The organism is Castellaniella hirudinis (genome assembly GCF_042651965.1).
In the GTDB taxonomy this organism is placed as follows: Bacteria; Pseudomonadota; Gammaproteobacteria; order Burkholderiales; family Burkholderiaceae_B; genus Castellaniella; species Castellaniella hirudinis.
On the sequence record NZ_JBHSDY010000002.1, the window covers coordinates 1 to 55,967 of the forward strand.

53 protein-coding genes and 1 tRNA gene (1 of these 54 running past the window's edge) are annotated in these 55,967 nt (G+C 63.3%); 32 read left to right on the forward strand and 22 right to left on the reverse strand.

The annotated features are described in order from the left end of the window. Window positions 1-86: 86 nt before the first annotated feature. Window positions 87-362: a hypothetical protein gene (locus tag ACFO0J_RS02235; RefSeq protein WP_376811430.1), complete on the forward strand. Its 276-nt coding sequence runs from the start codon at window positions 87-89 to the stop codon at window positions 360-362. A 1-nt stretch (window position 363) separates the two neighbouring features. On the opposite strand, the gene ACFO0J_RS02240 is transcribed toward ACFO0J_RS02235, so the two are convergent. Continuing rightward, a complete protein-coding gene (locus ACFO0J_RS02240) occupies window positions 364-2,493 on the reverse strand; it encodes a type IV secretory system conjugative DNA transfer family protein (RefSeq protein ID WP_376811431.1) in 2,130 nt (709 codons plus the stop codon). Between the two features lie 511 nt (window positions 2,494-3,004). Here ACFO0J_RS02240 and ACFO0J_RS02245 point away from each other — a divergent pair. The 7 genes from ACFO0J_RS02245 (at window position 3,005) to ACFO0J_RS02275 (ending at window position 10,108) form a co-directional block, all read left to right on the forward strand. After that, a complete protein-coding gene (locus ACFO0J_RS02245) occupies window positions 3,005-3,268 on the forward strand; it encodes a hypothetical protein (RefSeq protein WP_376811432.1) in 264 nt (87 codons plus the stop codon). A 22-nt stretch (window positions 3,269-3,290) separates the two neighbouring features. Further along, window positions 3,291-3,773 (forward strand): hypothetical protein, encoded by a 483-nt coding sequence (locus tag ACFO0J_RS02250; protein ID WP_376811433.1) that lies wholly within the window; start codon window positions 3,291-3,293, stop codon window positions 3,771-3,773. A 61-nt stretch (window positions 3,774-3,834) separates the two neighbouring features. Continuing rightward, entirely contained in the window at window positions 3,835-4,362 is a 528-nt protein-coding gene (locus ACFO0J_RS02255; protein ID WP_376811434.1) for a hypothetical protein, read from the forward strand. 18 nt (window positions 4,363-4,380) lie between these two features. Beyond that, window positions 4,381-7,398 (forward strand): conjugal transfer protein TraG N-terminal domain-containing protein, encoded by a 3,018-nt coding sequence (locus ACFO0J_RS02260; RefSeq protein ID WP_376811435.1) that lies wholly within the window; start codon window positions 4,381-4,383, stop codon window positions 7,396-7,398. After that, window positions 7,395-8,930, forward strand: coding sequence for a conjugal transfer protein TraN (locus ACFO0J_RS02265; protein WP_376811436.1), 1,536 nt, complete (start codon window positions 7,395-7,397; stop codon window positions 8,928-8,930). Before ACFO0J_RS02260 ends, ACFO0J_RS02265 begins: the two co-directional genes overlap by 4 nt. Before the next feature lie 18 nt (window positions 8,931-8,948). Continuing rightward, a complete protein-coding gene (locus ACFO0J_RS02270; protein WP_376811437.1) occupies window positions 8,949-9,200 on the forward strand; it encodes a hypothetical protein in 252 nt (83 codons plus the stop codon). Next, on the forward strand, window positions 9,197-10,108 hold the full coding sequence (locus ACFO0J_RS02275) for a hypothetical protein (RefSeq protein WP_376811438.1): 912 nt from the start codon (window positions 9,197-9,199) through the stop codon (window positions 10,106-10,108). Before ACFO0J_RS02270 ends, ACFO0J_RS02275 begins: the two co-directional genes overlap by 4 nt. A gap of 86 nt (window positions 10,109-10,194) precedes the next feature. Here the strand turns inward: ACFO0J_RS02275 and ACFO0J_RS02280 are convergent, their stop codons facing one another. Both ACFO0J_RS02280 and ACFO0J_RS02285 read right to left on the reverse strand, forming a co-directional pair. Beyond that, window positions 10,195-11,580 (reverse strand): tyrosine-type recombinase/integrase, encoded by a 1,386-nt coding sequence (locus ACFO0J_RS02280; RefSeq protein ID WP_376811439.1) that lies wholly within the window; start codon window positions 11,578-11,580, stop codon window positions 10,195-10,197. A 314-nt stretch (window positions 11,581-11,894) separates the two neighbouring features. Further along, entirely contained in the window at window positions 11,895-12,809 is a 915-nt protein-coding gene (locus ACFO0J_RS02285; protein ID WP_376811440.1) for a LysR family transcriptional regulator, read from the reverse strand. Window positions 12,810-12,923: 114 nt separating this feature from the next. On the opposite strand from ACFO0J_RS02285, the gene ACFO0J_RS02290 reads away from it, so the two are divergent. The 4 genes from ACFO0J_RS02290 to ACFO0J_RS02305 all read left to right on the forward strand — a co-directional run bounded on the left by ACFO0J_RS02290 (window position 12,924) and on the right by ACFO0J_RS02305 (window position 17,696). Further along, window positions 12,924-13,697, forward strand: coding sequence for an SDR family oxidoreductase (locus ACFO0J_RS02290; RefSeq protein WP_376811441.1), 774 nt, complete (start codon window positions 12,924-12,926; stop codon window positions 13,695-13,697). Between the two features lie 167 nt (window positions 13,698-13,864). Then, on the forward strand, window positions 13,865-15,283 hold the full coding sequence (locus ACFO0J_RS02295; RefSeq protein WP_376811442.1) for an amidohydrolase family protein: 1,419 nt from the start codon (window positions 13,865-13,867) through the stop codon (window positions 15,281-15,283). Then, window positions 15,280-16,668, forward strand: coding sequence for a cytosine deaminase (locus ACFO0J_RS02300; protein ID WP_376811443.1), 1,389 nt, complete (start codon window positions 15,280-15,282; stop codon window positions 16,666-16,668). Before ACFO0J_RS02295 ends, ACFO0J_RS02300 begins: the two co-directional genes overlap by 4 nt. After that, a complete protein-coding gene (locus tag ACFO0J_RS02305; protein WP_376811444.1) occupies window positions 16,665-17,696 on the forward strand; it encodes an NAD(P)-dependent oxidoreductase in 1,032 nt (343 codons plus the stop codon). Before ACFO0J_RS02300 ends, ACFO0J_RS02305 begins: the two co-directional genes overlap by 4 nt. Window positions 17,697-17,746: 50 nt before the next feature. Here the strand turns inward: ACFO0J_RS02305 and ACFO0J_RS02310 are convergent, their stop codons facing one another. From ACFO0J_RS02310 to ACFO0J_RS02320, 3 genes are read right to left on the reverse strand one after another with little or no spacing between them, the layout of a single operon-like run. Then, on the reverse strand, window positions 17,747-18,535 hold the full coding sequence (locus tag ACFO0J_RS02310) for an ABC transporter permease (protein ID WP_376811445.1): 789 nt from the start codon (window positions 18,533-18,535) through the stop codon (window positions 17,747-17,749). A 42-nt stretch (window positions 18,536-18,577) separates the two neighbouring features. After that, window positions 18,578-19,357, reverse strand: a complete 780-nt coding sequence (locus ACFO0J_RS02315; protein WP_376811446.1) for an ABC transporter ATP-binding protein — start codon at window positions 19,355-19,357, stop codon at window positions 18,578-18,580. Beyond that, window positions 19,357-20,451: a substrate-binding domain-containing protein gene (locus tag ACFO0J_RS02320; RefSeq protein ID WP_376811447.1), complete on the reverse strand. Its 1,095-nt coding sequence runs from the start codon at window positions 20,449-20,451 to the stop codon at window positions 19,357-19,359. The genes ACFO0J_RS02315 and ACFO0J_RS02320 overlap by 1 nt, the downstream gene beginning before the upstream one ends. 286 nt (window positions 20,452-20,737) lie before the next feature. On the opposite strand from ACFO0J_RS02320, the gene ACFO0J_RS02325 reads away from it, so the two are divergent. After that, the gene (locus ACFO0J_RS02325) at window positions 20,738-21,679 is read left to right on the forward strand and encodes a DMT family transporter (RefSeq protein ID WP_376811448.1); all 942 of its coding nucleotides are present in this window, start codon (window positions 20,738-20,740) and stop codon (window positions 21,677-21,679) included. Between the two features lie 11 nt (window positions 21,680-21,690). Here the strand turns inward: ACFO0J_RS02325 and ACFO0J_RS02330 are convergent, their stop codons facing one another. The 5 genes from ACFO0J_RS02330 to ACFO0J_RS02350 all read right to left on the reverse strand — a co-directional run bounded on the left by ACFO0J_RS02330 (window position 21,691) and on the right by ACFO0J_RS02350 (window position 26,242). Next, window positions 21,691-22,167, reverse strand: coding sequence for a hypothetical protein (locus tag ACFO0J_RS02330; RefSeq protein WP_376811449.1), 477 nt, complete (start codon window positions 22,165-22,167; stop codon window positions 21,691-21,693). An 85-nt stretch (window positions 22,168-22,252) separates the two neighbouring features. After that, on the reverse strand, window positions 22,253-23,083 hold the full coding sequence (napH, locus tag ACFO0J_RS02335; protein ID WP_376811450.1) for a quinol dehydrogenase ferredoxin subunit NapH: 831 nt from the start codon (window positions 23,081-23,083) through the stop codon (window positions 22,253-22,255). Next, window positions 23,076-23,690: a MauM/NapG family ferredoxin-type protein gene (locus ACFO0J_RS02340; protein WP_376811451.1), complete on the reverse strand. Its 615-nt coding sequence runs from the start codon at window positions 23,688-23,690 to the stop codon at window positions 23,076-23,078. The genes napH and ACFO0J_RS02340 overlap by 8 nt, the downstream gene beginning before the upstream one ends. A gap of 82 nt (window positions 23,691-23,772) precedes the next feature. Further along, a complete protein-coding gene (locus ACFO0J_RS02345; protein WP_376811452.1) occupies window positions 23,773-25,410 on the reverse strand; it encodes a 5-oxoprolinase subunit B/C family protein in 1,638 nt (545 codons plus the stop codon). A gap of 67 nt (window positions 25,411-25,477) precedes the next feature. Then, window positions 25,478-26,242: a LamB/YcsF family protein gene (locus ACFO0J_RS02350; protein WP_376811453.1), complete on the reverse strand. Its 765-nt coding sequence runs from the start codon at window positions 26,240-26,242 to the stop codon at window positions 25,478-25,480. 57 nt (window positions 26,243-26,299) lie between these two features. On the opposite strand from ACFO0J_RS02350, the gene ACFO0J_RS02355 reads away from it, so the two are divergent. The 6 genes from ACFO0J_RS02355 (at window position 26,300) to ACFO0J_RS02380 (ending at window position 31,687) form a co-directional block, all read left to right on the forward strand. After that, window positions 26,300-26,971, forward strand: coding sequence for a GntR family transcriptional regulator (locus ACFO0J_RS02355; protein WP_376811454.1), 672 nt, complete (start codon window positions 26,300-26,302; stop codon window positions 26,969-26,971). Between the two features lie 218 nt (window positions 26,972-27,189). Then, window positions 27,190-28,170: a TRAP transporter substrate-binding protein gene (locus tag ACFO0J_RS02360; protein ID WP_376811455.1), complete on the forward strand. Its 981-nt coding sequence runs from the start codon at window positions 27,190-27,192 to the stop codon at window positions 28,168-28,170. An 83-nt stretch (window positions 28,171-28,253) separates the two neighbouring features. Then, on the forward strand, window positions 28,254-28,757 hold the full coding sequence (locus ACFO0J_RS02365) for a TRAP transporter small permease (RefSeq protein ID WP_376811456.1): 504 nt from the start codon (window positions 28,254-28,256) through the stop codon (window positions 28,755-28,757). After that, window positions 28,750-30,045 (forward strand): TRAP transporter large permease, encoded by a 1,296-nt coding sequence (locus ACFO0J_RS02370; protein ID WP_376811457.1) that lies wholly within the window; start codon window positions 28,750-28,752, stop codon window positions 30,043-30,045. The genes ACFO0J_RS02365 and ACFO0J_RS02370 overlap by 8 nt, the downstream gene beginning before the upstream one ends. 122 nt (window positions 30,046-30,167) lie before the next feature. Further along, entirely contained in the window at window positions 30,168-31,049 is an 882-nt protein-coding gene (locus ACFO0J_RS02375) for a pirin family protein (protein WP_376811458.1), read from the forward strand. Window positions 31,050-31,120: 71 nt separating this feature from the next. Next, entirely contained in the window at window positions 31,121-31,687 is a 567-nt protein-coding gene (locus ACFO0J_RS02380; RefSeq protein ID WP_376811459.1) for an NADPH-dependent FMN reductase, read from the forward strand. Between the two features lie 15 nt (window positions 31,688-31,702). On the opposite strand, the gene ACFO0J_RS02385 is transcribed toward ACFO0J_RS02380, so the two are convergent. Together ACFO0J_RS02385 and ACFO0J_RS02390 are read right to left on the reverse strand one after the other, a co-directional pair. Beyond that, window positions 31,703-34,363 carry an EAL domain-containing protein gene (locus tag ACFO0J_RS02385; protein ID WP_376811460.1) on the reverse strand — a complete coding sequence of 887 codons (2,661 nt, stop codon included), beginning with the start codon at window positions 34,361-34,363 and terminating at the stop codon, window positions 31,703-31,705. Window positions 34,364-34,521: 158 nt separating this feature from the next. After that, the gene (locus tag ACFO0J_RS02390; protein WP_376811461.1) at window positions 34,522-35,310 is read right to left on the reverse strand and encodes a siderophore-interacting protein; all 789 of its coding nucleotides are present in this window, start codon (window positions 35,308-35,310) and stop codon (window positions 34,522-34,524) included. A 73-nt stretch (window positions 35,311-35,383) separates the two neighbouring features. Between ACFO0J_RS02390 and ACFO0J_RS02395 the strand changes: the two genes are divergently transcribed. The 6 genes from ACFO0J_RS02395 to ACFO0J_RS02420 all read left to right on the forward strand — a co-directional run bounded on the left by ACFO0J_RS02395 (window position 35,384) and on the right by ACFO0J_RS02420 (window position 41,078). Beyond that, window positions 35,384-35,836 (forward strand): MarR family winged helix-turn-helix transcriptional regulator, encoded by a 453-nt coding sequence (locus ACFO0J_RS02395; RefSeq protein WP_376811462.1) that lies wholly within the window; start codon window positions 35,384-35,386, stop codon window positions 35,834-35,836. Between the two features lie 168 nt (window positions 35,837-36,004). Further along, window positions 36,005-37,015, forward strand: a complete 1,011-nt coding sequence (locus ACFO0J_RS02400) for an SAM-dependent methyltransferase (RefSeq protein ID WP_376811463.1) — start codon at window positions 36,005-36,007, stop codon at window positions 37,013-37,015. 18 nt (window positions 37,016-37,033) lie between these two features. Beyond that, a complete protein-coding gene (locus ACFO0J_RS02405) occupies window positions 37,034-37,651 on the forward strand; it encodes a TetR/AcrR family transcriptional regulator (RefSeq protein ID WP_376811464.1) in 618 nt (205 codons plus the stop codon). A gap of 201 nt (window positions 37,652-37,852) precedes the next feature. After that, window positions 37,853-39,478, forward strand: coding sequence for a class I adenylate-forming enzyme family protein (locus tag ACFO0J_RS02410; protein ID WP_376811465.1), 1,626 nt, complete (start codon window positions 37,853-37,855; stop codon window positions 39,476-39,478). A gap of 12 nt (window positions 39,479-39,490) precedes the next feature. Next, a complete protein-coding gene (locus tag ACFO0J_RS02415) occupies window positions 39,491-40,282 on the forward strand; it encodes an enoyl-CoA hydratase/isomerase family protein (RefSeq protein WP_376811466.1) in 792 nt (263 codons plus the stop codon). Beyond that, complete coding sequence (locus tag ACFO0J_RS02420) at window positions 40,257-41,078, forward strand: enoyl-CoA hydratase/isomerase family protein (protein WP_376811467.1); 822 nt, start codon at window positions 40,257-40,259, stop codon at window positions 41,076-41,078. The genes ACFO0J_RS02415 and ACFO0J_RS02420 overlap by 26 nt, the downstream gene beginning before the upstream one ends. Window position 41,079: 1 nt before the next feature. Here ACFO0J_RS02420 and ACFO0J_RS02425 read toward each other — a convergent pair whose 3' ends face one another. From ACFO0J_RS02425 to ACFO0J_RS02435, 3 genes are read right to left on the reverse strand one after another with little or no spacing between them, the layout of a single operon-like run. Then, window positions 41,080-42,660, reverse strand: a complete 1,581-nt coding sequence (locus ACFO0J_RS02425; RefSeq protein WP_376811468.1) for a class I adenylate-forming enzyme family protein — start codon at window positions 42,658-42,660, stop codon at window positions 41,080-41,082. A 1-nt stretch (window position 42,661) separates the two neighbouring features. Further along, window positions 42,662-43,876: an ABC transporter substrate-binding protein gene (locus tag ACFO0J_RS02430; RefSeq protein ID WP_376811469.1), complete on the reverse strand. Its 1,215-nt coding sequence runs from the start codon at window positions 43,874-43,876 to the stop codon at window positions 42,662-42,664. Window positions 43,877-43,920: 44 nt separating this feature from the next. Beyond that, on the reverse strand, window positions 43,921-44,421 hold the full coding sequence (locus ACFO0J_RS02435; protein WP_376811470.1) for a nuclear transport factor 2 family protein: 501 nt from the start codon (window positions 44,419-44,421) through the stop codon (window positions 43,921-43,923). 206 nt (window positions 44,422-44,627) lie between these two features. On the opposite strand from ACFO0J_RS02435, the gene ACFO0J_RS02440 reads away from it, so the two are divergent. Both ACFO0J_RS02440 and ACFO0J_RS02445 read left to right on the forward strand, forming a co-directional pair. After that, entirely contained in the window at window positions 44,628-45,800 is a 1,173-nt protein-coding gene (locus tag ACFO0J_RS02440; RefSeq protein ID WP_376811471.1) for an isovaleryl-CoA dehydrogenase, read from the forward strand. 104 nt (window positions 45,801-45,904) lie between these two features. Continuing rightward, on the forward strand, window positions 45,905-46,513 hold the full coding sequence (locus ACFO0J_RS02445; RefSeq protein ID WP_376811472.1) for a TetR/AcrR family transcriptional regulator: 609 nt from the start codon (window positions 45,905-45,907) through the stop codon (window positions 46,511-46,513). Window positions 46,514-46,516: 3 nt separating this feature from the next. Here the strand turns inward: ACFO0J_RS02445 and ACFO0J_RS02450 are convergent, their stop codons facing one another. Then, complete coding sequence (locus ACFO0J_RS02450; RefSeq protein WP_376811473.1) at window positions 46,517-47,317, reverse strand: DUF169 domain-containing protein; 801 nt, start codon at window positions 47,315-47,317, stop codon at window positions 46,517-46,519. A 178-nt stretch (window positions 47,318-47,495) separates the two neighbouring features. Here ACFO0J_RS02450 and ACFO0J_RS02455 point away from each other — a divergent pair, with 178 nt between their 5' ends. Continuing rightward, window positions 47,496-47,954 (forward strand): hypothetical protein, encoded by a 459-nt coding sequence (locus ACFO0J_RS02455; RefSeq protein WP_376811474.1) that lies wholly within the window; start codon window positions 47,496-47,498, stop codon window positions 47,952-47,954. A gap of 153 nt (window positions 47,955-48,107) precedes the next feature. On the opposite strand, the gene ACFO0J_RS02460 is transcribed toward ACFO0J_RS02455, so the two are convergent. From ACFO0J_RS02460 to tpiA, 3 genes are all read right to left on the reverse strand, one after another. Further along, window positions 48,108-48,192, reverse strand: a tRNA-Leu gene (locus tag ACFO0J_RS02460). 92 nt (window positions 48,193-48,284) lie between these two features. Next, a complete protein-coding gene (gene secG, locus ACFO0J_RS02465) occupies window positions 48,285-48,737 on the reverse strand; it encodes a preprotein translocase subunit SecG (protein ID WP_376811475.1) in 453 nt (150 codons plus the stop codon). A gap of 35 nt (window positions 48,738-48,772) precedes the next feature. Next, on the reverse strand, window positions 48,773-49,525 hold the full coding sequence (gene tpiA, locus ACFO0J_RS02470; RefSeq protein WP_376811476.1) for a triose-phosphate isomerase: 753 nt from the start codon (window positions 49,523-49,525) through the stop codon (window positions 48,773-48,775). Between the two features lie 161 nt (window positions 49,526-49,686). Here tpiA and ACFO0J_RS02475 point away from each other — a divergent pair, with 161 nt between their 5' ends. Further along, window positions 49,687-50,232 carry a cytochrome b gene (locus ACFO0J_RS02475; protein WP_376811477.1) on the forward strand — a complete coding sequence of 182 codons (546 nt, stop codon included), beginning with the start codon at window positions 49,687-49,689 and terminating at the stop codon, window positions 50,230-50,232. On the opposite strand, the gene ACFO0J_RS02480 is transcribed toward ACFO0J_RS02475, so the two are convergent. Together ACFO0J_RS02480 and ACFO0J_RS02485 are read right to left on the reverse strand one after the other, a co-directional pair. After that, the gene (locus ACFO0J_RS02480; protein ID WP_376811478.1) at window positions 50,200-51,852 is read right to left on the reverse strand and encodes a methyl-accepting chemotaxis protein; all 1,653 of its coding nucleotides are present in this window, start codon (window positions 51,850-51,852) and stop codon (window positions 50,200-50,202) included. The genes ACFO0J_RS02475 and ACFO0J_RS02480 overlap by 33 nt on opposite strands. Window positions 51,853-52,016: 164 nt before the next feature. Continuing rightward, a complete protein-coding gene (locus ACFO0J_RS02485) occupies window positions 52,017-53,432 on the reverse strand; it encodes an aminotransferase-like domain-containing protein (RefSeq protein WP_376811479.1) in 1,416 nt (471 codons plus the stop codon). A 180-nt stretch (window positions 53,433-53,612) separates the two neighbouring features. Here ACFO0J_RS02485 and ACFO0J_RS02490 point away from each other — a divergent pair, with 180 nt between their 5' ends. The 3 genes in view from ACFO0J_RS02490 to ACFO0J_RS02500 are tightly spaced (at most 9 nt apart) and all read left to right on the forward strand, a layout consistent with a single transcriptional unit that may run on beyond the window. After that, window positions 53,613-55,268, forward strand: coding sequence for a cbb3-type cytochrome c oxidase subunit I (locus tag ACFO0J_RS02490; protein WP_376811480.1), 1,656 nt, complete (start codon window positions 53,613-53,615; stop codon window positions 55,266-55,268). Window positions 55,269-55,277: 9 nt separating this feature from the next. After that, the gene (locus tag ACFO0J_RS02495; protein ID WP_376811481.1) at window positions 55,278-55,922 is read left to right on the forward strand and encodes a cbb3-type cytochrome c oxidase subunit II; all 645 of its coding nucleotides are present in this window, start codon (window positions 55,278-55,280) and stop codon (window positions 55,920-55,922) included. Beyond that, window positions 55,919-55,967, forward strand: the start of a protein-coding gene (locus ACFO0J_RS02500; protein WP_376811482.1) for a c-type cytochrome. The gene runs 542 nt beyond the window's last position; the window shows 49 of its 591 coding nt (coding positions 1-49); its start codon is at window positions 55,919-55,921; its stop codon lies beyond the right edge, outside the window. The genes ACFO0J_RS02495 and ACFO0J_RS02500 overlap by 4 nt, the downstream gene beginning before the upstream one ends.

The following is a 55,967-nucleotide window of genomic DNA, read 5'->3' on the forward strand; positions in this document are numbered from 1 at the left end:
TGCTCATGACAACTCCTCATCGCCTCATTATGAGGCACGTGGGTGTCTAGAGGTTCCGGGGCGATTCAGTCTATCGCTATTATGTGATGCTTGAGCCTGACGACATCACTCATCAAAGAGCAAAAAATCAGCTTGCTCGAGAGCTTAATGATGCGGTTGAACAAGGACTGCAAATCAACGGAATCCGTGAGCCTATCTACGACCTCAATGAGGCAGGAGAGCGTGTGGTTGTCGGTTACGAATCCCTCGCTTGGATGCCTGTCAGCCAGATCGAACCTCGGACGGCACGAGCTCAACGCCTCAAGAATCTTGACGACGATGATTTTGTGCTAACCGAAAATGGCCTGGAATTTCGTCTCTGACTCACTCACGATAAAGATCCAGCGAGGTGCCACCACCCGGCGGTTTTCTCGGCGTAGACACGGGGGCCGACGCAGCGTCTTGAGCTTCCAATGCCTTGGCGACAATCGCTGCCAAGCTGAACCGCTTCAGCACAAATCGCTCGTAAAACTCTACTCCCTCGACCGCAGGCAATTCGGGATGCTGCACTTCGATTTGCAGGTCTCCAGGAGTCTCTGGAGGCCGATCAGCCTGGATATGCACGAGTTCATGCCCATCAGACCACAGGATCAGTTCGCCCTTATCCAGTGCTGCGAAATTCTCTGGCGGCACACGCCAGCCGCGCTCCTCCCGCTCTGTGACTGTCGTTGATGATCCTCCTGCGTCAGAGCCATCAGGTGAGGCGGATGACTTGCTGGTGTTCGCTCCCCGGCTATTCACCATCCCAAGTGACTTGGCTGATTGAGAGCTCTCGCCAATGATCTTGGCGGCATGTTCGCAGGCCTCCGCGTCGGCCAGTTGGAAGAACAACTTCGTCTTGCAGCCGGTCTCGATAGTGCTTGTGAAGTTTTCCGATACCGCCTCACTCAGTTGTGCGGGTGTCTGCGTCAGCGGAATCAGCGCGATCCGGGATGATCGGTTTTGCGAAAAAATGGTGTTCATCGCTGGCATTGCATACGTCGCCATTTCGTCCATGAATGCCAGGAAAAGTGCACGCTCGTCGGGCGGCTCTGCTTGCACCCGAGCAATTGCTGTTCGGAGATCTGCGACAAAGATTTTTGCGAAGCTCGTAGACGCTTCTGCCTTGGCCATGCTGGGCAAACTGACGTAGATGATTTTTTGGGCGCGAATCGCCTCATAAAGCCTGACCTCGGGGTTGTACGCCGAGGTGACGGCGCCAAACGCCCCTGTGCCGAACGTCCCCAGGCGTCCTGCGATGCCACCGTATGTCTCCTGAAGAAGCTTGATGTTGTACCCGCGATTTCCTGGCAGCCGATACTGGTCCAGGAGAAAAAGAAAATCCGCCGTCGCGGGGGCGGTAGGTGCGCGTTCCCGAAGGATTTCACAAAACGCCTCCATCGCCTCGCCCGAGCCCAGGATGGTGGACAGATCACGGAATGAATAAGCGAGGCCGGAGACTCTGAGAGCCGCGACAGTGGTCTTGATCGCTCGGCGGGCTGCTTCCCTGTAGTGATCTTCGCCTGCTCTTTCGGCGGCGGGGATCAGCGCGAGGCAACGGTCGGCAATTTCATCCTCATCGCCGTCCAGGATCGGGTTGTATGTATTTGATTCATCAGGGTTTCCTGGGTTGATGAAGAGCACATCATGCTCTCGACCGGCAGACCGGGCAAAGGAGAAAACTTGCTTCACATCGGCAGCGTCGAGCTTGGCATCGATGAAGATCAGCCCGCCACCCCGTTCAATTTGCTGTTCCATAAGCAACTTGGCGATTGATGTTTTTCCGCTTCCTGGAGACCCGTAGCCAAGGGTGTTGTAGGGCAAAAGCGCGGCAGGCAGGTAGACCGGGGCACCGGTGTCGATACGTCGCCCGATGCGAAAAGCTTCTTTGCTGTTCAGGCCGTCGCTGGACCGAATAAGCAGGCGGGTAGGCAGCGCGGGATGCAGCGGTCGGTTTAGCCACACTCGAAGACCCAGCCACACGATTCCCCAGGCGATCAGCACCGATTCCCCAATGTTCAGCAGCGTGAGGGCCGTGTCGCTGCTGAGCCAAGCAGCCGGATAAACCACGCGCCAGGCCGGTGTGAAGCGCAGGAAAGCGGCCACAACAGCACCGCTGAGGGACCATGTGTCTGCAGCGCCGCCGAGTCGCAGTGGTCGCCAGCCGGGCCGTACTGCGCCAGGCTCATTGGGGTTGCCGATTTCTGGGCACACAATGCTGCGCGGCAGAACGAGGTTTTTTCCTACTCGCCACGCGGCCAGGAGCGAAATTCGGCCTGCCCAAAACGCCCACCGAGCCACGAATTTCGCCGGTTCCGACACCAGGGCCCTGAGCAAAAAGTGGATTGGCACTCGGAGGGTGGGCGACCACCAGTACGCCCAGCTCAGTGCGATCAGCAGCAGAATCACGCCGGGGTACGGGTTGATGATGTATTCGACCAGCCAGTCTCGCAGCACGCGCAGTATCTCAATCATCTTTTTTTCTCTCCTCGCTACCCAAGTCACTTTTTTTGAGCACGGACTCCAGCCACGTCTCGGGTACACGTGCGTCCCAAATAACCCTGCGCGTTGTTGGCCGTGCCGGTTCTGGGAAGAGACCACGAGCGACAAGCGACTTTAATCCGCTGGTTGAATAGCCGACTTTGGCTGCCATGTTGGCCCACCCACGGATGAAAAGTTTGTTTTTTTCTGAATGCATAAATCCCTCTCGCATTAATTTTCAGCCAATAAAACAAATTTTTTAAGAAAAATCGAATGGATTTCCTAGTGAAGCCTATTTTCAAGGGCGCGCCTATACCTTCTGTTGAGCGCGCCCAAAGAGCCTTCTTGGCGCGCTATGACATTTAGTGCTTGAGTTAAAATAACTCATATTTATCAATGACTTAAATTTGATTGTTCGGTCGGTTTTGAGTATAATTGATTTTGTTGAGTTGGTTTTTACTTCATTCCTTTGATTATAAATTTTGATTTTTGTTAGGAGATTCAGATGAGGATTTTTTTGCTAAGAATTTTCCAGGACAGGCGATTTCTTCTCGCCCCAGGAGCTTGGCTGGTGGTATCAGTGGCGGCGACTTTGCTGATTTGGATCGCAGGCTCTTTGTTCCAGTCCAAGCCTCTGTCGCTGCCCTGGGCTCTCAATCTTTTATGGGCGCTGGAGGGGCCCGTGCTGGTGCTTTGGACGGGTGTTTACGTCCTGGTTACCGGGCTAATTTTTATCGACACGATTTCGCCAATCTGGCGGAAAAACTGATTTTTCTCTAACGGAGATTGATATGACCACCGCAAACACGAAATTTTCTATTGACGATCTGATCGAAGCCTCGCGCGGCGCCTGGAGCGATGCCACTCGACACGGGCGGCTGTCTATCCAAGACCGGGAGGCTGTGACACGCGAACTTCTGCAGGAGTGCCAGGAGGCCGGACTTGACCTCGACGGCCCGGAGGGCCAGGCCGCGATCTCGCTGGGCTATCTGATTTTTGAGGACACGAGGGTCCAAGAAGCGCAGCGCCGGGAAGCGGCTGGCAGATTTCTCGGCGACGCGCTGAACGACGAAGGCGTCATGCAAGCGCTGAGAGGGGCAAATGACGCGGCGCTTCAGCAAGAAATTGTCGAACTCATGGTAGAGGAGGCCGAACTCACCAGCGTCGGCCCTTTGACCCGCCTGGACGACGAAAATTTCGCGCTCCGCGTGTGGACGGCGACCGATATGGCTGCGGCCGTCCGCAATGCGCATGAAAGCTTTACCGAAGACTGACCTCGACCTGCGCCGCCAACCCTCGGCGGCGCAGATTTGACGCACTCCAGCGGGAAAAATCATGATCAAAAAATTCGAGCTGCTAACAAACGACTTTGTAGAGCCGCTGGACTGCTACAGCGGAAACATGCACCGAATCCGTGCGCTGGTGGACATCCCCGCACACGGAGTCCGCGCCGGAGATCTTGGCGGCTTCCTCTGGGACGAGGGAAATCTCAGCCACGAGGGCCAGGCGTGGGTGGGCGGGAATGCGCGTGTCGCGGGCAATGTGTCTGGCGATGCACTGGTCAGTGGGCAAGCGTGGGTAGGGCCGTGGGTGCTGGTCCTGGAGCGTGCACAGATCCGAGACTGGGCGATCCTCGAAGCCATCGGGTGGGTTGGAGGTGACGCCCGAGTAGGCGACCACGCAATCCTGACCGACGTGATCGTAGTCCGTGACAGAGCACATGTCGGTGGTCGGGTCCGCCTGTCGGGCGGCGACGCTGGACGCGCAACCGTGGTGGGCGGGGAGGCACACCTGACGGGTGATTTGCACCTAAACGGCAGCCTGCAGCTGATCGGCACAGGCACCGCCCTGGCGGCTGCCTGAGTCGGGAAAGGGACGGTCATGCCGAATCTCACCGTCTACGTCACTGGCGGCGTCGATTATTTTTACTCGGTCCTGAACGGCGTCGCGATGGTCTTCGGGAGTGGAACGCTCATCTGGTCCGCTGCCCTGATGGGCGCGATGTTCGCGATCATGACCGGCGCCTGGCACTACATTCAAAAAAACATCGGTTCAGGGATGATCAAGACCCACACCTGGACTGAACACGCCCTGATGATGTCCATCGCGGTGGCGCTGGGCTTTGCGCCGACAAGGGTGACCCTCCAGAGCGTGTACGGCGATCAGTCCGTCGCCGTGGTCGATAACGTGCCGCTGGTCCTGGCAGCGCCTGCCGCAATTTTTAGTGGCGTGAGCTACGAAATTTTCAAGGTTTTGGACACTGCCCTCGCGTCAACATCCGGCAGCTACATGTCGGTGAGCGACAAGGGCTTCGCCACACCGCTGAACCTGTTGTTTGCGATGCGTGGTGGTCTGGAAAGAACATCAGGCGACTTCGCAAAATCATTCCAAAACTATCTTTTGGACTGCACGAAAAATACAGCAATTAACGCGCAAGCCCTGGCCACCAACCCTGATCTGTTCCAGTACCTGATTGACAACGGCAGGAACACGGGCCTTGTCGAGACGTACATCGGTGCGGGCGCAGGCAACACAACCACCTCTCTTCCGACAGCGGCAGTGGTCTCCTGCAGCCAGGCGAAAGACCTTCTCGCACGAAGGTTTGACATCTTTGAAACAGGAAACGGGTCGAACCAATCTGACGTGAATCGTCTGATCAACAACAACGTGAAGGACGCTCAAAGGGGTGCGGCTGGTGGTGTTGACCATTGGACCTATGCCGACTACCAAGACTCGTTCAACCATCTTCTCGGATTCACAGGTCAGTCTGCGCAGCAGTTCATGCGAACCGCCTTAGTGCGTAATCTGGTGAACGATACGTATCGATGCGCCAACTCAGCGTATGCAAATTCCGCCTTCGTAAACTGCACCCAGCTGCAGCATGACTCGATGGAGGCTTACAAGATCGACTCTGCGGCATCGGCCAGCTTGTTCACCAAGACGATGTTCCCAGCAATGGTCTTGCTCCAAATGCTGTTTTTCGCATTTGGTGTTGTTATTTTCCTGTACGGCCTTCTGAAAGGCGCTGGAATCGTCGGCTATCTCGCCAAGTATTTCGTCTTTGGTCTGTGGGTTTTTTCGTGGCTGCCATTCGTCGCCGTCATCAACGCCTTCATCCAGTGGCAGGTCGAAGAAAAAATCCGACAACTTCCCGCAGCAGGCCTCACATCGGAGAACTACGCCACCTACATGTACGACGTGCTCTCCACAAATCTGGCCATGGCCAGTGATATGCTCGCAGCCACGCCGCTGTTGACGCTGGGCCTTCTGACCGGCTCGGCATATGCGATGGCTGGGTGGGCCAATCGTCTTTCGGCCAGGGATTACGTGGACGAGTCGCAGGCCGCACCCAGAACAGGCGCCGTGCAGCCGTTGGTACAGACAACTGCCGTACAAACCAGCAACCAATTGACCGGCTCGCAAAGCGCCGACTACGAAGCGCCAAAATTCTCGGTTTCTGACTCTCTGCGGCACGTCGAGGAGTCCGCACATGCACAATCTCTCAACTCTCAAGTCGCCCAAATGCGTGCGGCAGAGCGGTATGTCGGCAGCGCCGTACAGGAACTGGGTGGCGGATCGTGGACCAGTTCCGACGGTCGAGCACACAGCCTGCAACGAATGGACACCCTGCACGAGTCCGAGGGTGTCGCTCTCCAAATCGCCCAGGATCGTGGCTATGGCGCGGATGTGCGTGCAGAAATCTCTGCCGGATTCAAGGCGCTGGGATCAGGGACAAGCGCTGCTGAGGTTTATCGGAGCACGGAAAGCGCCGAGGCTCGCGAAGCACTGAGCAAGGGCATCCACGCCGGCACTCAATACGCCGATCAATACGTCACTCAGGCCCAAGATCAGTACGCCGCTCGTGGGGGCATCCTATCCGACGATACAAGCCGCGCATCCGACTCCTACCAGGATCAGAAGCAGCGGGCTACCCAGGACCGCGAAGAATGGAAAGCCGTTTCGTCCAGGACACGGGACGCCTCCTGGAAGCGTGAACTGAGTGCTCCGTCATTTGGTCGAGCCGTGGAAGAGGACTCCGCGATGGGCACCAGCGGTCACAACTGGGCGCGTCGGATTAACGAGCGATACCGGGAACTGGCCGCAGAAAACAGCAGCGAAGCTGCTGGCGCGGTCTACTCCGCGCAACTGGCCTACCTGACCCGCAATGGAAAGTCCCAACTGCCCGGGCAAGACGAAGTGGCGCAATGGCTCACGGTGCAGCGCTATGACCAAGGCTTCGCCAGCCAGATCCTAGGCGAAGTGGCTGCTGTACCTGCCGTGGCTGCAGATCATGGGCGTAATGCAGGGATAGGTGACGATGTGCGTGGTCTGGCTGTGTCGGCAGCAGGCCTTGGGACAAGTGTACCCAGCGCCGTCGCCCAAACCGGCGCAGTGCATGGCCTCCGGTCAGCAGCCGATCTACAAGAGGGCGTTGTCGTGACCGACGACACTGACGGCGGAGGTGCCGGAGTGCGCCGAGGGATGGACGGCCTTCGTAACCAGCACCAGGAGGGCGTCGCACAAGCTGGCGGTCGCGAGGGCCTGAAGTCGCTTGATGACGCCCAGCAGCAGGCAGAGCATGCCTGGCTGACAACGCAGCAGAGCCCCAGAGTCGAGGCCCGAGGCAGAGCTCTGGCCGATCACGATGGTCGTGAATCCGGTGCCTCAACTGCCGCAGCTGCGCACGGGGCTGCGCAGGACACAGCGCAGACGCTGGTGACCAGCAGGCAGGCGGTGGGCCAAGCTCAGTCCGCTGCAGCCAAGAAGGTTTTTGGTGCCGATATTTCACAAGGCCGTCCGCCTGAAATCTACATCCCACGTGCAGAGCGTGGCGAAGACGGCGAGGTGAAGTACTGGCAAAGACTGCCTCACGACCAAGAGCCGGACAAGAAGAAATGAGCGCCTGGAAAATTCTCGCGACCGTCACTCTGATTCTGACTGCCACGCTGGCCCAGGCCCAGATGCCTGTGGGCGGTCATTTTCCGCCATGCAAGGCTACAGAGGCCGTGGACACCCTTTGCACGGAATACCTGACTGATCCGGCATCGGGCGATCAGGTGTGCGCTCCAGGAAAAATAAAGGATATCTGCGTTCCTGTGACAACGCCGGGCGATGTTGACGACAAAACCAATGTACAGCGGTGTATGAAGACAGCCAGGGTGTGTGTTGATGAAACCCCGGTCAAAAAAATCAACGGGTACGACGTGACCTTGGAAGAAGTCGGAGGCTGCTGGCAATACCGCAGGGAATATACCTGCTCAACCAACGATACCGTCAATACCTGTGAGCCCCTTGAGGCTGACGAAAAATGCAGCACCTATGGCAGAAGGTGCTTGAATCAGGACGGTTATTTTGGCTGCAACGAGTGGGAAATCGAGTATCGCTGCATCACAAAACCAGCCGAAACGCATCAAATTGAATTCTGTGGCGACCGGAACATCTGCATCGGCGGAGTTTGTTGGGATACCAGCTATCCGCCTGACCTGGATTTCGCTCAAGTCATCACCGGCATGGAGACTGGGCGCCAGATCGGAGTGTACGCAACAGACGGGCTGGACATCTTCCACGGGGAGGCGGGGATCTGCCGGTCGAAGCGGGCCGCAGGACTGAAGAACTGCTGCAGCACCGACACATCCGCGAGAAGCAACAATGCCGTCATGGGAGAGTTCATCTCAGGTGCCACTGGCTTTGCTGCTCGTGCAGGTTCAAAGTTTGTTTTTGACACCCTCTATGGTGATACCGCTAACTGGCTTGCCAGTGGTTGGTCTGCCGCTATCGGTGGAAATCTCCCTGGCGGACAATCCTTTCTCGACAGTTTTGCAAACCCCGGTTTTGGGATGTACGGCTTCTCTATCGGAGGCACCGGATCATTCCTGGGAACCAGCGGCATGGTGCTCGGGGAAGCTGGCGGATTCAATATCTACTTCAATCCTTACGCATTTGCGTTTGCCGTTGGCATGCACGTGGTGATGCAGGCGATGACATGCAACGAAGAAGAAGCCAAGCTGGCTATGAAACGTGGGGCAGGCCTTTGCTCAGACCAGATTGGCGATTGGTGCTCGAAAGAAATCCTGGGCGTGTGCATCACCAGAAAACGAAGCTACTGCTGCTACAACAGCAAGATAGCCAAGATCATCAACGTTCAGGGACGTGCGCAACTCGGTATGGGGTGGGGGGATGAGGAAAGCCCGTCTTGCGACGGCTTCACCGTTGCCCAACTGAAGTCAATCGACTTTTCGCAGATCGATTTTTCTGAGTTCATTGGGGACGTTATGTCTGCCGTCGATGTTAATCACATCAAGGAAGACCTCCTCAAGTCACAAGCGGGGAGCTTCCATGAAAGTTCATTGACTGCCGCATGCCGAAAGACGTACGAGGCTCTGGGCGGTGACATGAGTAAGCTGCCTAACGAATGCGCAGGATTGATCTGACAAGGGGGGGGGGAGAACATGCCTCAAATTTGGAAACTCTGGCTCAGCTTTATTGGTGTCATGGCGGTCATCATGAGCGTCATGGCTCTCATGCCGATGCTGATCATTGTCGTGGCCCCAGCTCTGTTGACGATGACTAAATGGTCTATGATCGCTAGGGTGGCTGATAGTGTGCTTCACGAATCTCAGGAGCAGCACTATGACTATAAGAGCAAAGGTCCTCTCCCTAAGGGAGAGGTTGGCTCCGTAAAAACGAAACAGGAACCATGAATACTATTCTCGATGATAGTTTAAGCCCTGATACGCCAATCTATAGGTATGTCACTTGGCGCTGGGCCGAAAGCCTACTTGTTAAGGGAAATCTTGTTTTAGTACGTCCCGAAATGTGGGAGGATCCTTATGAACTAGCCAATCGCCCCGTACAAATTATATTTTCATCGAATGATTCAGCTTATGATCAAAAAATAATAGACGGAAGTGGCTTTAATATATTTTCTCAATCATGGACAACAAAAAAAATAAACGACACAATGTTGAGAGCATATTCTAGCATATGCCTTACACAAGAACACCCCCAGGAAAAATCACATAACTTTCCAAGACCCAAAGATCAAAATGAGGCCATTCTAATATCCACCACGGTAGGAAAACTCATGGACGCCCTCTCTAACGGGCTAAGGGACATTAATGGAAAAAATTTCTCTTTTATCAAAAAGATAAAATACCTTCCAGAAACAAAAATCAATAGCCATGTTTATGATTTACTGTATCGCCATCTCCCAATCCCAGGAAGTGCCCCACGTATAGCAGCGACTCTCCTTTCCTTTAAGAGAGATGCCTTTGCTGCTGAGCATGAAGTTCGCCCTATTGTTTTACAGGAGAACACAAGGGAAACCGCCAACTTACTTAATATTAAAATTGAACCACATAAATTTATTGACTCAATAATTATAGATCCTAGGGTTGAGCATTTTAAAATACAAGGATCATCTCTTCAGGCATATAATGAAAGACATGAACTACTATCTTCCTGGGGTTTTGAAGAAAAAATAAGACAATCCGGGCTTTACTGCTGGCCTCCTGTTTTTAGCATACATATTGACACTGAAGACAAAAACAACGGTTTGTCAAGAAATCAAAGAATCGCGTGGAATACCTTTCTTTCCAAGAAGCCCTAAATAAAAGAAAGGAACAATAGGAACGGCTTCCCCTTTAAACCTCCTTGATTTCGGTCGAAATGGGGTTTATCGGGTGTTAATGTGCCTTACACTAAGATCGTGTCCAAGTGCTCCCCCAGCCGTCGCCAGGCTTCCTTTTTTTCTGCCTCATAGTCATGCCGCAGGTAGACACGGCGAACCTTACCGGGCAAAAGATGGTTCTGGCAGCGATCAATGACATCCAGCGATATACCGAGACTCTGCATCATCGTGGCGCCTGTGCGGCGTAGATCGTGGGGAGTCCATTCATTGTTGACGCCATCGGCCAGCACCAGGGAATTATCAAAGGCGCGACTCTTCAATGGTTTGCTACGGTTCTTAAAGCGGATTTGCCGATCTCCAACCTGCTTGGAGACTGATTTCAGGCAGACATGCGTATCCTCATCACGCCGGTTCCGTGATGGGAAGCACCAGGGACTTGTCCCTGTCAGATCATGCAGTGCCTGAAACTGCCGCTTAGAGAAGTCCGACAGAAACACATACTGCTCCTGCTTCTTGCCGCGTTTCCCCTTGACGTTTTCTCGCGGAATGAACCAGATACCTGTCTCCAGGTCTACATGCTCCCAGCGGGCCATCAGCAGCTCACCAATGCGACAAATCGTGCCCAGGCATATCCACAGAGCCAACCGCGTTTTCACGTCCATTGGGCGGCTGGTAGCACGTCTGTTCGGCGCGGCGGCATAGGCTTCATCCATCTGCCTAAAAATTTGACCCAACTCCCTGAGCTCTGCAGGCGATAGTGTCCGGTCGCGCTCCTCCTCGTAGTCGTCTGGCAGCAGCGTATTGATGTCAATGAGGGCGGCAGGATTGCCATTCGCCAGCAATCGGCGCCAAGGCTGACGCTTTTCCCCCCAGGCCAGCATCTGACTGAAGTCTTTGAATGTGGTGACGCACAGACGGATCACCCCCCGCGCCATCTGCCTACGCAGCATCACCAAGATGTCTTTATCCGCCAGGTGACGCAACTCCTTTTCGCCGACAATGGGCAGAACGTCCTTCTCAAAGGAACGACGAATTTCTGCATTGCCGTCCTTCCTGGCCACGCCATCCGCGACCCATGCGTCAAAGAGATCATGGACTTTGAGCTTGTACAGGCGCTCCTGCTCGGCCTGTTGTATGGAAGCCTCCATAGCTTTTTGGTGCTCGATGCGCGCAGCCTGTTTTGCAGCAACGGGGTCAATTCCCTGCCTGACAAGTTGGTGTATTCGGTCCCTCTCTACTCGGATGTCAGCAAGAGACTTTTTTGGCCATGCACCGAGGAAAAAGTCACGGCGCTTGCCCAGGAACGATCCGATAAAACGGAATTGCACGGTAAGCCCCCGAGCACCGGCTCTCACACGGCCTTCGATCCCTCCCGGCTCTCTAAGAACTCTTCCTCCATCCTCAGCCGTTAGGGCCTTCAACTCGATGATCGTGAGCTTGGATGAAGCCATAATTTTCTTTTAACCCCATTTTTAACCCCATAAATCCACTAGCTGCAGATTGATCAGAGTGGATAGCCATAGACGAAATTATAGCCCGTAACCCGCATACACACTGGATATTCAATGTCCACACACGTCCACCAGCATACATGCAAAAGTAATAATTTATTGCCTACGAACCAAGGGGTAGTGGGTTCGAATCCTGCCAGCCGCGCCAGAATTACCCTGTTCTCGAAACAGGCTTGAAAACCGCCTAGGGGCCAACAACCTAGGCGGTTTTTCTTTGTCCGGGCGGCCAGGACGATCACCGCCCGTCCCCGGCTTCACGCCTCTTTCGTCGCCCCCAGGCACGGGGCCAGGATCTCCGCCAGCCAATCGCCAAAGACCCGCACCCGGTGGGACAGATAGCGCTGATGCGGGTAGACGAGCTGCACCGGCATCGGCGCGGCCAGCCAGTCCGGCAGCACCTCGACCAATTCGCCCGACTCCAGATGCTCGCGCACGTCGAAGGCCGGAATCTGGATCAGGCCCAGGCCGGCCAGGCAACAGGCGATGTAGGTCTCGACATTATTGACCGACACCCGGGTCGGCATCACCAGGGACCGATCCTGGCCGTCTTCCTGCCATTCCCAGCGCGCCGCCCGCGCGCCCGGCTGCGAGGCATAGCACACGGCCTGGTGCTGCAGCAGATCGCCGGGCTGCTGCGGCACGCCATGGCGTGCCAGATAGGCAGGGCTGGCGCAGTTGATGAGCCTGAATACGCCCAGCGGACGGGCCACCAGGCTGCTGGCCTGCAGTTCACCGACACGCAGCGCGCAGTCGATGCCCTCGTGCAGCAGGTCGACTGCGCGGTCGCTGGACCCCAGATCCACGTCGATGCCGGGGTGCAGCGCCAGGAATGCCGGCAGCGCGGGCGCCACCTGCCGCCGCGCCAGCCGGCTGGGCAGGTCCACGCGCAGGCTGCCCGTCAAGGCCCGGCCCCGCGGCCTGAATAATTGTTCCAGTTCTTCGCTGTCGGCCACCAGCGCGGCGGCACGCTCCAGCAAGGCGTCGCCGTCCCGGGTCAGGCTGACCCGGCGCGTCGTCCGATCGAACAGCCGCACCCCCAGCGAAGCTTCCAGCCGCTGGATGGCCAGAGAGACGGTCGGCCTGGGCACGCCGAGCTGTCCCGCAGCGTTGGTGAACCCGCCGCTATGCGCGACCCGGATGAAGATGCGAAGTTGATCGATGCGATCCATGGGACTCATTGGTCATGATTTCTGGATAGTCTATCAATAGAAAAACGATTTATCTGTATTTCATTTACGAATACAGTCAAAACCGTTCTCCCCTCGCCCTCAAGGAAACCCTTCATGTCCAAGCACAGCATTCAAGGCAAGACCGTCCTCATCGCCGGCGGCGCCAAAAACCTGGGCGGCCTGATCGCCCGCGACCTGGCCGCCCAGGGCGCCAAGGCGATCGCCATCCATTACAACAGCGCGTCCTCCCGCGCCGACGCCGACGCCACCGTGGCGGCGCTGCAGGCGGCCGGCGCCCGGGCCGTGGCGATCCAGGCGGATCTGAGCACCGCCGCAGCCGTCGAAAAACTGTTTGCCGACGCCGTCGCCGCCGTCGGCCGCCCCGACATCGCCATCAATACCGTCGGCAAGGTGCTCAAGAAGCCGATCCTGGAGATCAGCGAAGCCGAATACGACGAGATGAGCGCCGTCAACGCCAAGAGCGCGTTCTTTTTCCTCAAGGAAGCAGGCCGCCACGTCAATGACAACGGCAAGATCTGCACCCTGGTGACCTCGCTGCTGGGCGCCTTCACGCCCTTTTACGCCTCGTATGCGGGCACCAAGGCGCCGGTGGAACACTTCACCCGCGCCGCAGCCAAGGAATTCGGTGCGCGCGGCATCTCGGTGACGGCCGTCGGCCCCGGCCCGATGGATACGCCCTTTTTCTATCCGGCCGAAGGCGAAGACGCGGTGGCCTATCACAAGACCGCCGCGGCGCTGTCGCCCTTCAGCCGGACGGGGCTGACCGACATCGAGGACGTGGTGCCTTTCATCCGCCATCTGGTCAGCGACGGCTGGTGGATCACCGGCCAGACCATCCTGATCAACGGCGGCTATACGACCAAGTAACCGAGGGCATGGCGGCCTTCGGGCCGGACCCGGGGCTTACTCCAATCGGACGTCCTGGCGCTGGATTTCGGGTCACGACAGTGATACTGTATGCAAAATTCATAATTCTCTCTTAGAAAACAGCCGCCTGCCGGGCGGTGTTCTGCTCGAGACACGAGGAGATTGATTTGACCAGCAGCCCCGGCTTCATTTTCGCCCACGCCACTGTGATCACCATGGACCGCGACAGGCGAGTCATCGCGGACGGGGCGGTTGCCGTCATCGGCGACACGATCGTCGGGGTGGGAAAGACGGCTGAAATCCAGGCCCGCTTCCCCGATCTTCCCATACAGGACTTCAGCCGCCACATCATCGCGCCCGGGCTGATCGACACGCACGTCCACCTGAGCCAGGCGCTTTTCCGGGCGGCGGGGGAACGCAACGCCCGCTCGGACAATTTCCACGATTGGCTCTACCGCCTGATCCTCCCGATGGAAGGGACGATGACCCCGGAAGACGGCGCGGCGTCCGCCTCCCTGTGCATCCTCGAAATGCTCAAATCGGGGACGACGAGTTTCCTGGAGTCGATGACCTCCGCCAACCACGGTTTCGACGGCATCGCCCAGGTCTGCGTCGACTCCGGCATCCGCGCGGCGCTCGGGAAGGTCGTGATGGACGTCTCGCCGGCCTATCGCGACCGCGTCGGCTGGCCCCTCTCGGCCTGGTTCGAACCGGACCAGGGGATCGCCGAAACCCTGGCCGCGCACAAGCAATGGCACGGGGCCGCGAACGGGCGCATCCAGGTCTGGTTCGGATGCCGCACCGCCGACGAATCCGCCAACCCGGATCTCTACCGGCGCGTGGCCGCTGTCGCAAAAGAACACGGCATGCGCCTCACCATCCATCATTCGGAACTGGAAAGCGACAACGAATACGCGCGCAGTCTGGGCTACCGCAGCCATATGGACTACGGCTACCAACTGGGCATCCTGGGGCCGAACGCGGTCTTGACGCACTGCACCGCGGCCGACAGCGAGGACATCGCGCTACTGGCGCAAACCGGCACATCCGTGGCGAACTGCCCCGCCAACAACGCGACGTCCGCCTGGGGCCCCACGCGCGTCGTCGAAATGCTCGAGGCGGGCGTCAACGTGGCGCTCGGCTGCGACGGCACCGTCAGCGACGCCAATATGGATCTTCTGCGCGACCTGCGCGTGGTCTGCCAGATCGCCAGGTCACATGGCAAGAGCCGCAACAGCCTGCGCGCCGAGACCGCGCTTGAAATGGCCACCCTCCACGGCGCGCGCGCGCTGGGGATCGACGATCAGGTCGGCTCGCTCGAAGCCGGCAAGAAAGCCGATCTGATCACCATCGACACCGATGCGCCCCACCTTTCCCCCATCTGGAATCCGGTTGCGACGCTGGTCTTCGCCGCGCAAGGTTCGGACGTCCATACCGTGGTGATCGACGGCAAGGTCATCGTCAGCGGCGGCGAGATCCTGACCATGGACGAACGCGCCATCGTCGCCGAGGCGCGGCGGCGCCTGCCCGATCTCAAAAAACGGGCGAACGTACCCGCGGACAATCCTCGCTGGCCTCTGTCGTGAGGTATCCGGACATTCCGACTGCGCCCAGGATCGCCCTGAGGCGCGCACGAGTGCCGCTGTGCCTGATCGAATCCGTGCCTTCGACGGCGACCTGGGAGCAGGACGCCGAGGGCGCCGCCCTGGTGGACATCCTGATAGACCAGGGCCGGCTCGCGGCGCTCTCGCCCTCCGGGCAGCCCGGCGACCCGGCGCGCGACGGCGGGTTCGTCGACGTCGATCTGGCGGGGCGCCAGGTCTGGCCGATGTTCCTCGACTGCCACGCCCACCTGGACAAGACGCAAATCCTTCCCCGGGCGAGCAACCCGGACGGGAGCTTCTCGGGAGCGCGCGAAGGGTCGATGGCGGACCGCCTGCGCCATTGGTCCAGGGCGGACATCGAGAAGCGGATGGATTTTGCCTTGCGCTGCGCGGCGCATCACGGGGTTGCCGCGATCAGAACCCATCTCGACTCGCACGCGGAACAGGCCGAGACCACGTGGGAGGTGTTCCAGGACCTGCGCGAGAAATGGCGCGGCCGGATCACGCTGCAGGCCGTGGCCCTGGCCGGCGCGGACATCTATGCCACGCCCTTCGGGGAGCGGCTGCTCGACCTCGTCGGCGAGGCGGGCGGCATCGTCGGCGCCTTCCTGCGCCTGCCGGACGGCGAGACCCGCATGCCCGACGACATCGACGAGAGCCTCGACCAATTGTTCGAGCGCGCCGCCCGGCGCGGCCTGGACGTGGATCTTCACGTGGACGAGACGGGCAATGCCGCCTCGCGCATGCTCGAGCGGATCGCGCGCTCCGCGCTTCGCACCGGATTCCCGGGGCGGATCGTCTGCGGACACTGCTGCAGCCTCGCCCTGCAGGACGCGCGCCAGGTCCAGGAGACGCTCGAACTGTGCGCCGCCGCGCATGTGGGCATCATCACCCTGCCGACGGCCAACCTCTATCTGCAGGACCGCCGAACCGGCGCCACGCCGAGATGGCGGGGCGTGACGCTGGTGCGCGAAATGCTGGCGGCCGGGCTGACGGTCGCGGTGGGCGGCGACAACGTGCGGGATCCCTTTTTCCCGTACGGCGATCACGACATGCTGGACACGCTGCGCCAGGCCGTGCGCATTCTGCACCTCGATCACCCCATCGCCGACGCGCCGCGCCTCAGCGGGCCGAACGCCGCGCGGCTGATGGGCGGCCTCGACCTCGGCTCGCTGCGCCCGGGGTCCGCCGCGAGGCTCATTCTCTTCAACGCGCGTTCGCTGAACGAGATGATGTCGAGACCGCAGTCCGACCGGCTGGTGCTCGACCGCGGGCGGATCAGCGCAGCGCCGCTCCCCGACTACGCAGAACTCGACGCCCTCATCCCCGGACGCTCCGCATCCGCCCCCAAGGAAAATGCGCCATGACACCACTCAAGGTCCTATTCGCCACCGCCCGGGAAGCCGTGCATCAGCGGACCGCGCTGGACGCCGCCCCGGCCGGCGTCGACGTCGAGATCTGCTTTCGCCCGACGCAGGACGAGCTGATCGAACGCTTGCCGCACGCCGACGTCCTGGTCACCGAAAGACTGGGCGCCGTGAACGCGCAAGCCATCGCCGCCGCCCGGCGGCTGAAGCTCATCCAGCGGCTGGGGCGCATGACCCAGGACATCGACCTGCAGGCGGCGCGCGCGGCCGGCATCCCGGTCTGCAACTGGCCCTTGCGAAGCTGCGCCATGGTGGCGGAGCACGTCCTGATGCAGATCCTGTCACTGGCCAAGCGGTTCAGGGACTGCGAATCCATCCTGACGCATCCGCAAGCCGATGCCCAGGAGCCCCGGAAATGCGACGGCAATTACTTCGCCATCAACTGGACCCGGAGACAAGGCATCCGCCGCATCGCCGACTGCACCATCGGCATCATCGGCTTCGGAGACGTCGGCTGCGAACTGGCCGTCCTGCTCCGGCCGTTCGGCTGCAGAATCCTCTACAACAAGCGCACCCCGCTGCCGCCCGAAGTCGAAGCGCAGTACGGCCTGGTGTACGCCGATGCCCGCGCGATACGGGCCGAAAGCGATTTCCTCTGCGCATTGCTCCCGCATATCGCGGGGGACGAGCCTCCCATCGGGCGCGACTTTCTGGCGGGCATGAAGGACGGGGCCTGCCTGGTCTCCGCGGGATCGAGTTCCAGCCTCGACGAGGCCGCCGTCGCGCAAGCCTTCCGCTCCGGCAAACTGTCCGGGCTGGCGACGGACGGCTGGGCCTGGGAGCCGACGCGGCCCGACAATCCCTTGCTGCGCCTGGCGGCGGAGGATCCCGGCGCGAACCTGGCTTTCACGCCGCACACGGCGGGCGGCTCGCTCACCCCGGACGACATCCGGCTCAATCGCCAGCGGGAATGGAGCAACGTGCGGAACCTGCTGGCGGATGCGCCGCTGCTGAACCGCGTCGCCTGAGCGCCGGGCCGCCGCGGCTCACCGGACGAGCGGCGCGGCGCGCGGGACGGTCACGAGGATCCGGCCCATTTGCCGATGAACAATTTCGACATCCAGCCGAAGATCAGGAACACCACGACGCCGAGCGCCGACGACAGGATGATGGCGGCCAGCAATTCCGCGCCGGCCAGTTCGTTCGAATACTGGCGGATCAGTTGTCCGATGCCGACCTCGCCCCGCGCGAAGAAGAAATCGCCGACGATCGCCCCCACGACGGACAGGCCGGCCGAGATCCGCAATCCGGCGAAGATGGCCGGCAGCGCCGCGGGAAACATCAATTTACGCAAGCGCACCCAACGGCTGGCATGATGCAGCGTGAACAGATCATGCGCGCCCGCCTTGGCGCTTTGCAGGCCGAACAGCGTATTGACGATGATGGGAAACAGGGAAATCAGCACGCAGACGATGATCCGTGACGTCTGCCCGAATCCGGCCCAGAACGAGATCAGGGGAACCAGCGCCAGGATCGGAATCGCCTGCAGGGCCACCATATAGGGAAACAAGGCGCGTTCGATCAGCGGAGTCTGGCTCATGGCGATCGCCACCGAGAATCCGAGCCCCGCGGAGATGAGCAGGCCGATCACCGCCACCCGGGTGCTCGACCAGAGGCCGGCGAACATTTCCTTCAGCGTGTCGAGATTCCCGAAACCCGACGTCAGGACCTGATCCGGGGGCACCAGCAGGAAACGCTTGCTGGGGTCCAGCATGACATATGAAATGAAGTACCAGAGGGCGAGCACGAATATCCCGAACAGGATACCCGGCAGGATCTTCCTCTTGAAACCATTCAATACGTGCATCGAATGCTCCACTCTTTTCAGCGCCCTTCAGCGCCGCGCCGCTCAGGCGGATCTCAGTTTTTCGGAGACCTGGGCGCACAACACGCCGAAATCCGGGCTGTATCGGATCTCCTGCGTCCTCGGATAGGGAAAGGGCACGTCGAATTCTGCGATGATGCGCCCCGGCCGCGACGACATGACGTAGATCTTCGTGCTCATGTAGACAGCCTCCGAGATCGAATGGGTGATGAACAGCCCGGCGAACCGCTCTTTCTGGAAAAGCCGCTGGGTCTCATCATTGAGGTGTTCCCGCGTAATCTCGTCGACGGCGCCGAACGGCTCGTCGAACAGGAATATCTCCGGCTTCATGGTCAACGCGCGCGCCAGGGAGACCCGCATCTTCATGCCGCCCGACAGGGCCTTCGGGTAGTGGTTCTCGAACCCCTTCAAGCCGACCAGTTCGATCGCCTCCCTGGCGAGCGCCTCTTGCTTTGCCTTGGAATATCCGTGCAACTCGCCCAGCAAGGTGACGTTCTTCAACGCGGTACGCCACTCGAGCAAGGTGGCGTCCTGAAAGACATAACCGATGTTGTCGCGATTGACCAGGACCTCGCCCGACGACTCCGGCGCCAGGCCGGACGCGATGCGCAGCAGCGTGGACTTTCCGCAACCGGAAGGGCCGACGACGCTGACGAACTCTCCCTTGCTCACATCGAACGACACATCCCTGAGCGCTTCCGTCCCATCCGGAAACTGCATGCCGATCTTGCGAAAGGAGATGCCGGGCGCCGGCTTGGCGTCGGTTTCGTCCGGCATCCGGGCCATGGTGGATGACGTCGCCATCAAGGCAGGCCGATCGAAGGATCGATGAATTGATTGGTGAGCAGATCGTCCGCCTTCAATTGATCCGGTATCTTCTCGCCGCCCAGGCGCATCTTGTCCATCAGGTCCTGGATCCGCTGCGGCTCCATGTCGCCGATCGTCTTGTTGTCGCCATTGGACATCAGGCCGAGCTTCATGATCGCGGCATGAGCCGCCGTCGCACGCGGCGCGCTGTAAGTCCAGAAATCATGAAACTGGGAGACGGTATCGACGATGATCTTGTTCGCCCGGTCCGGCGAGGCCACGTAATCCACGATCGCCTGCTGCCAGATCGGGACGATCTGCTTCAGGCACGGCGCGAGGGCCTCCATGTTCGAGGGCTTGACGGCCGCGGCGGCAAAATAGGGTTTGAAGCCGGCATCATGCAGCAACTGGAATCGTACCGGCTTGTCCCACGCCTTGAATTCGTGTTCGTAGAGATACGGTTCACTCGTCGCCGTGCCCTGCTGGGCATACTTGCCGTTCGAGGCGATGAATTGAGAAGGCGAGCCATCGTATGACTTGTCGATCTCGTCCTTGGTCATCAGGCCGCTGGCAATCAGCCAGCTCGAGTATTTCGCATACGGAGAAACACGCACGATGACATGGTTGCGGCCAAGATCGGCGATCGTATGGATATCCGGATACGTCGCCGGATCCCACATGAACATGATGGGACTTTTCTCCCAGACGGCCAGGATGCTCTTGACCGGGGTGGCGCCGGACAAGGAGATCGCGATGTCGCTCGACACCATGCCGACGGCGACCGAATCATCGGTGTACATGACCGACGGCACCGGCATATTGCCGATCGCGGGGCCGCCCGACCGGACCTCCACGTCGATCCCGGTCGGCTTGCCGCGGGACACGAGCGAACCACGCACCACCTTGTTCTTGGCGTCGACTTTATAGTCGTCCCCGAGGAGTTGGTATTCAGGGCCATGCTCGGCCTGGGGATACCAATCCATCTGAATGACGAAGGGTGAAGGACAGACCTTGGAAAGATCCGTCGCCGCGTACACCTGGGTTCCGCTCAAGGCCAGGCCGGCAGCCAGAAAGCCCAGCCGGCAGGCCATGGGTCGCAACGTTTCACGTCGTGGCATATCGAAGTCTCCTGAGTACCGACATCGTAGAGGCATCATCAGTCGCCGCAGGCCGGGCTTATTATGTATTCTGAATACAATAACAGGGTCACCGTCTTGAATCCAGTCCATATTGGATCAGTGCAAACCCTACGTTGCATGCATAATTCTATGTTCATTCATGCGCCGTGCGGCGGCGGCATCCCGTGGGCGCGCCGCGCGACGCTTCACCCCCGAAATGGCCTATAGTGGGCACTCCCGCCACAGCAAAGACGACTCCGTGCCCCCTCACCCCGCAGGAAATCCCGCCCGCCAGACCCTGTCGGGCGTCCTCTTGCTGATCACGTCCATGTGGGCGCTGTCGGGACTGGACGCCAGCGGCAAATACCTGATGGGCGTCGACGTCGGCGTGTCCCTGCTCGTCGTGTGCCTGGTGCGCTACGGGGTGCACATGGTGCTGGCCATGGCCGTGGTCATCCCGTCCCGGGGATGGCAGGCCCTGCGCTGCCAACGGCCCAAGGCGCAGGTGGTGCGCGGCCTGTCCATGCTGGCCGCCACCATGCTGTTCCTCAAGACGGCAAGCTATCTGCCTTTGAGCCAGGCCACCGCAATCAACTTCCTGGCGCCCCTGCTCGTGCTGTCGGTCGCCCCCTGGGCGCTCAAGGAACCGCTGTTCCCGTCCCGCTGGGTCGCGGCCGGCTTCGGTCTGCTGGGCGTGCTGGTGGTGGTCCGACCGGACGCCGGGCTGGATCCCGTGGGGACGCTGTTCGGGCTGATGACGGCCTGCGCACTGGCCGTGCAGCACATTTCATCGCGCCGGGTGGCGGTCGATGATTCCTATACGACCTTGATCTGGAGCGGCGCCGTGGGGACTGCTGTCACGCTGCTGATGCTGCCCTTTCATTGGCAGGATCTCACCGCACTGCCCGGGCGCCTGTCCGCATCCGGATGGCTGGTGCTGCTGGGCACGGGGTTCTGGGGCTGCCTGGGGCACTTCCTGCTGATCCAGGCCTACCGGCGGGCCTCCGCTTCGCTGCTGGCCCCCTTCGTCTATTTCCAGATCGTCAGCGCTGCGATACTGGGCTGGCTGATCTGGGGCCAATTCCCCGACCTGGTCTCCTGGCTGGGCATCGCCATCATCTGCGGCAGCGGCATCACGATCGGATTCATCGAGTGGCGCCGCAACGGCGCCGCGCAGACCCTGGCGGCCGAGGCATCCTAGCCCCGGAACCGCTACTTCAGCGCCAGTTGCGCGGCGCTGATCTGCTGCGCCTTGTCCAGCTTCAGGTCGCGCATCAGGCTGGTGAGTTTCCGGCTGGCCATCAGCATCGCGCCGTTCAAGGCGCTCATCTGCGCCTGAAGCTGCAGCAAGCGGCTGCGCTTGACCTCGGGATTCATGTGCGGGTCGGCCTGGACCTCTTGCAGTTCCCGCGCCAGTTCAGCCAATTTCTCCCGCAGCTCGCGGATCATCCGCAGCAGGGTCTTGACCGAATCGGGCAGATCGCTGTCATCGATGTCCTGGTTGCGCTTTGAAGCGCTCGACGCGGTTTTGGAGGACATATGGGACAGCGCCCGTCCCAGGTCGGAAATCGAGGCCTTGGCCGAAGAGGCCTCATCCGCAGCGGCATTCCCGAGGGCAAAGGTCTTGCCGCCGGCGGCGGGACCGATGGGCGGCGGCAAAAAGGAAGCCAGCGGTTCGAGAGGATTCATGGCGTCATCCCGTCATCGGGTTCCGGCGGGCGGGATGACGCCGACGAACCCTGATACGAGGTCTACGGCCGAAATGCCCGGGTCTTTAACCGGGGGGCCGACGCAAGGCCACCGGGCCGGCGACTGAAAACTCGAACACCCGCTGCTCGCAGACATCGATGCAGCGCCCGCAGCGCAGGCAATCGATGTCGTCGATCCGCACGCCATGTCCATCGATGGCCCGCAGCGCCGGGCTGATCACCTGCGGTTCCGGACAATAAGCGAAACACTCACCGCAATCGTTGCACGCTTCGCGCTGCGCGGCGGCCACCCGCACCACGCTGTAGCGGCCCACCGCGCCGTAAAAAGCCCCCACCGGGCAGACATGTCCGCACCAGCCGTTGGACAGCACGAGGAAATCGAACAGAAAGATCGCCAGCGCGGCCATGATCCCGCCCAGCCACAGGCCGAAGACCAGCGACCGCATGACGAGATTGATCGGATTGACCAATTCCCAAAGCGTCACGCCGCCCACGGCGCTGCCCAGCACGCCCAGCGCCAGAATCCCGTAGCGCAGCCGCTTGTCGATCCGCAGCACCCTGGCCTTGCGCCACCCCAGGGCACGGCGCAATCCCTGGGCCGCGTCGGTCACCAGATTGACGGGACAGACCCAGCCGCAAAAGACGCGCCCGCCCGCCAGCGCATAGCCCGCCAGCACGATGAACCCGCCCCAGAGCGCGCTGCCGCCGAGCGGATGGCCCGCCGCCAGGCTCTGCAGCAGCACGAAGGGGTCGGACAAGGGCACCTGCCCGAACCAGACACTGCCGGCCAGCGTACCCTGGGCGAGCGGCAGGCCCAGCCAGGCGCCGAGCGTGAAAGCCGTCAGGATCAGGCCCTGGCAGACGCGCCTGAGCCGCAAGTAGCGGTTCTTAGGCATGGCGAGGGCTCACGCGGATGGCGGCCGGCGCGGCGATGCAGTCATGTTCGCACTTGCCGCAGCCGGTGCAGACGTCGGGATCGACGACGGGCGTGAACAGGCCGCCCATCGGCGTGGGACCGATCGCCAGGGAAATGGCCCGCCCCTGCAGCGGACAGGCGCGCACGCAGCTATCGCAGAAGGAATTGCCGACATAGCTGTTGCACAGTTCGGGATGGCTGAGCGCGGCCACCCCCATCTCGGCGTCACCGATCGCCTCCAGCCCCGGATCGAGCGCCCCGGTGGGACAGGCGTGCAGGCAGGGAATGTCGGCGCACATCTCGCAGGGGACTTCGCGCGCCACAAAATAAGGCGTGCCGCTCTGGGTCGAGCCGTCGAACTCGAAAAGACGCAGCGTGTCATATGGACAGGCCTCGACGCAGAGGCCGCAGCGGATGCAGGCCGCGTCAAAAGCCGCAGCACCCAAAGCACCCGGCGGGCGCAGATAGGTCGAGGCCCAGGCCGAAGACGATTCACGCAGCAGCGGCAGGCTCAGCCCGGCCCCCGCGGCCAGGCCGCACAGCCCGGTCTGCAGGAACCGCCGACGAGAAATCTGCTGGATGAACACCGATCTTCCTGTCCATGCTGCTGCGCCCATGGTAGTGACGGGAGCCGGGCATGCACAATCGGGACTTGTACCCGGGGCCCGCCTACAGCGGGGACGGCGCGCGGCGAAAGCGCAAGCGCGCGCCGACTGGCACCTGGGCCAGACGGTCCAATTGCCCGACCGCCACCACGGCGATGACCGGATACCCGCCGGTCAGCGGATGGTCGGCCAGGAACAGGACGGGCTGCCCGCTGGGCGGCACCTGCAAGGCGCCCGAGACGGTGCCTTCGCTGGGCAATTCCCCCTGGCGGGCGCGCACCAGAGGCTCGGCCCCCGCCAGCCGCATGCCGACCCGGTTGGACTGCGGCGTCACCGTCCAGTCCTGGGACAGGAGCCGATCCAGGGCGTCCGCAGCGAACCAGTCGTCGCGCGGGCCGGGGATCACGTCAAACACGGCCTGGTCCCCCGCGCGGGGCAGTTCGGCTTCGGCGCTTTCGCTGCATTCACCGTGTTCATCGCTCAGGACGGACCGGCCGATGGGGAGCCGGTCGCCGCGCTTCAGGGGCGCAGGCCCCATGCCGGCCAGGACGTCGGTGGCGCAACTGCCCAGCACGGGCTGCGCCGCCCAGCCGCCGCGCACGGCCACGTAACAGCGCACGCCGGCGCGGACCCGGCCGATCCGCAGTTCGTCGCCCTCGTTCAGGACAAAGGGATGCCCGGCTGCGGCAGGCAGGCGCATGCCCGACGCCGAAGTCACCGCCACCGGCGCCGCCGCGCCGGTCACCGCGACCACCGCCCGGCCACGGCAGACCAGCCGCAATCCGCCCAGCGCATGTTCCAGCACCGGCAAGCCGTCCGGATTGCCCACCAGCCTGTTGGCCCGACGCATCGATCCACGATCGAGCGCTCCGGAGCGGGACACCCCCAGGCGCGTCAGGCCGGGCCGGCCTTCGTCTTGCAACAGGGTCTGCAGGCCCGCGTCCCGCACCTCGCAGGCCGCCAGGGGGGCGGGTGCAGAAGCGTCGGGCGCGGCCGCCGGCGACGGCGGTTTGGACGCCTCCCCGGCAGCCGGCAGGCTGTACACGGCCCCAGGCGCTTCCAGATCACGGAAACGGACCTGGAAGCCCGGCTGCACCAGCGCGGGCTCGGCTCGATCCATGTCCCACATGCGCCAGGGCGTCTCGCCCAGCAACTGCCAGCCGCCCGGGCTGTCGGACGGATAGATGGCGCTGAAATCCCCGGCCACGGCCACCGAACCTCCCGGCACGCGCACGCGCGGCGCGGGCCGTCGAGGCACGCCGTGGAAACAGGGGTCGCCGCCCGCCAGATAGACGAAGCCCGGCGCAAACCCGGCGAAGGCCCCCAGATAATCGCTGCCGGTATGGCGCTCGATCAGCTCAGCGCGTGTCAGGCCGATCAGCGCGGCGACTTCCTCCAGATCCTCGCCCGCATAGCGGACGGGAATCTCCACCCGCCGGACGGCCGCCGCCTCCGGCGTCCGGCCGCCGCCGGACATCGCGCCCAGCCCGGCAGCCGCACGCCGCAGCCAGGCGGCCGCGTCCCGCGCGGTCAGGACGGAGGGCTGGAACAGCACCAGCAGCGTACGGGCGGCGGGAATCACGTCCTCCACCCCCGCAGGCCACGCGCCCAGCGCCTGGAACAACGCCAGGGTTTCGTCCAGCGAACCGAGTTCCGCCAGCACGGCGCCGTCGCCGGCGGGCAAACAGCGGGGAGGCGTCATGCAGCCCCCTTGGCGCTACGCGCCGTCCCCCCGAGGGGGAATGCGCGTTTGGGGCGGCCCGGCACGCTCATGCAGTCCGCGCATCCGTGAACGGCGTCAGGGCGACGCCGGCCGATTCCAGCCGCTGCCGGACCGCGCGCGCCATGGCCACGGCCCCCGGGCTGTCGCCATGCACGCAGATGGAGTCGGCCTGCAGGCGCACGCGGCTGCCGTCGATGGCGGTGATCTCGCCCGTGCGCACCAGATCCAGCATGCGGTCGGCGACCTGCTCAGGATCGTGCAGCACGGCACCCGCCTCGCGGCGCGACACCAGCGCCCCGCCGGGCGTGTAGGCGCGGTCGGCAAAGGCCTCGGCCACCACGGTCAGGCCGCGCTCGCGCGCCCAGTCCAGCAGGGGCGAGCCGGCCAGCGCCATCAGGACCAGACCGGCGTCCAGTTCCAGCAGGGCGGTGATGACGTCCTCCGCCTGGCGCCGGTCGTGCGCGATCGTGTTGTACAGGGCGCCATGCGGCTTGACGTAGGTGACCCGGGTGCCGGCGGCCGCGGCCAGGCCCTGCAAGGCGCCGATCTGATAGATGACGTCGGCCACCAGTTCGCGGCTGGTTGGGTCCATATTGCGCCGGCCAAAGCCGACCAGGTCGGGATAGCCTACGTGCGCGCCGACGGCCACGCCGCGCGCCGCGGCCGCGCGCAAGGTGTCGAGGATGCCCGCCGGGTCCCCGGCATGGAAGCCGCAGGCCACGTTGGCGCTGGTGACGATGTCCAGCATGGCGGCATCGTCGCCCATGCGCCAGGCGCCGAAACTTTCACCAAGATCGCTGTTCAAGTCCATGTCCGTTCCTTATCATGGCAAAACAAACTGCAGATTGTTGAACAATTCAGGATAGCCATGCATCCCCGCCATTATCCCAGCCCCAGCGCCGCGCCGAGCCTGACCGATACCGTCGCGGAAACCATCCGCCAGCAGCTCATCCACGGCCAGTTGCGCGCCGGGCAGCGGCTGTCCGAAGCCGGACTGAGCGAACAGCTGGAAGTATCGCGCAATACCCTGCGCGAGGCCTTCCGCATCCTGTCCAAGGAAGGCCTGCTGCGCCACGAACCGAACCGGGGGGTGTCGGTGGTGGTGCCGTCGATCGCCGACATCATCGACATCTACCGCGTGCGCCGCCTGATCGAATGCCAGGCCCTGGCGCAGGCCTGGCCCCGCCATCCCGCCCACAAACGCATGGAACAGGCCATGGAGCACGCGCGCAGCATGCGCGACGCCGGCAACTGGCTGGAGGTCGGGTCGGCCAATATGCTGTTTCACGCGGGCATCGTGGCGCTGGCCGACAGCGCGCGGCTGTCGGCCATGTTCGCCGACATCGCGGCCGAACTGCGGCTGGCCTTCGGCCTGTTGGACGATCCCGAATATCTGCATGCGCCCTTTGTCGATCTGAATGGCCGTCTGCTGGAACTGTTCGACCTGGGCGACACGGCGACGGCCGCCCGGGACCTGGAAAACTACCTGATCCAGTCCGAACGCATGGTGCTGTCGGTCTATTCCGCCCACGTCGACTGACTCTGCCGGCCGATTAATCCGACCCATAATTGTTCAACAATTTATAAAAATTAACCAGCAATCCAAGGCTATATCGACTACAAAAATATTCTTATTGTTGATAACCCTGATAGGCGGCGGACCGTGGATGCTCTATCTTTGTCGTCAGCCATCGCCCGGGCCGGTCTGCGGTCGCGCGGCAATGCCCCATTCCCGATCCTTCTCCAGGAGTGTCCCTCATGAAGCGTCGCACTTTCTTCGTCACCGCCCTGGTCGCCGGCCTGGGCCTCACCGTCCAGGCCCAGGCCGCCACGCAGTGGGACCTGGCCTCGGCCTACCCGGCGTTCAATTTCCACTCGCAGAACCTGACCCAGTTCGCCAAGGACGTGGATGCGGCCACCCAGGGTGACCTGAAGATCACCGTCCACGCCGGCGCGTCCCTGTTCAAGATGCCGGAAATCAAGCGCGCCGTGCAGGGCAACCAGGCCCAGGCGGGCGAATTCTTCATGGTCAGCTTCCAGAACGAATGGCAGCCCTTCGGCATCGACGGCCTGCCCTTCCTGGCCGGCAACTACGACGAAGCCTGGAAGCTCTACCAGGCCCAGAAGCCCGCCCTGCAAAAGAAACTGGACCAGCAGGGCATGGTGCTGCTGTACGCCGTGGCCTGGCCGCCGCAAAGCATCTACAGCAACAAGCCCGTCAATTCCGGCGCCGACCTGAAGGGCATGAAATGGCGCGTCTACAGCCCCACCACCGCCCGCATCGGCGAACTGGTCGGCGCCCAGCCCGTCACCATCCAGGAAGCCGAACTGTCCCAGGCGCTGGCCACCGGCGTCATCGAAGGGTTGATCACGTCCAGCGCCACCGGCGCGGACAACAAGCTCTACGAAAACATGAAGTACTTCACCAACGTCCAGGCCTGGATCCCGAAGAACGCCGTGGTCGCCAATAAAAAGGCGGTCGAAGCCCTGTCCCCGGCCTCGCGCGACGCCCTGCTGAAGGCCGCGGCCGACGCTGAAAAACGCGGCTGGGAAGCCTCCCGCAAGGTCGACGCCGACTCCATCGCCAAACTCAAGGCCGGCGGCATGGAAATCGTCGAACCCTCCGCCCAGTTGAAGGCCGATCTGGCCAAGGTCGGCGACACGGTCATCCAGGAATGGACGGCCAAGGCCGGTGACGAAGGCAAACAGATCCTGGACACCTACCGCGCCAGCCGCTGATCGTCTCCTGGGCGGCCCATCGGCCGCCTCGCCGCGCACCGGACGGCGCGCGGCGCTGAACCAGAAACCGCCAGGAACGCACCATGCGCCGATTTCTCGATGGACTCTATACCGCCAGCGCCTGGCTGGCCGGCCTGGGCATGATCGGCGTGCTGCTGATGGTGACCCTGACGATCCTGGGCCGGCTGCTGGGCTTTCCGGTCGGCGGCGCCGACGCCTATGCCGGCTACTTCATGGCCGGCGCCGGTTTTCTGGCCCTGGCCAGCACCCTGAAGCACGGCGAACACATCCGCGTCACCCTGATCCTCGGCATGCTGCGCGGCCGGGGCCGCCGCGGACTGGAAATCCTCGCCCTGCTGATCGCCGTCACCCTGTCGGGCTTCCTGGCCCTGTACTCGGCCCGCCTGGTCTGGCAGTCCTGGTCCTTCCAGGACATGTCCACCGGCATCGACGCCACGCCCATGTGGATCCCGCAGATTTCCATGGCGGTCGGCACGCTGGTTTTCTTCATCGCCTTCCTGGACGAATTCTGCCTGGAACTGCTGGGCAAACGCCCCGCCCCCACCGAGGAGCTCCACCATGAATGAGATCTCGGCCAGCATCGTCCTGATCGTGGTCCTGTTCGCGCTGCTGGGCGGCGGCGTCTGGGTCGGCCTGACCCTGGCGGGCGTCGCCTGGTTCGGCATGGAATTCTTTTCCAGCCGCGCGGCGGGCGACGCCATGGCCATGACCATCTGGGGCAGCTCCAGCAGCTGGACCCTGACCGCCCTGCCCCTGTTCATCTGGATGGGCGAAATCCTCTACCGCACCAACCTGTCGGAAAACCTGTTTCGCGGCCTGGCGCCCTGGGTCAACCGCCTGCCCGGACGTCTGCTGCACACCAACGTGCTGGGCTGCACGATCTTCGCCTCGGTCTGCGGATCCTCGGCCGCCACCTGCGTCACGGTCGGCCGCATGAACCTGCCGGAACTGCGGCGGCGCGGCTACCCCGACGCGCAGATCATCGGCTCGCTAGGCGGCCCGGCCACCCTGGGACTACTGATCCCGCCGTCCATCATCCTGATCGTCTACGGCGTGGCGGCGGAGACTTCGATCGCCAAACTCTTCATCGCCGGGGTCGTCCCCGGGCTGCTGCTGGCCCTGCTGTTCAGCGGCTGGATCGTCGGCTGGGCGCTGCTGCACCCCGATCGCGTGCCGGCCTCGGCGGGCGGCCTGTCCTTCGCCGAAAAACTGCGCGAATCGCGCCAACTGATCCCCGTGGTCCTGCTGATCCTGGGCGTGATCGCCAGCATCTACAGCGGCGTGGCCACGGCCACCGAATCGGCCGCCATCGGCGTGCTCGGCGCCTTCCTGCTGTCGGCCTGGCAAAAAACCCTGAACTGGAAGTCGTTCCGCGACTCCCTGCTGGGGGCCACGCGCCTGTACTGCATGATCGCCCTGATCCTGGCGGGCGCCGCCTTCATGACCCTGTCCATGGGCTATATCGGCCTGCCGCGCCAACTGGCGGAATTCGTCGGCAGCCTGAACCTGTCGCCCGGCATGCTGATCGTCGTGCTGGCCCTGTTCTACATCGTGCTGGGCTGCTTTCTGGACGGCATCTCCACCATCGTCCTGACCATGGGCGTGGTGCTGCCCATCATCCAGGCGGCCGGCATCGATCCGGTCTGGTTCGGCATCTTCCTGGTCATCACCGTCGAAACCGCCCAGATCACGCCGCCGGTGGGCTTCAACCTGTTCGTGCTGCAAAGCATGACCGGCAAGGAAATCACCTACCTGGCCCGGGTCTGCGGCCCCTACTTCGGCCTGATGACGCTGCTGCTGATCGTCCTGTGGTATTTCCCGATGCTGGCGACCTGGCTGCCCGGACATATGTAGCCTCACCCGTCCAGCCGCCCACCGCGAGCCCCCACTCCCGTCGGGGGCTCGCTTGTTTTCCAGCCGCATTCCCGATTATCGTAGCCACGGGGCCGCCTCTACCGGCCCGCAGAAGGAATGCCATGACCGCCACCCTGCTGATCGACCGCCGGCCCCATGACCTGGGCGGGGGCTTCACCGTCGGCCGCGTCCTGCCCTACCGCAAGCGCCGCATGGTCGGCCCGTTCATTTTCTTTGACCACATGGGTCCGCTGGAAGTGGCGCAAGGCGCGCCGCGCGAGCTGGACGTGCGCCCCCATCCACACATCGGCCTGTCCACCGTCACCTACCTGTACAGCGGCGCCATCACCCACCGCGACAGCCTGGGATCGAACCTGGAGATCCGCCCCGGCGAGGTCAACTGGATGACGGCCGGCAGCGGCATCACCCACAGCGAACGGCTGGAATACGCCCGCGCTCACGGCGCCACCATGCACGGCATCCAGGCCTGGGTCGCCCTGCCGCGCGAATACGAGGAAACGGCGCCGGCATTCCATCACCACCAGGGCGCCGGCGAACTGCCCGAATTCCACGAGGACGGCGTCACCGGCCGCCTGATCGCCGGGTCCATCGACGGCGCCACCGCCCGCGTCAACACGCATTCGCCCCTGTTCTACCTGCACTGGGACATGGCCGACGGCGCGCGCCGTTCCCTGAGCGCCGAATACTCCGAACGCGCCGTCTACGTGGCCCGAGGCGCCGTCGAACTGGACGGCCGGCCGCTGGCCGAAGGCCAGATGCTGGTCCTGGAACCGGGCCGCGCCGCGCAGATCCAGGCCTGTGGGCCCGCCACCGTCATGCTGCTGGGCGGCGAACCGATCGGCGAACGATTCATCTTCTGGAATTTCGTGTCTTCCTCCAAGGACAGGCTCGAACAGGCCCGCGAAGACTGGATCGCCCAGCGCATGACCCTGCCGGTCGGCGACGACCAGGAATTCATCCCCCTGCCCGAGGGCGCGGGCTGACGGCCCGACCACGCCATCCCACACCGCCCGCCGCAAGCGGGCGCATCATCCCCCCAGCAAGGAAACACACGATGTCGCTCAAGCTCCAAGTCATCATCTGCAGTACCCGCCCCGGCCGTGTCGGCCCCGCCGTCGCACGCTGGTTCCACGAATTCGCGCGCAAGCACGGCCAGTTCGACGTCGAACTGGTGGACCTGGCCGACTTCAAGCTGCCCCTCTACGACGAGCCGGTGCACCCCCGCATGCAGCAATACGAGCATGAGCACACCAAGCGCTGGAGCGCCAGCGTGGCCGGCGCCGACGCCTACATCTTCGTCACGCCCGAATACAACTACAGCGCGCCGCCCACCCTGGTGAACGCGCTGGATTTCCTGTACAAGGAATGGAACTACAAGCCCTGCGGCTTCGTCAGCTACGGCGGCGTCTCGGGCGGCCTGCGCTCGGCCCAGTCGGCCAAGCCCCAGATCACCACCCTGAAGATGATGCCCATGACCGAGGGGGTCGCCATCCCCATGGTGCCCAAGCACATCCAGGACAACGGCGAATTCGCCTCCAACGAACTGATCGACGCCTCGGCCGCCACGCTGCTGGATGAGCTGCTGCGCTGGGCGACGGCGCTGAAAACGATGCGCGCCTGATCCCCGCGGCGAGGTTCAGCGGGCCTCCAGGCCCGCGCGAACCTGCTGCTCCAGGGCGTCCAATGCCATCGGCCGCCCGAACAGATACCCCTGAAAGGCCGGGCAGCCATGGTCCTGCAGGAACCGGCGATGCGCCTCGGTCTCCACCCCCTCGGCGATCACGCCCAGGCCCAGGCTGTCGGCCAGCGCAATGATGGAGCGCGCGATGGCCGCATCGCTGGGGTCCCGCAGCACGCCGCGCACGAAGCTCTGATCGATCTTGATCTGGGACAGCGGCAGGCGCTTGAGGTAGTTCAGCGACGAATAGCCCGTGCCGAAATCGTCCAATGCAAAGCCCAGCCCCTGCACCCGCAGCGCACGCATGATCTCGATGGCACGGTCCACGCTGTGCAAGAGCAGGCTTTCGGTCAGCTCCAGCTTGATCCGCGCCGGATCGGCGCCGGTATCGTGCAGCAGCGCCTGAACATGCGCCACGAAATCCTCCTGCCGGAACTGGCGCGGGCTGACATTGATGGCCAGATCCAGGCGGCCGAACACCGGATCATGGCGCCAGCGGGCCTGCTGGCGCATGACCGTCTCCATGACCCAACGGCCCAGCGGCAGGATCAGCCCCGTCTCCTCGGCCAGGGGAATGAATTCGGACGGCGGCACCATCCCGTGGACCGGATGCTGCCAGCGCACCAGCGCCTCGGCGCCCGTCACGCGCCCCGCGACATCGACCTGGGGCTGATAGAGCACCAGGAACTGCTCCTGGCGCACCGCATTGCGTAATTCGACTTCCAGCGTCGCGCGGCGGGACACGGTCCTTTGCATGTCGGAATCGAAGAAACTGATTGTGTCGCGCCCCGATTCCTTGGCGCGATACATCGCCATGTCCGCCTGCTTGAGCGCCTCGTCCGCCGACGCCGACGCACGATCGAGCAGCGTCACCCCGATGCTGGCCGTGCCATGATATTCGTGCCCCGCCAGATCACAGGGCTCGCGCAAGCGGGCCAGGATCAGCTCACCCAAGGCGCGCGCCTGCGCGGCAGCCGTCGGCGCATCGGCGCTCAGGCCCGGCGCCACCACCGCGAACCCATCCCCGCCCAGGCGGGCGACGGTATCCTGGTCGCGCACGCTGTCGCGCAGACGCCGGCCCACCTGCAGCAGCAACAGATCGCCCACTTCGTGGCCCTGGGTATCGTTCAGGGCCTTGAAATGATCCAGGCCCAGGAAGAACACCGCCGTGCCCAGGCCCGAATGCGTCCCCCCGGCTAGCGCCCGCCGCAGGCGGTCCACCAGCAGGCGGCGATTGGGCAGTTGGGTCAGCGCATCGTAGAACGCCAGATGATGCGCTTCTTCCTCGGCGGCCTTGCGGCCTGTGATATCGATGTCGATGCAGAACATTTCCGGCGGCCGGCCGGGCACCTGGATAAAGGCATGGCTGGCAAACACATCGACAGCAGAGCCATCCTTGCGGTGCAGGCGCAGTTCAGCCGCCGGAATCGGGATGCCGGTCTCGAACATGCGGCGCATGTCCTCCCGCAAGCCCTCTTGCAGCGCGGGCGGGGCGATCAGATCCAGCCAGTCGCGGCCCATGGCCTCTTCGGCGGTATAGCCATAGAGATGTTCCGAGGCCCGGTTCCAATACGTCGTCGTGCCGTCCTCCCGATAGCCCTGCACCGAGATCGCCGGAATATTGAACAGCACCGAGCGGAAACGCCACTCCGATTCCCACAAGGCTTTTTCAGCCAGCCGGCTCTGGGTGACGTCGCGGGCCATGAAGACCACGGCAGCCCGGCCATTCACCAGCGTTCCGAGCGCCCGGGCCCGCCCCTCGAACCAGGCATGCCGGCCCGAACGGGTCTGCCGCTCGTATTCAATGCACTGCGTGCCGCCCAGGCTCAGCGTGTCACGGATCATGGTCATGAAACGGCCGGCCGTCTCGGCGGTCAGCACATCATGCACATTCAGCCCGACCAGTTCCGACGCCGGGACCGGCAATAGATCATCATCCTGAGACAGCACCTGCACGTAGCGCCCCTCGTCATCGAACACCAGCAGCACGTCGGGGATCGCCTGGGAAATGGCGCGCAGCCGGTCCATCGCATCCGCCAGGGCATGCTCGATGGACAAGCGGTTCCCCACGTCCCGCAGCAGCAGGCCGAGAATCACCGTGGCGACCGTGAACGTCAGCAGAAACGGCAGGGCGACCCGTTCGTTGAAAGACTGCGCCACGTCGGCGGGCAGGAACTGAAACAGCGTCAGCACCGCCACGTGCACCAGCAGCCCAAAACACGCCAGCGCAATCGGACCCACACCCAGCCGGCCGCGCATCCACAACCAGCGGTAGGCCAGGCCCGTCCCGACGCACAGCAGGATCACCAGCAGGCCGATCAGGACGCCCGCGCCCCCCAGATACAGCCGCGCCATGGCCGCCATCGCCGCGGCGACACCGGCCACCAGCGGGCCGCCGAACAGGCCCGCCATACTGAGCACCACCGAACGCGCATCGAAAATGACGCCCTGCTCCAGCGTCAGAGGCGTCAGCATGCCGATCACGCAGATGCTGCCGAAGATGAGGCCTGAGCACCACTGTCCCGCCCGCGGCCTCGAACGCCACACCTGAACACTCACACCGTGCAGAAAACACAGCGCCAGCAGCAGGGATACACCTTTGACGAGCTCGATGAACATAAGTTGTCGTGTTTACGGGGTGGGCCTGCCCTGCGGGATCGATGACCCACGCCAGCAAAGCGCCACTATAGCGCACGAAGGCGCGGCTCCGGCGCGCCTTCGCATCGAGCAACCTAGCGGTCACGGCGTTCGCCGCGCCGCAGGATTCCGGCGGCGCATCAGCCGCCGGCGCCGATCTCCTCGTGGTGTCCCGCTGCTCCCTGTTTCCAGTATGAGGCGATCCGCATGCAGCGGGGATCGGCGCCCGGCTTGGCGAGCAACTGCTTGCGCAGCGCGGCCATGACGCGATGCTCGCCGGCAGCCCAGATGAAGCCGGGACCCTGCGGGATTTCCAGCGCGTCGGCCGCCTCGGCCAAAGAATCCACCCATTGCAGGTCCAGGTCCGCGGCGCTGCGCCAGGCGCGCCGATCCGCCCGATCGCTCAGGCACACCCGCACCACAGCGTGCGTCCCCGAGGGCAGTTCCGCCAGACGGCGCTCGATCGCAGGCACGGCCGTCTCATCGCCCAGCAGCCAATGCCACTGCAGATCGTCGGACAACAGCATGCTGCCGCGCGGGCCGGCCAGGCCCAGCCATTGGCCAATCGGGGCGCCACGCGCCCATTCGGCCGCCGGCCCCGTGCCGTGCAGGGCGAAATCCATCTGCAGCGTCCGACCGGCCGGATCGAAGTACAGCGGCGTGTAATCCCGCATGACGGGGCGCGGTTCCTGGACGTGCGGCCGTCCGTCGACCATGACAGGCAGATTGGGTTTTTCCTGCCCCGCCTGCGGCAGGACGAGCTTGACGTGATCGTCAAAGCCCGCGCTCAGGAAACCATGCAGTTCCGGGCCGCCCAGCGTCAGGCGGGCGAAACCGGGACTGACGGACTCGCGTGCGAGCAATTGGACGTGGCGGGCGCGGAACGGGTGGCGCACCCGCTGGATGACATTTTTTTCTTCCGTGGACATATCGCTCTATTCGTTGTTAAAGTCCACTATTATTGACCTAGTAAGTTGACTTAGTCAACTATAAATTTTCGCCATGAAACCATCCCTGCCCATTGACGTCTTCGACAGTCTGCACGAGCTGTTGCACCTGTTCCGCGCGCGCATGCGCAAAGCCATGGAAACCGTGCATCCCGAGCTGACCTTCAATGAAATGCGGATCCTGATGCGCGCAGGCCGGCAGCCCGGCATCACGCAAAGGGATCTGGTGGAGCACAGTCACGCCGACAAGGCCCAGATGGCGCGTCTCCTGGCCCACCTGGAGGAGCGCGGCTGGCTGACGCGCAGTCCCAGCGAAAGCGACAAACGCGTGCGCTGCCTGCGCCTGAGCGCGCAGGGCCAGCAGTTCTTCGCGCAACTGCGCAGGCTTCAGGAATCCGTCGCCGCCGATCTGTTGCAGGCCTGTCCGCCGCCGTCGCAGGCGCAACTGCTGGCGCTGCTGCGGCAGGCTTGTGACAGCGCCGACGCCCATTCGGGCTGTACCCGCTAGAGGGGCTCCTCTGAACTGCCGCCATGCCAGACGCACGTGAAAAAACCCGTCAATTGCCATAAAATGCACATCGTATACTATTGCACATAGTGCATTATCAATTCAGGCCAAGACCGTGGCTTCTACAGACTGCGGCCTGAGCCCAAATCCTGGACAAGGAGTTTCACGATGCCGATCACGCCCTTCCTGACCCTGCTCAAAGAAGGCAAGCTCCACGCAGCCATCAAGACCAATGCGCTGTACAAACCGTTCTACACGCTCAGCTATCTGGCCGCCCTGAAGCAGTGCGGCGCGATGGATCAACTGGCATCCGGCCCCACACCTTTCGAAGCGCTTGCCGCGATCTATGCCGGCAACGCCAAGACCCGGGAAGCCCTGGAAAGCTGGCTGCAGATGGGCTGCAGCCTGAAGCTGCTGGCCCTGACGGGCCAGGGCTACGCGCTGACGGGATTGGCCCGGAAACTGTCGAAGCCGGAGAACGATGCAACGCTGGCGCTCTTGCAAGAAGTCAGCAGCCTGCACTATCGCCTGATCACGGAAACGCCGGAAAAAATCCGCAAAGGCGAGTTGTGGCAACTGGACGACCAGGACGGCTCGCTGACCGCGCGGTCCTCACGCGCCCTGGAGCCCTTCGTGCTGGAGGCCATCAAACGCTACTTGCCCCGCTCACAGCCGGGCGCGCTGCTTGAAATTGGTTGCGGCTCCGGGATCTACATCCGGCACGCGGTCCAGCACAACCCGCTGTTGACCGCCGTCGGCCTGGAATTGCAGGAAGACGTCGCGCAGGTCGCCCGGGAGCACATGAAAGACTGGGGCCTGTCCGATCACGTCCGCATTGAGACCGGAGACATCCGCACCTTTGCGGCCAGTCCCGATTTCGACGTCGTCACGCTGCATAACAACATCTACTATTTCGCCGTCGAGGAACGAGTCCGCATCCTGACCAGGATCCGGGAATTCCTGAAACCGGCAGGCACGCTATTGCTCACCACCTGCTGCCAGGGCGGCAATCCCGGCATCGAGGCCCTCAATCTTTGGGGCGCATCCAACGCCCACGGCGGCCGGCTTCCGGAAAAGGCAGAGATGATCGATCAGTTGAAACAGGTAGGCTACAGCGACGTGGATACCCTGCGATTGATTCCGGGCGACAGTTTTTACGCCTTCAGCGCGCGTCCATAAAATGGAAAGACCGACACCATGACACCCACACCCGAAGAACCCGGACGGCGCGAACGCAAGCGCAGGCAGACGCTGGAACATCTCGCCCGCACCGCCGCGAAATTGTTTGAATCGCTGAGCTACGAAGCCGTGACGATGGAGCGGATCGCCGAGGAAGCCGACGTGGCCAAGCGGACGCTGTACAACCACTTCTCGACCAAAGAAGCCATTCTGGCCTACTGGATCGACGCCGAGTTGAAACGCGACCTGGCGGGCCTGCAGGGCCGCATCGCCCGATGCACCACATTCCGTGCGCGGATCGAATGTGTCTTGCACGCATCGGCCGGTTGGTGCGAACAGCACCCGCAGCATCTGATGGCCTATCTGCGGCACCGGCTGCTCAGCGTCGGCGCGCCCGGCCCTCAGGGGACGCGCCCGGACGGCAGCGACATCGCGCTCGCGTGGGAACAACTGATCGCGGCCGGTCAGCAAAGCGGTGAACTCCGTTCAGAGGCCCCCGCCGAGCAGCTTGCGACCTGGTTTCATCATTTGTACTTGGGGGCCTTGCTGCGGTGGCTGAATACGCCGGGGCTGTCGCTCGAAGGAGAGTTTCGGGCGATCACGGAACTGTTTGTGGAAGGAGCAGCATCAAAATGAACGAACAGTCAAATCTCTACAGACCAACAGCACCAGATTCCTGCTGATAACACCAAAACCCATTCCTTTCATGCTTTCAAACAGCACCCGCCATCACCAATTTTTTCTTATGAAAATTTGACCGATCAGTCATAAAATATATACCATGTCACTCAAGGATCCGATCCGGACGGACCGGCGGGGATCGCACAGGAGGCGCACATGTTTCAAGAGTGGCGGGGCCAGACCATCCCCAGCCTGCTGCGGTACGGAGCCGACGCCTGGCCGGATCGTATTGCCGTCGACGACGGCCGGGAACAGCTCACCTATGCGGCGCTCGCACAGCGCAGCGACCGCATGCAAGAGGCCCTGGTTCAGCTCGGCATCAAGCGCGGCGACCACGTCGCCTATCTGCTGCCCTCCGGCATCCGGTGGCTCGAGATCCTCTTCGCGACAAGCGCGCTGGGCGCCGTGCTGGTGCCCCTGAATCTCACCTGGACCAGCGAAGAGATCATCCAGGGACTGACGCTGACGGACACGAACGTGCTGCTGGTCGCCGGCGAACACCGCGGCGCATCCCTCATCGAACGCATTCAGCCGCTGATCGATCGGGGCTCATCCGGAATCGCGCCGGCCCTGCGTCAGATCGTGCTGGCGCAAGGCCATGCGGATCGCGATGACCTGACATCACTCGAACACCAGTTCGCCCTCGCTTCACCGCAAGCGCCCGACAAGGACAGCGGCCCGGTGGCGCCGGGCGACAACGCCATGCTGATCCTGACGTCCGGCTCGACCTCCTTCCCGAAGCCCGCCATCCATACGCACGAATCCGTGCTGTGCGGTTCAGCCGGCTACGCCGACGGGCTCGAGGCCTGCGCCGACGACATCTTCCTGCACTGCATGCCTAATTATCACGTGGGCAGTATCGCCACGGCATGCCTGACGCTCATGCGCGGCGCCCGTCTCGAACTCATGTCCTTCTTCGAGCCCGGCGAAGCGCTGCGCCGGATACACAGCAGCCAGGCCACCCTGTTCTGGGGATTCGACACCCATTTCCTCATGATGCGCGACCATCCCGACTATGCGCCAGGCTTGCTCTCCAGCCTTCAGCGCACCATGGTTGCCGCCAATCCCGCCACGTTCGAGAAAGTGCGCGGCATGGGCCTGAAGCACATCGGCAGCCTGTACGGCTCTACTGAATACATGGGGTCCCAGACCTATTTCCCCTTCCGCGACCGGGCCGATGAGGCACGAATGAAGGCATCGAACGGCCGCGCGACGTCCGGCGAGATCCGCATCGCCCGGCTCGAGGGTGACGGCTGGGCCACGCCTGGAGAACTGGGCGAGATCTGCGCCAGGGGCCCCGCGCTCTTCAAAGGCTACTACCGCCAGCCCGAGGCCAGCGCGGCCTGCATGGATGCGGAGGGCTTTTTCCACAGTGGCGACCTGGGCTTTCTGGACGAGGACGGCTACCTCTACTACCGGGGCCGCCTCAAGGAAATGATCAAGTCCGGCGGCGAAAATGTGTCGGCGCTCGAAGTCGAGACCTTCCTGCTGGCCGAGATCCCGGGCGTGGTCCGCGCCATGATTTGCGCCACGCCGCATCCCAAATGGGGCGAGGCCGTCACCGCCCTGCTCGAGGTCGAGGCGGGACGCACCTATTCCGCAGAAGACATTCAGGCCTTCTGCCGCAACCGTCTCGCCGGCTACAAGATTCCCAAGCGAGTCCTGTTTCTCGCCAGCCCGGACTGGCCCATCACCCCCACCGGCAAACTGGACCGGCGCGCACTCGCGACGCGGGCTTCGACCCACTATGCCCACGCGGCAGATTCCGAACCGACGACATAAAAAGGGAACCCCATGTGGCAGTCCAAGTATCAACTGATCGAATTTGAAGCGCGCGGCGCCGTCCTGATCGTGCGCTTCGCGCGCGGCGAGGGGCTGAACGCCATCAACGCCCGCATGCATACCGAAATGTCCTGGCTGTTTCGCGACATTGCCGAGCACTCGGACTGCAGCGCAGTCGTGCTCACGGGCAAGGGCAAGGCGTTCTCGGCCGGCGGCGACATCGACTGGTTCTCGAACATTTCCCCCGCGGAAGTCGACCAGTTGTTCGTCGAGGCCCGCCGCCTCATCGTCGACATGCTGGAACTGCCCCAACCCATCATTTCCGCCATCAACGGCCCCGCCGTCGGCCTGGGCGCGACACTGGCGCTGTTCTGCGACATCAGCTACATGGGAAAAAGCGCGGTGATTGCGGATACCCACGTATTGGCAGGCATCGCGGCGGGGGATGGCGGCGCCGCGATCTGGCCCTGGCTCATCGGCATGCACCGGGCCAAAGAATTTCTCCTGACGGGACGCAAGATCACGGCCGGGGACGCCGAGCGCCTGGGTCTGGTCAATCACGTCGTCGACGACGACGCGCTGCTCGAAGCCGCCCTCGGCATGGCCCAAGAACTCGCAGGCGGATCGCAGATGGCGATACGCGCCACCAAGACCTCGCTCAACAAGATCCTCCGCGACACCGTCAACCTCAACCTCGACACCTCGCTCGCCCTCGAAAAGGCCTGCTTTTATTCAGCCGACCACAAAGACCGCCTCACGGCTTTCCTGACCAAGCGCCATGCCCGACAATCAAGCCACTCCTGACCCGCAACCGCCTGAATCGCCCAAGGTCCTGTTCCGCCAGGACGACGGCATCGCGCGCATTACCCTGAACCGGCCCAGACAGCTCAACGCGCTGGATGCCGAGGCCATCCATGCCCTGGCGGCGGCCATCGAAGACGCCTGCAACGACACGCGCACCCGGGTCGTGCTGATCGAGGGCACCGGCAAGGCATTCTGCGTGGGCGGCGACATCAATCTCTTCAGCCGGGCGATCGACGACCTGCCGTCACTGCTCGAATCGCTGCTCCAGCCGCTGCACGCCGCGATCGCCCGCCTCGCCGCATCGGGCCTGCCCATCGTCTCCGCCGTGAATGGGCCGGTGGGCGGCGGCGGCATCGGCCTGGCGCTCTGCGCGGATTATGTGCTGGCAGCACAGTCCATGGCACTGCGCTGCGGGTATTCCGCCATCGGCCTGACGCCGGACGCCGGCAGCGCGCGTTTCCTGACATTGCGCGCCGGCGTCGTACGCGCCAAGCAATTGTTCTATCTGAACGAAATGCTCGACGCACCGGCCTGCCTGGCGCTGGGCATCGTCGATGCCGTCCACCCCGACGAAGAACTGGCGGCCGCCGCGCAGGCCCTGGCACGCCGACTGCAAGCCGGCCCCAGAGAGCCCCTGGCCCGCATCAAAATGCTGATCGAGACCACCGGCGACCGGTCCTTGCCGGAGCACCTGGCGGCGGAACGCGAATGCATGGTCGCATCCTCGGGCGAACCGGATGCGCGCGAAGGAATCACCGCCTTCACGGAGAAACGCACGGCGCGCTTCGGCCCCTGACTCACGTGCACAGGTCTCGAAGCACGGCCTTCTGGATCTTGCCCATGGCGTTCTTCGGAAACGCCTGCAGACAATCGATGCGCCTGGGCACCTTGTAATCCGCCAGGTGCCTGCGGCAGAACGCGCGCAGCTCATCGAGATCCAGGCGCACGGCGTCTTTCGGGACGATGAAGGCCTGGATATCTTCCCCGAGCTTTGCATGCGGCACCGCCACGACCGCTGCCTCCAGGACCCCTGGATGCCGGTACAGGACCTCCTCGATCTCCACCGAGCTGATTTTCAGCCCGCCGCGATTGACGATGTCCTTGATGCGATCGCTGTAATAGAGATAGCCCTCGTCGTCCAGCCAGCCCACGTCGCCCGTGCGCACCCAACCGTCTTGCAGCACCTGCCGGCTGGCTTCTTCGTTCTTGTAGTACCCGCGCATGCAGGCAGGCGAGCGGACGGCAATCTGCCCGACGGCTTGGCCGGAGGCCATCCGCCCCTCATCGTCCAGAATGGCCACCTCGCACAAGGGCATGGGCCGGCCCGCCGAATCAATGCGCCGGAGCGCCTGATCCGGCGTCAGCAAGGTGCCCGAAGGCCCCGTTTCCGTCATGCCGTACTGCTTGCGCAGTTCGACCCCCGGATACTTCGCCGCCAGCGCGCGCACGGCAGCCGCCGGCATGGCCGCGCCCCCGTAATCCCACAGCCGCATCGAAGGCAAGGCGCGGGGCGCGCGCTCCAGCGCATCGAGCATGAACACGTAATGGGAAGGCACCCCGATGACGGCGGTCGACCCCTCGTCCTCGATCCGGTGCAGCATCACGGCCGCATCGAAGCGAGGTTCGAGCACCAGCGTCGCACCGACCCAGAACGCCGGCATGGGCGCGAACTGGGTGCCGGAACTGGTGAAGAACGGGATCGCATGATGAAACACATCATCGTTGCGCAAGCCCAAGGCCGCCGCAAAGATCGCCCCCGTGGCCAGCGCCGATCCATGCGTATGCATGACCGCCTTGGGCCGGGCGGTCGTGCCCGAGGTGAAGACGATATTCGCCAGATCGCCGACGTCCAATGCGGGCAAATCGTCTTCCGCCACCGGCGCGCCGGCATCCGCGAGACGATCCCCCAGATCGAGCATCAGGCGCAGTTTCGGCAGGCCGGGCCGCAAAGCCTGCGCACGCGGCCTGAGCGCAGGCTGCACCAGCATCGCCACACAGTCGGAGAAACCGATGGCGTAGCGCAGCTCGTCATCCACGAAGCGGGGATTGAGCGGCACCATCACCGCGCCGGCCCGCAGCAGCGCCAGATATCCCACCAGACAGTCCACGTAGGATTCGCCGTCGGCCAGGATGCCGACGTGGTCGCCCGTTGCGATGCCCCGGGCCCGCAGCCCCTGGGCCAGCTCGACGGATTCCCGGCGCAGCGCCGACCAACTGATCCTGGACCAGACGCCCTGGCCGCGCGGCCCGATCAGCGCAATCCGATCGGGCTGCACGGCGGCCCAATGGTCCATCAGTGCATTGAGCGATCGGAACCGGGCCAAAGCCTGCGCCAGTTCCGGCGCCTCGTGCCGCGCGAGGGCCGGCGGGCGGGTCACGTCAACCCTTGACCAGCGGACACGTGCTGTCGGACAGCCTGGGGAAGGCCTCGTCGCCCGAAATCGTATCCCGGATCGTCAGCATGTCCCACGGGCCTTTCGATTCAGCCGGCGTCTTGACCTGGGCCAGATACATGTCGTGCACCATCATCCCGTCCTTGCGGACCTGGCCGTTGCTGGTGAAGAAGTCGTTGACCGGGATCTTGCGCATCTGCTCCATGACCGCGTCCGCCTCCAGCGTCCCCGCCGCAGCCACCGCCTTGAGGTAATGCATCGTCGCCGAGTACGCTCCCGCCTGATTCATCGTGGGCATCAGCTTGCGACGCTCATAGAAGCGCTCGGACCAGGTGCGGGACTCGGGCGTACGGTCCCAATAAAAAGCCGTGGTGAACAACAGGCCCTGCGCCAGATCCAGGCCCATGCCCTTGACGTCGGAATCGAAGAGGATCAAAGGGGCGACCTTGGTCTTGCCCGTCGTCAGGCCGAATTCACGCGCCTGGCGGACGGCATTCTGCGTATCCTGTCCTGCGTTGGCCAAGGCGATCACATCGGGATTCGCACTTTGCGCGGAAAGCAGGAACGAGGCGAAATCCGTTGCCTTGAAGGGATGGCTGACCGACCCCACCACCTTGCCGCCCGCCTGCTCGACCACCTTGGCAGTCTCTTCCTGCAAGGCCTTGCCGAACGCATAGTCCGCAGAGATGAAGTACCACGATTTGCCGCCGCCCTGGGTCAGGGCCTTGCCCGTGACATTGGCCAGCGCATAGATGTTCCACGCCCACTGCATGCCATAAGGCGAACACTGGTCATTGATCAGCGCCGTCGCGCCCGACGTAAAGACCGAGACGCGTTTCTTTTCCCGGGTCAGCTTCTGGAGCGCGAGGGCGGACGCCGAATCGGAGCTCTCGAGGATCATCTGCACGTCCTGTTGATCGATCCACTCCCGGGCGCGGCTGGTGGCCACATCCACTTTCAGCAGCGAATCCGCGATCAGAACCTCGATGGGACGGCCCAGCACCTTGCCCCCGAAGTCCTCCACCGCCATCTCCATCGCCACGCCGATGCCGGGACCCGCCAGGCCCGAATAGGCCCCGGAAAGGTCGGCAATCGCGCCGATCCGCACAGGCTGGTCTTTGGCCTGCGCCCGGGCGACGCCCGGGCCCGCAGCCAGCGCAAGCATCCCTGCGACGATCGCAGCGGTCTGTTTGATCTTCATGTCGTCTCCTGGTCTTGATTCTCAGTGTGGGTCAAAAGGCAGATTCAGGGATTCGCAGCCCGCCATCGATGCTGCGGCGGCAATTGTTCCAGCAGGAATGGGGCCGCCCCGGGGCCGACAAAAATCGCCGAGCCGCAGCGTTCGACATAGGTCCAGCGGCCATCCCGTCGCGTACAAATATCCGTGAAGTCGACGACCGAGGACGGCGTGTCGATTTCGAGAGGGGAAGCCCCCAGGCCCGAATAGACCGTGATGATGGAATGCACGCGCACGCAATCGGGGCCCAGCGCCTCGAGCCGCAAGTTGGACGAAACGTGGCGCGTCGTACGCACCGGCCGGCTTGCGTTCCGCGCCAGGAAGAAGGCCTCGATCGCAGCCCGGCCTTCGATCCGGCGCTCGCCAAAGACCATCCGGCCCTCGTCGGCATACAGTTGCGCGACGCTGCCGGCCTGGGGCCGATCGACCCGGAACCAGTACTCGGCGTTCAGCCGAGCCAGCTCAGCCTCGACCGAGGCCTGTTCCACCGCAACGCGTTCGACCATCATGTGTCCCTCCTGCATCCAGAGGCTTCCAGACTGTTGGGTACGGCATGCCGTAAATATAATTACAAATGACTGTTCAGTCAATAAATGGATTTTTCATCAACGAACATCACCAAAGGATAAGTTTGTAATTTGTTCTTGTGATTCTATAAAATACAGTTTTCATGACTATCCAGTCATGTAACACGACAACTTATAGAGGCCTGTCCATGCACCTACCCGGTTTGAGCATCGATCTCGGCGACGCGATAGAGGATCTGCGCCACGCCGTACGCAAGTTCGCGCTTGCCGAGATCGCGCCGCGCGCGGCGGAGATCGAGCGCGACAACAACTTTCCGGCCGACCTCTGGCGCAAGCTGGGCGAGATGGGCTTGCTGGGCATGACCATCGACGAAGCCTACGGCGGGGTCGACATGGGCTACCTGGCGCATATGGTCGCCATGGAAGAGATCACCCGGGCCTCCGCCGCCGTGGGCCTGTCGTACGGGGCGCACTCGAACCTCTGCGTCAACGTCCTGTACACCAATGGCACGCCCGAGCAGCGGCAGCGCTACCTGCCCAAGCTGGTCTCCGGCGAGCACGTCGGCGCGCTCGCCATGTCGGAACCCAACGCCGGTTCGGACGTGGTGAACATGACACTGCACGCGCGCCGCGAGAGCGACCACTATGTCCTGAACGGCTCCAAGATGTGGATCACCAATGGCGGAGACGCCGACACACTGGTGGTCTACGCCAAGACAGACCCCAAGGCCGGCTCCAAAGGCATCACCGCTTTCATCGTGGAGAAATCCATGCAGGGCTTCAGCCACGGCGCCAAACTCGACAAGCTCGGCTGCCGGGGCTCGAATACGTACCCCCTGTTTTTCGACGACTGCGTCGTGCCGGCGGAAAACGTCCTTCGCGGCGAAGGCCAGGGCGTTGCCGTGCTCATGTCGGGCCTGGACTACGAACGCGCCGTCATGGCCGCCGGCCCTCTGGGCATCATGGCCGCCTGCATGGACACGGCCCTGCCCTATGCGCACGAACGCAAGCAGTTCGGCCGCAGCATCGGCGAGTTCCAGCTCATGCAAGGCAAGCTCGCGGACATGTACACCACCTGGCAGGCCTGCCGCGCCTATCTCTACGCATTGGGCCATGTCTGCGACCGCCAGCCGCATTCGCGCAGCCTGCGCAAAGACGCAGCCGGCGTCATCCTCTATCTCGCCGAGAAGGCCACCTGGATGGCAGGCGAAACCATCCAGATCCTGGGCGGCAACGGCTACATCAATGACTTTCCGGCGGGCCGCTACTGGCGCGATGCCAAGCTCTGGGAAATCGGGGCCGGCACATCCGAGATCCGGCGCATGCTGATCGGCCGCGAGCTCTTCGCCGAAACGGCCTGAGCCCATCCGGGCCGCCCAGGCCCGCCCGTACGAAACCATGCGGCCGGTATAATGCCCCGGCAGGCTCGGATGACCACCAAAAGCGATGGGGGTGATGCCCACACATGTTAAAAATAAAGAAAACCCGCTCAGACAAATCCGAAGAAACCCGGCGCGCATTGTTCGATGCCGCCATCCAGACCGTCGCCGAAGAAGGATACGCAGGCGCTTCCGTCGACAAGATCGTCGCCCGGGCCAATGTCGCCAAGGGCACCTTCTACAATTACTTCGAGAACCAGCAGGATCTCTTCGACCAGCTTCTGCCCAACCTCGGCCAGAAACTGCTCGACTACATCCGCACCCAGCTCGACGAATCCCTGACCGGCCTCGCCCGGGAAAAGCGCCGTGTCGAGGCTTACTTCGACTTTTGCCGCAAGACACCGGGGTTCCTGCGCATTCTGAACGAGGCGGAAATCTTCGCCCCCAAGGCCTTCCATCATCACGTCAAAGTGTTCTACGAAGGCTACTTCCGCGCGATCCGGCGCAGCGCGCAGCGGGGCGAGGTCTCGGGCTACGACGAAGATGAGCTGGGCATCGTCGTTTTCATGCTCATGGGCATGCGCAGCTACCTGACCATGCTGTACCAGTACAAATACATCAGCCGCTCAAAGCTCGAATTGGACAAAGTCATCTCCACCTACGAGAAATTCGTGGCGCGCGCGCTGTTCGACTGACCCCTACTCTTTCGCCTTCACGGGATAGCTGGCCCCCATGCCCGCACGCGCATCCTGCTGGATGCCATACGTGGCGAAGGGGTAGCGCAGGCCGTTCTTGGCAAGCGCGCGCATCCCCGCCAGCGACTTCTCGATGTCGGCCGGCGGCAGCGCCATCAGCATCTCATCATCCAGCACCCCGCCGTAACGGCGTTCGGCAAAACAGGGAATCGACAGGCTGGGCTTGCGCGTGCGCAATGCCCGCCCCCAGGAATCGGCGCACGAGGATTCACCCACCACGCTCCAGTCGAAGCGCTCGTAGCCCGACCACTGCAGGCCGTTGATGAAATAGATCATCGCGCCCGGCGTCGCATAGAACAGCGCAATGTCCGGCGGACCGACCTCATCGCCAAACCCCGCCCAGCGTTCGAGCGGCGCCACCACCAGCGCCCGGTAACGGCCCACCGGCACAACATCCATGGCCGCCTGGTGGCGGGCCGAATCCTCGATCCTGGCGAACCAGACCCCCGTCATGGCACGGCCGCTGTACCATTCCTCATCCTGGCCGCCCAGCCCCACCACGGCACGGCACTGATCCCCCACCAAGTCGTCAGACGTCACCCCAAGAATCCAGCCCAGGCGCGCGGCTTGCCCCACCAGTTGGTCCAGGGTATGGATGGCTTGCGGGCGGCGCAGGCGCGGGATCGCGTCGAAAACCTCGACCGACTCGCACAGTTTCATCCCGATGGGCGGGGTACGCAGCTTGAGCATGCGCTCGAGGTCCGAAGCCAGCGCCGCAAGGTCGGCCGGGGTCTTTTGGGTCATGCGAGGCGTCTCCTGTCGTCATCCTTCGCCTGCCCGACGGCGCGGGCGGCATGAGGATGGATATTAGCGGATGGGCAGCGCGATGGGGACGTGGCCGCTTATGGGGGGATGATGATTCGATGCTTGCTTTTTGTCATTTATGCTAGCGTAATCACTCACATCAACTCATGGGGCCCAGATGAAACCGCACGTCAAAACCCTGGCAGGCCTCGCCCTCTTTTCCTGCTTGTCCGCCACAGCGCTTGCAGCCGACACGGCGGGCTGCACGCTGGAAAACGGCAAGACCCTCTCTTTGACGGATCTCGGCACGGCGCCCGCCTATCGCTATGGCACGAAGGACAAGGCAGAGCTGTCCCTCGCTGCCGGACAAAAGGACATACAGGTCTACAAAGGCCTCGTCATGTTTTCCGGCGGCGTCGCCAGCTATATCCGGTTTGCAAACGGCCAATATAGCTACGTCGCCTACGACGGCATGGGCAAAGGCTGGGCGTTCACCGGACTGATTGTCTATAAAAAGGACAAGGTCATCATGTCCAAGTCATGCAAGAACGACAAGAATGCCCTGGATTTTGACGTGAGCACTGTGCAAGCGCCGGAAGATCCTGAGATGGATACGTTTGAATTCGCTCCGTCCTAGCATGCCTCACACAGGACCGGCCAGGCACGCTCGAAAAAGCATCAAAAAGAGTACCTGAAACCCAGGACACGCTGGATCTGCCTGCGCAGCTTCGATCACTACACACAACAAAAAACCCGCATGGCTCAAGTCCATGCGGGTTTCTCAATTCGGTGGTGCCGTCGGCGAGACTCGAACTCGCACAGCTTTCGCCACTACCCCCTCAAGATAGCGTGTCTACCAATTCCACCACGACGGCATTTTGCCTTGCGACAAAGACGGGCATTCTAGCATGAAAACACACCGGTCTTGGCGGGCGGGGAGCGCGCCAGGACCGGCAAAGAAGCCGTCTTATTTCTTGTCGGCCGGGGCCGGAACGGCCGGCACCGAAGCGTCGCCTGCCGACGGCGCCGACGGCACTGCGGCGCCCGCGGACGGTGCGGCGGGCACGGACGGGACGGCGCTGCCGCCGCCCACGCTGGGCACGGCGGAACCGGCCGGGGCGGCTTCCTTGGCCGGGGCCGTGAAGCCTTGCATGATGCCGGATTCGATGGGTGAGCCGGCGGGATGGTGGGCCACCCAGGCCAGGCCGCCGGTGGTGACGAAGAAGATGATGGCCGCCCACTTGGTGGCGCGCGACAGGAAGTTGGCGGCGCCGGCGGAGCCGAACACGCTGCCGGCCGAGCCGCTGCCGAAGGCGGCGCCCATGTCGGCGCCCTTGCCCTGCTGCAGCAGAACCAGCACGATAACCAGAAGCGAAGAGATGACCTGCAGGGTCAGCAGGATCGAGGAAAGCCATTGCATGATGATAGGACTCCGGACCTTATGGTGTTCTCGGATCAGGCGACCGCAGCCGCGATGTTGAGGAATTCGTCGGCGACAAGCGACGCACCGCCCACCAGGGCGCCGTCGATGTCGGGTTGGGCGAACAGGGATGCCGCATTAGCGGCCTTGACGCTGCCGCCGTAGAGGATGCGGGTCTGCCCGGCGCCGTGCTGCGCCAGGGCGGCGCGGATGAAGGCGTGCACGGCCTGGGCCTGTTCGGGCGTGGCGGTGCGGCCGGTGCCGATGGCCCAGACGGGTTCGTAGGCAATCACCAGGCGCGCCAGGGCCTCGGCGCCCAGCGCCAGGACCGGGGCGAGCTGCTCGCCGATGACACGTTCGACCTGATCGGCGTCCCGGTCAGCCAGGGTCTCGCCGACACAGACGACCGGGGTCAGCCCCGCCGCCAATGCGGACGCAGCCTTGGCGGCCACCAGATCGCTGGATTCGCCATGCAGCGCGCGGCGTTCCGAGTGCCCGCACAACGCCCAGGTGACGCCGAAGTCGGCCAGCATGGCCGGAGCGACTTCACCGGTGTAGGCGCCCTGGGTATGGACGCTGACGTCCTGGGCGCCCCAGGAAATCGGCGTGCCCGCCAAGGCGGCCTGCGCCTGCGCCAGGTAAGGGAACGGCACGCACACGGCCAACTGGGTCTCACCCGCCCGCATCGCGCCGGCGGCCAGGCCGTCCAGCAGCGCGGCATTGGCCGCGAGGCTGCCGTGCATCTTCCAATTGCCCATGACGAGGCGCTTGCGAGTGTGGTGGTTCATGCTAGCCCTACAAAGAGTAACCCTGAATTGTAGCGTGTTTGCGCGTGCCGCGTCGATGTCAGGTATAGTCATCGAAAGCATCCAAGGTCGAACACACGTCTTCGAACACCTCATCCCATCAGGCACCCCAAAGGGGTGTGACACACCGATAGGAGGATCGCATGCCGGCTCACACCACCACCTGGAGTCCGTCGCTCAAATTCCTGCACTGGGCCCTGTTCATCGTCATCGCCGCAGCGGTGACCTGTGTGCTCATTGCCGGCGGCTACGAGCGCGGCGATCCCGCCAAGGGCCAATTCATGTTCTTTCACAAGAGCTTCGGGGTGACGGCCCTGGCCTTGATGATCGTCTGGGTGATCACGCGGCTGAACACCGGCCGGCCGCCGCCCATCGGGCAGGCCTGGCAATCGCGCCTGGCGGCCACAGTCCACTGGGCCATGGTCGTCCTGGTGCTCGCCCTGCCGATCGCCGGCCTGCTGATGTCGCAATTCGCGCAGCAGTCGGTCAGCGTCTTCGGCCTGTTTTCCGTCCCGGTCTGGCTGGCCGAGGACAAGGCGGCGGCCAAGGCCATCCACACGATACACGCGGGTTATGCCGGGCCGATCCTGATCGCCCTGGTCACGCTGCACATCATCGGCGCCCTCTGGCACCACTTCATCGATCGGGACGAGACCTTAGCCCGAATGCGCCCGGGAAAGGGCCGCTGACGCCGTCAGGCGCAAGGGCGGCTGCAAAACCGCCGCTGCTGTTTCAACAGCCCCGATCCGGGGCTGAGTCTGGTCCTGGTCCTGATCCTGGTCCAGCATGAAGGTCGCGACCAGTTGAGCCAGGGTGTCGGCCTGTTCCTGCAGGCTGCTGGCTGCGGCCGCCGATTCTTCGACCAGGCTGGCGTTCTGGCGGGTGACGTCGTCCATCTGGGTGACGGCGGAGTTGATTTCCTCGATCCCCGTGGTCTGTTCGCGGCTGGCCGCGCTGATTTCGCCCATGATGTCGGTGACGCGGTGGATGCCGTCCACGATGTCCTGCATCGTGGCGCCTGCGCGCGAGGCCTGCTCGTTGCCCTTGGCGGCGGATGCCACCGAGGTGTCGATCAGGCCCTTGATTTCCTTGGCGGCGCCGGCCGACCGCTGCGCCAGCGCGCGAACTTCAGAGGCGACCACGGCGAAGCCGCGGCCCTGCTCGCCGGCGCGGGCGGCTTCGACCGCCGCGTTCAGGGCCAGGATGTTGGTCTGGAAGGCGATGGAATCGATCACCCCGATGATGTCGGCGACCTGCTGGGACTTGGTGTTGATCTCGCTCATGGTGGAGACCAGCTCGGCGACGATGGCGCCGCCGTCCGTGGCGGTCTTGGCGGCGGAGGCTGCCAGGGTGTTGGCCTGCTGGGCGTTGTCGGCGTTCTGGCGTACGGTGGCGGTGATCTGCTCCATCGTGGCGGCGGTCTCGGCCAGGGAACTGGCCTGTTGTTCCGTGCGCGAGGACAGGTCCAGGTTGCCGGCGCTGATCTCGGCCGAGGCCGAGGCGATCGCGTCCGAACCGCCACGCACTTCGCTCAGGGCGCCACGCAGGTTGCGGGTCATGGTGGCCAGGGCGTTCAACAACTGGCCGATTTCATCCCGGCCGCGGGCGACGATGTCGGTGCTCAGGTCGCGCCGGGCGACGGCCTCGGCCAGATGCACGGCGCGCCGCAGCGGATGGGTGATGGAGCGCGTCACGCGCCAGGCGAACAGCGGCCCCAGGATCAGGGCCAGCAGGGTGGCCACTGCCAGGATGCTCAGGCCCAGCCGGCTCGTCCGCTCGCTTTCATCGAACAGGCGCTGCACGGAATCGGCCTGCTGTTGCGACAACTGGTCGATCCGGTCCATCAGTCCGGCCGTCTGCCTGGGCATTTCCTGATTGAAGAAGGCCTCGGCCTCACTGTAATTGCCGCTGTCGAGATCCTTGAACGCCTGGCCCCGTCGCTGGATGAAGGCGTCATGGGCCTGACTGATGCCCTGCAGCAGCTCGGCCGCCTGGGACCGGGCCAGCGATTCCGCCAACCGACCGGCCACCTCGCCCGCCTGCTGGTCGACGACTTCGATCTCCTGCTTCAGGCGCCGGAGTGTGTCGGGATCGGCCGCCAGCGTCGCCTGGGTCAGATTGGCGCCCTTGTTGATCTGACGCGCCATCTGCTGGACGAGCGCGGTGATCCTCAGCCGCTGATCCAGCGCCTGATTGTCCTGCTGCGTGTCCAGCATGCGCCAGGCGCCGATGCCCGACATCACCAGCAGCAGGATGATCACGAAGCCAAAGCCCAGGGTCAGCCGGGTGCCGATTTTCAGATTGCGCATGGTGGGGTCTCGTTCTGGATGGGGATGCCCCACGCCTGATCAGAAACCCTCCGGCTGACCCGACTTGAAGCCCAGCCCCATCTTAATCAGAACATCCACGCGCACCATCCCGTATCTGATTCTTTCTGTTATGCCCAATTGTTATAGGTATCAACGAGTTCGGATCACTTCGCGGCAGCGACCAGCGTCCCCAGCGTCTTGATGGCCGCCTCGGTGCGCTCGTCCCAGGCATGGCCGTAATTCAAGCGCAGACAATTCGTGAACTCCCGTTTGGCCGAGAAGATCGGCCCCGGCGCCACGCTGATGCCGCATGACAGCGCCTGCCGATGAATTTCCAGGGCATCGACGCCCTCCGGCATTTCCACCCAGAGGAAATAGCCGCCGACAGGCCTGGTGGCCCGTGTGCCGGAGGGAAAGTAATGGCCGACCGCCTGCGCAAAAGCCGTCTGACGCATCTGCAGGATCTTCCTCAACCGCCTCAGGTGCCGGTCATAGCCGCCCTTTTCCAGATACCGGGCGACCGCCATCTGCGGGAGGATCGGACAGGCCAGGGAAGTCGTCAGCTTGCGCCGCGCAACAGCCCGGACATAACGCCCCGGCAGCGCCCAGCCGACGCGATAACCCGGCGCCAGGCTCTTGGAAAACGACGAACAATGCATCACGAGCCCGGCCGTGTCGAAGCTTTTGGCAAGCGCCGGGCGCCGCGTGCCGAAATACAGTTCACCGTATACATCGTCCTCGATGAGCGGGACCTCGTGACGCGCCAGCAGTTCCACCAGCGCCCGCTTCTTCGCATCCGGCATCAGGCCGCCCAAAGGATTCTGGAATGTCGTCATCAGCCAGCACGCCTTGGGCCGATGCCGCAAGATGGCGCGCTCCAGCGCGTCCAACTGGATGCCTTCCCGGGGATGGGTGGGGACCTCGACCGCTTCCAGCCGGCGATCCTCGAGCGATTGCAAGGCGGCATAAAAGGTCGGCGCTTCGATGAGGACGGTATCGCCGGGCTGCGTGACCGCGGCCAGGCACAGATTCAAGGCCTCGAGCGCCCCGTTCGTCACCACGATCTCGTCTGGATGGACCTGCAGGCCGGCGGCCAGGTAGCGCAAGGCAATCTGGCGGCGCAGATCGGCGTGGCCGGGCGTCAGGTCGTCGACCGTGCTCCAGGGATCCAGCCGCCTGGCCGCAGCACCCGAGTCCCGTCCCAGGCGATCCAGCGGAAACAGCAGCGGGCCCGGGAATGCCGAACCGAGCGGCACGATCTCGCGCGTCATGGCGGATTCGAGCACCTCGAAGACCGTGTTGCTGATATCGACGACCGCCGCTTCGTCGACGGGATGGGACGGCGTATCGGCCTCCGGCGGCAGGAGCCTGGCGCCGTGGGACACGTAGTAGCCCGAGCGATCCCGCGCCCGGATCAGGCCCTGTCCCTCGAGCAGGTAGTACGCCTGGAAAACCGTCGAGGCGCTGACGCCGCGATTGGCCGTGGCCTGCCGCACGGAAGGCAGCCTGTCCCCCGCCCTCAGCTCCCCTGCATGAATGGCGGCCGCCAATTCGGCCGCCAGCGCTTCATAAAGTTTCACGATGCCTCCTGCCGACGGGGTTCCAAACGGCGCGCGGATGATACCCGTCCCCATGAATTGATACGGTATTTTTTCATAAAACTGATTATTCAATATTTGAGCACTAAAAGATAAGCTGCCTGCATTCATCGCTGGTTCCTGTTCCCAGCGGGATTCCCCACCGATCCAAGGACCGCCTCCATGAATCCGACCGCTGTGCTGCTGGCCACCTTCATCCTGTCCATCGCCGGACTTTTCGCCTTCATCTGGTCGTTGCGCAAGGGCTTGTTCGAGACCGAGTCCAGCGGCGCCCGCACCATCTTCTCCAGCGGCGAGATCGGCCGGCCCGAAGATCCATCGGCAGGCCCCACGCAGCACCGCTCCCTGGCGGCGATCTCCGGCGCACACCTCGTCCCCGGCCACGACACCAGGACTTCTCCGAAGGAAATGGCGGCGCGGGAAGCGGCGGACCGTTCCAGCGCCCTGCCCGCATTCGTCCTGATCGGGTGCGCCGTGGCCTGGCTGATCGCGGCTTCATTTGCCGGACTGATGAGCTCACTCAAGCTGCACTGGCCCGACTTGCTGACCGACACGGCCTGGCTCAGTTTCGGCAGGCTGCGCACGCTGCACCTGAACGGCGTCGCCTACGGATGGGCGCCCATGGGGCTGCTCGGTCTTGCCATCTGGCTTCTGCCCCGCCTGCTGCAGACCCCGCTTCTGGGCGGCCGGCTGGTGATCTTCGGCGCAATGCTCTGGAATGCAGCACTGATCGCAGGCCTGGGCGGGCTGGCCGTCGGCCTGAATGCCGGTCTGGAATGGCTGGAGATCCCCTGGCAGATCGGCGTCCTGTTCGCCATAGGCGGCATGCTGATTGGATTGCCCATGGCCCTGATGCTGACCCGCCGCACCGTCAAGCACCTGTATGTCTCCGTCTGGTACATGGGCGCCGCCCTGTTCTGGTTCCCGGCGCTCTACATCGTGGCCAAGGCGCCGGGCGTGCACTTCGGCGTCGAACAGGCCACCATGAACTGGTGGTTCGGCCACAACGTGCTCGGCCTGTTCTACACGCCGCTGTCGCTCGCCGCCATCTACTATTTCCTGCCCAAGGTCATCGGGCGGCCTGTGCAGTCCTACAACCTGTCCCTGCTGGGCTTCTGGACGCTCGCATTCTTCTACGGCCAGGTCGGCGCGCACCATCTGATCGGCGGTCCGATCCCCGAGTGGCTGATCACGCTGTCCATCGTCCAGAGCGTGATGATGGTCATCCCCGTCCTGGCGTTCTCGGTGAATCAGCACCTGACGCTCCGGGGGCACTTCAGCGCACTGCGCCATTCTCCCGTGCTGCGCTTCATCGTGTTCGGCGCCATGATGTATACGCTGGCGTCGATCCAGGGCTCGTTCGAAGCCCTGCGCTCACTGAACGCCATCACGCACTTCACGCATTTCACGGTGGCGCACGCCCACCTGGGCATGTACGGCTTCGTGTCCATGGTCATCTTCGGCGGCCTCTATTTCGTGTTGCCGCGCATCCTGAACACGGCCTGGCCCAGGCCCGGCCTGATCGCCTGCCACTTCTGGCTCGTGGTGGCCGGCTATGGCGTCTACATGACGACGCTCAGCATCGGCGGCGTGCTGCAAGGCCTGACGCTGCTGGACCCCACCCGCACCTTCATGGACTCGGTGGCCGTCACGATGCCCTGGCTGCAAGGGCGATCAGTGGGCGGCGCCCTGATGACGCTCGGCCATCTGGTCTTCGCCCTGCACGTGGTCCTGATCACGCTGCGATCCGGCATTTTCTCAACCGCCGATCGCCAGGACATCACGCCCCTGCCCCCATCCCCTTCCTTCACCGGATAAAGACACGCCATGGAAAACGAACTCAAGCTCGTCCTCGGCTCGATGGTGACCTTGTCTCTCGCCACCTCGGCCATGATCGTCGTGCCCTTCCTGCAACTGCGGCACGAGCCTGCTCCTGCCGAGCTCAAACCCTATACCAGCCAGGAACTCCGCGGCCGGCAGGCGTACCAGGCACATGCCTGTATCGCCTGTCACAGCCAGCAGCCCAGCACCACGGGCGCAGGCGTGCTCGATGCCAGCCGAGGCTGGGGACGGGCCTCCGTTGCCGGGGACTACTTCTACGACGATCCCCCTTTGCTGGGCAGCATGCGCACAGGTCCCGACCTGTTCAATATCGGCGCCCGCCAGCCCAGCCAGGACTGGCATCTCGGCCATCTGTTCCAGCCGCGCGCCTATACGCCCGGCAGCAACATGCCGGCGTATCGCTTCCTGTTCGAAATCAAGACGGCGGACCAGGTCACCGAAGGCGACAAAGTGGTCCATCTGCCGCCCGGCACGGTCGGCGAGGCGCAGGCGGTCGTCGCCAGACAGGAGGCGCTGGACCTGGTCGCCTATCTGCTCAGCCTGAACCGGACGTATCCCGTGTCCTCTGCGGGACTGCCCGCGGCACCGGCCCCATCCGGATCCGACGCCCGGCAAAAGGAGCCGTCATGAGCCCCCGCAAGCAATCCCGCGCGACCGAGCACGCAGACCCGCACG

What these genes read in the sequence shown, in the direction of transcription:
- ACFO0J_RS02410 (WP_376811465.1), top strand. Translation starts at nt 37,853, where the DNA reads ATGTTTCAAGAGTGGCGGGGCCAGACCATCCCCAGCCTGCTGCGGTAC.
- ACFO0J_RS02290 (WP_376811441.1), top strand. Translation starts at nt 12,924, where the DNA reads ATGTCCAAGCACAGCATTCAAGGCAAGACCGTCCTCATCGCCGGCGGC.
- ACFO0J_RS02490 (WP_376811480.1), top strand. Translation starts at nt 53,613, where the DNA reads ATGAATCCGACCGCTGTGCTGCTGGCCACCTTCATCCTGTCCATCGCC.
- ACFO0J_RS02265 (WP_376811436.1), top strand. Translation starts at nt 7,395, where the DNA reads ATGAGCGCCTGGAAAATTCTCGCGACCGTCACTCTGATTCTGACTGCC.
- ACFO0J_RS02400 (WP_376811463.1), top strand. Translation starts at nt 36,005, where the DNA reads ATGCCGATCACGCCCTTCCTGACCCTGCTCAAAGAAGGCAAGCTCCAC.
- ACFO0J_RS02475 (WP_376811477.1), top strand. Translation starts at nt 49,687, where the DNA reads ATGCCGGCTCACACCACCACCTGGAGTCCGTCGCTCAAATTCCTGCAC.
- ACFO0J_RS02450 (WP_376811473.1), bottom strand. Translation starts at nt 47,317, where the DNA reads ATGACCCAAAAGACCCCGGCCGACCTTGCGGCGCTGGCTTCGGACCTC.
- ACFO0J_RS02480 (WP_376811478.1), bottom strand. Translation starts at nt 51,852, where the DNA reads ATGCGCAATCTGAAAATCGGCACCCGGCTGACCCTGGGCTTTGGCTTC.
- ACFO0J_RS02305 (WP_376811444.1), top strand. Translation starts at nt 16,665, where the DNA reads ATGACACCACTCAAGGTCCTATTCGCCACCGCCCGGGAAGCCGTGCAT.
- ACFO0J_RS02435 (WP_376811470.1), bottom strand. Translation starts at nt 44,421, where the DNA reads ATGATGGTCGAACGCGTTGCGGTGGAACAGGCCTCGGTCGAGGCTGAG.
- ACFO0J_RS02285 (WP_376811440.1), bottom strand. Translation starts at nt 12,809, where the DNA reads ATGGATCGCATCGATCAACTTCGCATCTTCATCCGGGTCGCGCATAGC.
- ACFO0J_RS02370 (WP_376811457.1), top strand. Translation starts at nt 28,750, where the DNA reads ATGAATGAGATCTCGGCCAGCATCGTCCTGATCGTGGTCCTGTTCGCG.
- tpiA (WP_376811476.1), bottom strand. Translation starts at nt 49,525, where the DNA reads ATGAACCACCACACTCGCAAGCGCCTCGTCATGGGCAATTGGAAGATG.
- ACFO0J_RS02270 (WP_376811437.1), top strand. Translation starts at nt 8,949, where the DNA reads ATGCCTCAAATTTGGAAACTCTGGCTCAGCTTTATTGGTGTCATGGCG.
- ACFO0J_RS02250 (WP_376811433.1), top strand. Translation starts at nt 3,291, where the DNA reads ATGACCACCGCAAACACGAAATTTTCTATTGACGATCTGATCGAAGCC.
- ACFO0J_RS02415 (WP_376811466.1), top strand. Translation starts at nt 39,491, where the DNA reads ATGTGGCAGTCCAAGTATCAACTGATCGAATTTGAAGCGCGCGGCGCC.
- ACFO0J_RS02310 (WP_376811445.1), bottom strand. Translation starts at nt 18,535, where the DNA reads ATGCACGTATTGAATGGTTTCAAGAGGAAGATCCTGCCGGGTATCCTG.
- ACFO0J_RS02365 (WP_376811456.1), top strand. Translation starts at nt 28,254, where the DNA reads ATGCGCCGATTTCTCGATGGACTCTATACCGCCAGCGCCTGGCTGGCC.
- ACFO0J_RS02395 (WP_376811462.1), top strand. Translation starts at nt 35,384, where the DNA reads ATGAAACCATCCCTGCCCATTGACGTCTTCGACAGTCTGCACGAGCTG.
- ACFO0J_RS02375 (WP_376811458.1), top strand. Translation starts at nt 30,168, where the DNA reads ATGACCGCCACCCTGCTGATCGACCGCCGGCCCCATGACCTGGGCGGG.
- ACFO0J_RS02315 (WP_376811446.1), bottom strand. Translation starts at nt 19,357, where the DNA reads ATGGCGACGTCATCCACCATGGCCCGGATGCCGGACGAAACCGACGCC.
- ACFO0J_RS02240 (WP_376811431.1), bottom strand. Translation starts at nt 2,493, where the DNA reads ATGATTGAGATACTGCGCGTGCTGCGAGACTGGCTGGTCGAATACATC.
- ACFO0J_RS02360 (WP_376811455.1), top strand. Translation starts at nt 27,190, where the DNA reads ATGAAGCGTCGCACTTTCTTCGTCACCGCCCTGGTCGCCGGCCTGGGC.
- ACFO0J_RS02405 (WP_376811464.1), top strand. Translation starts at nt 37,034, where the DNA reads ATGACACCCACACCCGAAGAACCCGGACGGCGCGAACGCAAGCGCAGG.
- ACFO0J_RS02275 (WP_376811438.1), top strand. Translation starts at nt 9,197, where the DNA reads ATGAATACTATTCTCGATGATAGTTTAAGCCCTGATACGCCAATCTAT.
- ACFO0J_RS02390 (WP_376811461.1), bottom strand. Translation starts at nt 35,310, where the DNA reads ATGTCCACGGAAGAAAAAAATGTCATCCAGCGGGTGCGCCACCCGTTC.
- ACFO0J_RS02430 (WP_376811469.1), bottom strand. Translation starts at nt 43,876, where the DNA reads ATGAAGATCAAACAGACCGCTGCGATCGTCGCAGGGATGCTTGCGCTG.
- ACFO0J_RS02440 (WP_376811471.1), top strand. Translation starts at nt 44,628, where the DNA reads ATGCACCTACCCGGTTTGAGCATCGATCTCGGCGACGCGATAGAGGAT.
- ACFO0J_RS02385 (WP_376811460.1), bottom strand. Translation starts at nt 34,363, where the DNA reads ATGTTCATCGAGCTCGTCAAAGGTGTATCCCTGCTGCTGGCGCTGTGT.
- ACFO0J_RS02420 (WP_376811467.1), top strand. Translation starts at nt 40,257, where the DNA reads ATGCCCGACAATCAAGCCACTCCTGACCCGCAACCGCCTGAATCGCCC.
- ACFO0J_RS02445 (WP_376811472.1), top strand. Translation starts at nt 45,905, where the DNA reads ATGTTAAAAATAAAGAAAACCCGCTCAGACAAATCCGAAGAAACCCGG.
- ACFO0J_RS02350 (WP_376811453.1), bottom strand. Translation starts at nt 26,242, where the DNA reads ATGGACTTGAACAGCGATCTTGGTGAAAGTTTCGGCGCCTGGCGCATG.
- ACFO0J_RS02255 (WP_376811434.1), top strand. Translation starts at nt 3,835, where the DNA reads ATGATCAAAAAATTCGAGCTGCTAACAAACGACTTTGTAGAGCCGCTG.
- ACFO0J_RS02330 (WP_376811449.1), bottom strand. Translation starts at nt 22,167, where the DNA reads ATGAATCCTCTCGAACCGCTGGCTTCCTTTTTGCCGCCGCCCATCGGT.
- ACFO0J_RS02245 (WP_376811432.1), top strand. Translation starts at nt 3,005, where the DNA reads ATGAGGATTTTTTTGCTAAGAATTTTCCAGGACAGGCGATTTCTTCTC.
- ACFO0J_RS02260 (WP_376811435.1), top strand. Translation starts at nt 4,381, where the DNA reads ATGCCGAATCTCACCGTCTACGTCACTGGCGGCGTCGATTATTTTTAC.
- ACFO0J_RS02345 (WP_376811452.1), bottom strand. Translation starts at nt 25,410, where the DNA reads ATGACGCCTCCCCGCTGTTTGCCCGCCGGCGACGGCGCCGTGCTGGCG.
- ACFO0J_RS02235 (WP_376811430.1), top strand. Translation starts at nt 87, where the DNA reads ATGCTTGAGCCTGACGACATCACTCATCAAAGAGCAAAAAATCAGCTT.
- ACFO0J_RS02455 (WP_376811474.1), top strand. Translation starts at nt 47,496, where the DNA reads ATGAAACCGCACGTCAAAACCCTGGCAGGCCTCGCCCTCTTTTCCTGC.
- ACFO0J_RS02380 (WP_376811459.1), top strand. Translation starts at nt 31,121, where the DNA reads ATGTCGCTCAAGCTCCAAGTCATCATCTGCAGTACCCGCCCCGGCCGT.
- ACFO0J_RS02280 (WP_376811439.1), bottom strand. Translation starts at nt 11,580, where the DNA reads ATGGCTTCATCCAAGCTCACGATCATCGAGTTGAAGGCCCTAACGGCT.
- napH (WP_376811450.1), bottom strand. Translation starts at nt 23,083, where the DNA reads ATGCCTAAGAACCGCTACTTGCGGCTCAGGCGCGTCTGCCAGGGCCTG.
- ACFO0J_RS02355 (WP_376811454.1), top strand. Translation starts at nt 26,300, where the DNA reads ATGCATCCCCGCCATTATCCCAGCCCCAGCGCCGCGCCGAGCCTGACC.
- ACFO0J_RS02320 (WP_376811447.1), bottom strand. Translation starts at nt 20,451, where the DNA reads ATGGCCTGCCGGCTGGGCTTTCTGGCTGCCGGCCTGGCCTTGAGCGGA.
- secG (WP_376811475.1), bottom strand. Translation starts at nt 48,737, where the DNA reads ATGCAATGGCTTTCCTCGATCCTGCTGACCCTGCAGGTCATCTCTTCG.
- ACFO0J_RS02495 (WP_376811481.1), top strand. Translation starts at nt 55,278, where the DNA reads ATGGAAAACGAACTCAAGCTCGTCCTCGGCTCGATGGTGACCTTGTCT.